This is a genomic window from Mesorhizobium sp. LNJC405B00, assembly GCF_000502615.1.
Classification (GTDB): domain Bacteria; phylum Pseudomonadota; class Alphaproteobacteria; order Rhizobiales; family Rhizobiaceae; genus Mesorhizobium.
In genome coordinates, this window is the sequence record NZ_AYWC01000013.1 from 1 (window position 1) to 57671 (window position 57671).

Annotated in this window: 54 protein-coding genes, 1 other RNA gene and 1 pseudogene (1 of these 56 running past the window's edge); 43 read left to right on the forward strand and 13 right to left on the reverse strand. The window is 62.8% G+C overall.

Annotated features, from left to right (window positions below; genetic code table 11):
• The first annotated feature begins 297 nt into the window (after window positions 1-297).
• Window positions 298-654, forward strand: coding sequence for a hypothetical protein (locus X756_RS143740; RefSeq protein WP_023730905.1), 357 nt, complete (start codon window positions 298-300; stop codon window positions 652-654).
• A 12-nt stretch (window positions 655-666) separates the two neighbouring features.
• Here the strand turns inward: X756_RS143740 and X756_RS143735 are convergent, their stop codons facing one another.
• The 7 genes from X756_RS143735 to X756_RS143705 all read right to left on the reverse strand — a co-directional run bounded on the left by X756_RS143735 (window position 667) and on the right by X756_RS143705 (window position 10226).
• Complete coding sequence (locus X756_RS143735) at window positions 667-1608, reverse strand: glyoxylate/hydroxypyruvate reductase A (RefSeq protein ID WP_023696755.1); 942 nt, start codon at window positions 1606-1608, stop codon at window positions 667-669.
• A 19-nt stretch (window positions 1609-1627) separates the two neighbouring features.
• On the reverse strand, window positions 1628-3256 hold the full coding sequence (locus X756_RS143730; RefSeq protein WP_023730906.1) for an ABC transporter ATP-binding protein: 1629 nt from the start codon (window positions 3254-3256) through the stop codon (window positions 1628-1630).
• Window positions 3253-4392: an ABC transporter permease gene (locus X756_RS143725; RefSeq protein WP_023730907.1), complete on the reverse strand. Its 1140-nt coding sequence runs from the start codon at window positions 4390-4392 to the stop codon at window positions 3253-3255. The genes X756_RS143730 and X756_RS143725 overlap by 4 nt, the downstream gene beginning before the upstream one ends.
• Window positions 4392-5489: a microcin C ABC transporter permease YejB gene (locus X756_RS143720; RefSeq protein ID WP_023669509.1), complete on the reverse strand. Its 1098-nt coding sequence runs from the start codon at window positions 5487-5489 to the stop codon at window positions 4392-4394. The genes X756_RS143725 and X756_RS143720 overlap by 1 nt, the downstream gene beginning before the upstream one ends.
• A 174-nt stretch (window positions 5490-5663) precedes the next feature.
• Entirely contained in the window at window positions 5664-7532 is a 1869-nt protein-coding gene (locus tag X756_RS143715; RefSeq protein ID WP_023730908.1) for an extracellular solute-binding protein, read from the reverse strand.
• Entirely contained in the window at window positions 7532-9409 is a 1878-nt protein-coding gene (locus X756_RS143710; protein ID WP_023730909.1) for an extracellular solute-binding protein, read from the reverse strand. Before X756_RS143710 ends, X756_RS143715 begins: the two co-directional genes overlap by 1 nt.
• A gap of 151 nt (window positions 9410-9560) precedes the next feature.
• Window positions 9561-10226 (reverse strand): cytochrome c family protein, encoded by a 666-nt coding sequence (locus X756_RS143705; protein WP_023688767.1) that lies wholly within the window; start codon window positions 10224-10226, stop codon window positions 9561-9563.
• A gap of 193 nt (window positions 10227-10419) precedes the next feature.
• Here X756_RS143705 and X756_RS143700 point away from each other — a divergent pair, with 193 nt between their 5' ends.
• Together X756_RS143700 and X756_RS143695 are read left to right on the forward strand one after the other, a co-directional pair.
• The gene (locus tag X756_RS143700) at window positions 10420-11145 is read left to right on the forward strand and encodes a 3-deoxy-manno-octulosonate cytidylyltransferase (protein WP_023669513.1); all 726 of its coding nucleotides are present in this window, start codon (window positions 10420-10422) and stop codon (window positions 11143-11145) included.
• Between the two features lie 23 nt (window positions 11146-11168).
• Window positions 11169-12032 carry a prephenate dehydratase gene (locus tag X756_RS143695; protein ID WP_023692604.1) on the forward strand — a complete coding sequence of 288 codons (864 nt, stop codon included), beginning with the start codon at window positions 11169-11171 and terminating at the stop codon, window positions 12030-12032.
• Window positions 12033-12039: 7 nt separating this feature from the next.
• On the opposite strand, the gene X756_RS143690 is transcribed toward X756_RS143695, so the two are convergent.
• From X756_RS143690 to X756_RS143680, 3 genes are all read right to left on the reverse strand, one after another.
• Complete coding sequence (locus X756_RS143690) at window positions 12040-12345, reverse strand: Dabb family protein (protein WP_023669515.1); 306 nt, start codon at window positions 12343-12345, stop codon at window positions 12040-12042.
• A gap of 75 nt (window positions 12346-12420) precedes the next feature.
• A complete protein-coding gene (nudC, locus tag X756_RS143685) occupies window positions 12421-13362 on the reverse strand; it encodes an NAD(+) diphosphatase (RefSeq protein ID WP_023715298.1) in 942 nt (313 codons plus the stop codon).
• A 35-nt stretch (window positions 13363-13397) separates the two neighbouring features.
• Window positions 13398-13817 (reverse strand): HIT family protein, encoded by a 420-nt coding sequence (locus X756_RS143680; RefSeq protein WP_023682032.1) that lies wholly within the window; start codon window positions 13815-13817, stop codon window positions 13398-13400.
• A gap of 157 nt (window positions 13818-13974) precedes the next feature.
• Here X756_RS143680 and ffs point away from each other — a divergent pair.
• The 12 genes from ffs to X756_RS143625 all read left to right on the forward strand — a co-directional run bounded on the left by ffs (window position 13975) and on the right by X756_RS143625 (window position 25684).
• Window positions 13975-14071: signal recognition particle sRNA small type (gene ffs, locus X756_RS1000000167975), an RNA gene on the forward strand.
• Window positions 14072-14275: 204 nt separating this feature from the next.
• Window positions 14276-16087: a DNA polymerase III subunit gamma/tau gene (locus tag X756_RS143675; RefSeq protein ID WP_023730910.1), complete on the forward strand. Its 1812-nt coding sequence runs from the start codon at window positions 14276-14278 to the stop codon at window positions 16085-16087.
• Between the two features lie 30 nt (window positions 16088-16117).
• A complete protein-coding gene (locus X756_RS143670) occupies window positions 16118-16441 on the forward strand; it encodes a YbaB/EbfC family nucleoid-associated protein (protein WP_023730911.1) in 324 nt (107 codons plus the stop codon).
• 218 nt (window positions 16442-16659) lie between these two features.
• The gene (locus tag X756_RS143665; RefSeq protein WP_023688761.1) at window positions 16660-17628 is read left to right on the forward strand and encodes a cell wall hydrolase; all 969 of its coding nucleotides are present in this window, start codon (window positions 16660-16662) and stop codon (window positions 17626-17628) included.
• Window positions 17629-17725: 97 nt separating this feature from the next.
• Window positions 17726-18331, forward strand: a complete 606-nt coding sequence (recR, locus tag X756_RS143660) for a recombination mediator RecR (protein ID WP_023669521.1) — start codon at window positions 17726-17728, stop codon at window positions 18329-18331.
• Between the two features lie 194 nt (window positions 18332-18525).
• Window positions 18526-19803 (forward strand): lytic murein transglycosylase, encoded by a 1278-nt coding sequence (locus X756_RS143655; protein ID WP_023730912.1) that lies wholly within the window; start codon window positions 18526-18528, stop codon window positions 19801-19803.
• A gap of 264 nt (window positions 19804-20067) precedes the next feature.
• Window positions 20068-21711, forward strand: coding sequence for an ABC transporter substrate-binding protein (locus tag X756_RS143650; RefSeq protein WP_023730913.1), 1644 nt, complete (start codon window positions 20068-20070; stop codon window positions 21709-21711).
• 18 nt (window positions 21712-21729) lie between these two features.
• On the forward strand, window positions 21730-22797 hold the full coding sequence (locus X756_RS143645; protein ID WP_023669524.1) for an ABC transporter permease: 1068 nt from the start codon (window positions 21730-21732) through the stop codon (window positions 22795-22797).
• Window positions 22794-23714: a nickel transporter permease gene (gene nikC / locus X756_RS143640; protein ID WP_023682024.1), complete on the forward strand. Its 921-nt coding sequence runs from the start codon at window positions 22794-22796 to the stop codon at window positions 23712-23714. The genes X756_RS143645 and nikC overlap by 4 nt, the downstream gene beginning before the upstream one ends.
• 10 nt (window positions 23715-23724) lie before the next feature.
• Entirely contained in the window at window positions 23725-24561 is an 837-nt protein-coding gene (locus X756_RS143635; RefSeq protein ID WP_023669526.1) for an ABC transporter ATP-binding protein, read from the forward strand.
• Entirely contained in the window at window positions 24558-25307 is a 750-nt protein-coding gene (locus X756_RS143630) for an ABC transporter ATP-binding protein (RefSeq protein ID WP_023669527.1), read from the forward strand. Before X756_RS143635 ends, X756_RS143630 begins: the two co-directional genes overlap by 4 nt.
• 38 nt (window positions 25308-25345) lie before the next feature.
• Window positions 25346-25684 carry a DUF2185 domain-containing protein gene (locus tag X756_RS143625; protein WP_023696743.1) on the forward strand — a complete coding sequence of 113 codons (339 nt, stop codon included), beginning with the start codon at window positions 25346-25348 and terminating at the stop codon, window positions 25682-25684.
• Window positions 25685-25695: 11 nt separating this feature from the next.
• Here X756_RS143625 and X756_RS143620 read toward each other — a convergent pair.
• A pseudogene (locus X756_RS143620) lies at window positions 25696-26475 on the reverse strand (efflux RND transporter permease subunit); the annotation flags it as partial.
• A gap of 195 nt (window positions 26476-26670) precedes the next feature.
• Here X756_RS143620 and X756_RS143610 point away from each other — a divergent pair.
• Window positions 26671-27948: a 4-aminobutyrate--2-oxoglutarate transaminase gene (locus X756_RS143610; protein WP_023669533.1), complete on the forward strand. Its 1278-nt coding sequence runs from the start codon at window positions 26671-26673 to the stop codon at window positions 27946-27948.
• A 121-nt stretch (window positions 27949-28069) separates the two neighbouring features.
• On the opposite strand, the gene X756_RS143605 is transcribed toward X756_RS143610, so the two are convergent.
• On the reverse strand, window positions 28070-29323 hold the full coding sequence (locus X756_RS143605; RefSeq protein WP_023730916.1) for an FAD-dependent oxidoreductase: 1254 nt from the start codon (window positions 29321-29323) through the stop codon (window positions 28070-28072).
• Between the two features lie 490 nt (window positions 29324-29813).
• Between X756_RS143605 and X756_RS143600 the strand changes: the two genes are divergently transcribed.
• From X756_RS143600 to X756_RS143515, 18 genes are all read left to right on the forward strand, one after another.
• A complete protein-coding gene (locus X756_RS143600; protein ID WP_023730917.1) occupies window positions 29814-31106 on the forward strand; it encodes an imelysin family protein in 1293 nt (430 codons plus the stop codon).
• A gap of 59 nt (window positions 31107-31165) precedes the next feature.
• Window positions 31166-31477, forward strand: a complete 312-nt coding sequence (locus X756_RS143595) for a (2Fe-2S)-binding protein (RefSeq protein ID WP_023730918.1) — start codon at window positions 31166-31168, stop codon at window positions 31475-31477.
• Complete coding sequence (bfr, locus tag X756_RS143590; RefSeq protein WP_023669537.1) at window positions 31443-31928, forward strand: bacterioferritin; 486 nt, start codon at window positions 31443-31445, stop codon at window positions 31926-31928. Before X756_RS143595 ends, bfr begins: the two co-directional genes overlap by 35 nt.
• 12 nt (window positions 31929-31940) lie before the next feature.
• The gene (locus tag X756_RS143585; RefSeq protein ID WP_023730919.1) at window positions 31941-33527 is read left to right on the forward strand and encodes a di-heme oxidoredictase family protein; all 1587 of its coding nucleotides are present in this window, start codon (window positions 31941-31943) and stop codon (window positions 33525-33527) included.
• Complete coding sequence (locus X756_RS143580) at window positions 33527-34606, forward strand: imelysin family protein (RefSeq protein WP_023730920.1); 1080 nt, start codon at window positions 33527-33529, stop codon at window positions 34604-34606. Before X756_RS143585 ends, X756_RS143580 begins: the two co-directional genes overlap by 1 nt.
• Before the next feature lie 2 nt (window positions 34607-34608).
• On the forward strand, window positions 34609-35715 hold the full coding sequence (locus X756_RS143575; protein ID WP_023730921.1) for a DUF1513 domain-containing protein: 1107 nt from the start codon (window positions 34609-34611) through the stop codon (window positions 35713-35715).
• 107 nt (window positions 35716-35822) lie between these two features.
• Complete coding sequence (gene tsaB / locus X756_RS143570; RefSeq protein ID WP_023730922.1) at window positions 35823-36500, forward strand: tRNA (adenosine(37)-N6)-threonylcarbamoyltransferase complex dimerization subunit type 1 TsaB; 678 nt, start codon at window positions 35823-35825, stop codon at window positions 36498-36500.
• Entirely contained in the window at window positions 36500-36994 is a 495-nt protein-coding gene (gene rimI / locus X756_RS143565; protein WP_023669542.1) for a ribosomal protein S18-alanine N-acetyltransferase, read from the forward strand. The genes tsaB and rimI overlap by 1 nt, the downstream gene beginning before the upstream one ends.
• Window positions 36995-37022: 28 nt before the next feature.
• Window positions 37023-37823, forward strand: coding sequence for a lysophospholipid acyltransferase family protein (locus tag X756_RS143560; RefSeq protein WP_023699454.1), 801 nt, complete (start codon window positions 37023-37025; stop codon window positions 37821-37823).
• A gap of 76 nt (window positions 37824-37899) precedes the next feature.
• Window positions 37900-39309: a tRNA (N6-isopentenyl adenosine(37)-C2)-methylthiotransferase MiaB gene (gene miaB, locus X756_RS143555; RefSeq protein WP_023730923.1), complete on the forward strand. Its 1410-nt coding sequence runs from the start codon at window positions 37900-37902 to the stop codon at window positions 39307-39309.
• Complete coding sequence (locus X756_RS143550; RefSeq protein WP_196813585.1) at window positions 39309-40385, forward strand: PhoH family protein; 1077 nt, start codon at window positions 39309-39311, stop codon at window positions 40383-40385. Before miaB ends, X756_RS143550 begins: the two co-directional genes overlap by 1 nt.
• Before the next feature lie 17 nt (window positions 40386-40402).
• Complete coding sequence (gene ybeY / locus X756_RS143545; RefSeq protein ID WP_023669546.1) at window positions 40403-40909, forward strand: rRNA maturation RNase YbeY; 507 nt, start codon at window positions 40403-40405, stop codon at window positions 40907-40909.
• A 28-nt stretch (window positions 40910-40937) separates the two neighbouring features.
• On the forward strand, window positions 40938-42032 hold the full coding sequence (locus X756_RS143540) for a hemolysin family protein (protein ID WP_023669547.1): 1095 nt from the start codon (window positions 40938-40940) through the stop codon (window positions 42030-42032).
• 20 nt (window positions 42033-42052) lie between these two features.
• A complete protein-coding gene (locus X756_RS143535) occupies window positions 42053-42523 on the forward strand; it encodes a VOC family protein (protein ID WP_023730924.1) in 471 nt (156 codons plus the stop codon).
• 77 nt (window positions 42524-42600) lie between these two features.
• Entirely contained in the window at window positions 42601-44193 is a 1593-nt protein-coding gene (gene lnt, locus X756_RS143530; RefSeq protein ID WP_023730925.1) for an apolipoprotein N-acyltransferase, read from the forward strand.
• 137 nt (window positions 44194-44330) lie between these two features.
• A complete protein-coding gene (locus X756_RS143525; RefSeq protein WP_023669550.1) occupies window positions 44331-44750 on the forward strand; it encodes a helix-turn-helix domain-containing protein in 420 nt (139 codons plus the stop codon).
• A gap of 222 nt (window positions 44751-44972) precedes the next feature.
• The gene (gene metK, locus X756_RS143520; protein WP_023669551.1) at window positions 44973-46238 is read left to right on the forward strand and encodes a methionine adenosyltransferase; all 1266 of its coding nucleotides are present in this window, start codon (window positions 44973-44975) and stop codon (window positions 46236-46238) included.
• Between the two features lie 139 nt (window positions 46239-46377).
• Window positions 46378-47079: a tRNA (guanosine(46)-N(7))-methyltransferase TrmB gene (locus tag X756_RS143515; RefSeq protein ID WP_023669552.1), complete on the forward strand. Its 702-nt coding sequence runs from the start codon at window positions 46378-46380 to the stop codon at window positions 47077-47079.
• Window positions 47080-47120: 41 nt separating this feature from the next.
• Here the strand turns inward: X756_RS143515 and X756_RS1000000167985 are convergent, their stop codons facing one another.
• Window positions 47121-47285, reverse strand: a complete 165-nt coding sequence (locus X756_RS1000000167985) for a hypothetical protein (RefSeq protein ID WP_023669553.1) — start codon at window positions 47283-47285, stop codon at window positions 47121-47123.
• Window positions 47286-47620: 335 nt separating this feature from the next.
• Between X756_RS1000000167985 and rimP the strand changes: the two genes are divergently transcribed.
• The 9 genes from rimP to pnp all read left to right on the forward strand — a co-directional run.
• Complete coding sequence (gene rimP, locus X756_RS143510; protein WP_023669554.1) at window positions 47621-48265, forward strand: ribosome maturation factor RimP; 645 nt, start codon at window positions 47621-47623, stop codon at window positions 48263-48265.
• 47 nt (window positions 48266-48312) lie between these two features.
• Window positions 48313-49908 (forward strand): transcription termination factor NusA, encoded by a 1596-nt coding sequence (gene nusA, locus X756_RS143505; RefSeq protein ID WP_023730926.1) that lies wholly within the window; start codon window positions 48313-48315, stop codon window positions 49906-49908.
• 38 nt (window positions 49909-49946) lie between these two features.
• Window positions 49947-50597, forward strand: coding sequence for an RNA-binding protein (locus tag X756_RS143500; RefSeq protein ID WP_023730927.1), 651 nt, complete (start codon window positions 49947-49949; stop codon window positions 50595-50597).
• Window positions 50594-53158 (forward strand): translation initiation factor IF-2, encoded by a 2565-nt coding sequence (gene infB, locus X756_RS143495; RefSeq protein WP_023726861.1) that lies wholly within the window; start codon window positions 50594-50596, stop codon window positions 53156-53158. The genes X756_RS143500 and infB overlap by 4 nt, the downstream gene beginning before the upstream one ends.
• Window positions 53159-53319: 161 nt before the next feature.
• Complete coding sequence (gene rbfA / locus X756_RS143490; protein WP_023692585.1) at window positions 53320-53739, forward strand: 30S ribosome-binding factor RbfA; 420 nt, start codon at window positions 53320-53322, stop codon at window positions 53737-53739.
• The gene (gene truB, locus X756_RS143485; protein ID WP_023703480.1) at window positions 53739-54710 is read left to right on the forward strand and encodes a tRNA pseudouridine(55) synthase TruB; all 972 of its coding nucleotides are present in this window, start codon (window positions 53739-53741) and stop codon (window positions 54708-54710) included. The genes rbfA and truB overlap by 1 nt, the downstream gene beginning before the upstream one ends.
• A gap of 44 nt (window positions 54711-54754) precedes the next feature.
• Window positions 54755-55849: a magnesium/cobalt transporter CorA gene (gene corA / locus X756_RS143480; RefSeq protein WP_023730928.1), complete on the forward strand. Its 1095-nt coding sequence runs from the start codon at window positions 54755-54757 to the stop codon at window positions 55847-55849.
• Window positions 55850-55908: 59 nt separating this feature from the next.
• Complete coding sequence (rpsO, locus tag X756_RS143475; RefSeq protein ID WP_280790678.1) at window positions 55909-56319, forward strand: 30S ribosomal protein S15; 411 nt, start codon at window positions 55909-55911, stop codon at window positions 56317-56319.
• Window positions 56320-56596: 277 nt separating this feature from the next.
• Window positions 56597-57671, forward strand: the 5' portion of a protein-coding gene (gene pnp, locus X756_RS143470; RefSeq protein WP_023730929.1) for a polyribonucleotide nucleotidyltransferase. The gene runs 1073 nt beyond the window's last position; 1075 of the gene's 2148 nt are visible here — the first part of the coding sequence; it begins with the start codon at window positions 56597-56599; its stop codon lies off the right edge, out of view.

Below are 57671 nucleotides of genomic sequence, written 5' to 3' on the forward strand. Positions count from 1 at the left end.
ACGTGAACAATCACCAGCCTGCCATGACCGCCCCCTCTCAGCGAATTTGCAGAACTCTCAGCACACTACCCGCTCGTCCTGCAACGCTGGAGATTGCGAAAGCCAGTGTGACGTCCAATCTCCCTCCTTGCGGGGGAGATGGCCGGCAGGCCAGAGGGGGGTGCTGTCCCGCTGGCCTTCGTCTAACTGATATCTCGTCCTGTTCGAAAATGTGAATAGGATTTTTGCGACGGCGCGGCATCAGATAGGATGCCAGCGGAGAGAAGGTCCGCTCGGTTTGCCATTGAGGAGGAACACATGCGCTGGAACATGATGGTCTTGGTGTCTTGCCTGGCAATGACCGGCTGCAGCAGCTCGATGTCGGAGCGGCAGGACCAGGACGTGCAATCGTCGCTGCAATATGACAACGTGCCTTGCGACCAGTTGCTGGCGCAGCGCAACGAACTGGCGCAGCAATACCATCTGTCGACGGACGCCAAGCCGAGCTTCTCCAATCCGGCGATGGGCTTCGGCCCGTTCACGCCGGATATGCGCTCCAAAAGCAAGCGCGATACTGATCTGGCAAGTGGCAAGATCTACGCCATGAACCGCTCGATCGTCCGCCGCGACTGCGGCAAGCCCAACAAACAGAAGAAGTTCACCCTGCCGAGCTGAACCTGAACTTCCTCAGTACCCCGCCTTGCGGTCGACCACGTTATCAAGCTTTTCGCCGCGCTCGAAGGCATCCATCTGCCGCAACATGCTCGGCGCCAGGTGGACAGGGTCGGAGGTCGCCGCCGCGTGCGGCGTCACGAACACTTTCGGGTGACTCCAAAGCGGACTGGTCTTCGGCAGCGGCTCGACCTCGAACACGTCGAGGCTCGCCTCCTTCAGCGTGCCGTCGTCCAGCGCTCGCAAGATGTCGGCGTCCTTCTGCAGCCGGCCGCGCCCGGCATTGATCAGCACCGAGCCGCCGAGGCCGTTTCGCTTGCGCAATTCCTTCAGCACGCCGTAATTGATGATGCCGTGCGTGTCCGGCGTCAGCGGCAACAGCACCACCAGTATGTCGGTGGCGTTGAGGAAGGGGATCAGCCCGGCCTCTCCGGCATAGGTCGCAACGCCTTTCATGGCCTTGTCGCTCCGCGACCAGCCATTGACGGCAAAGCCGAGCGACAACAGCACCGATGCCGCCGCGCGGCCGAGATTGCCGAGCCCCATAATGCCGACCGAGATGTCACCGGCCGGCCGCTGCGGCGGTTCGTGCCAGGTCTTCTTCGGCTGCTGCGCACGATAGAGCATGCCCTGGCGGTGATGGTCGAGCACGCGCCAGACGACATATTCGGTCATGTACTGCGTCAGGTTCTCGGCGACCACTTTGACGATCGGCACATCGGGCAGGCCGGGATCGGCGAAGATGTGGTCGACGCCGGCGCCGATCGAGAAGATTGCGCGCAGATTGGGCAGCGATTTCAGTAGGTTCGGCTTCTGCTTCCACACCACCGCATAGGTGATCGACGGATCCGAAGCGCCGTCCGGCTCCAGCACCACTTCGCGCTCGGCCGACAGCAGCTCGCGCCAGCGCTGCGGATGAAAGCCGGTGACGGCAAGCAGGATTTTGCCTTTTTCCATTTGCGGATTGTATTCCCTGTTATTCGCTGACGATGCCGACCGGCGCCGTCTCGATCTTGAACGCGGCCGAGATCAGCGCCTTGGTATAGTCGGTCTGCGGCCGTTCGAAAATCTGTTCGGAAGGGCCGGCTTCGACGATCTTGCCATTGCGCATGACGATGACGTCATTGGCAAGGGCGCGAATGACTTTCAGATCGTGGCTGATGAACAGATAGGCAAGGTCGTGCTTGGCCTGCAGATTGCGCAAGAGGTCGACCACCTGTGCCTGCACGCTCATGTCGAGCGCCGAGGTCGGTTCGTCCAGCATGACGAAGCGCGGATTGAGCACCATGGCGCGCGCAATGGCGACGCGCTGGCGCTGGCCGCCGGAGAATTCATGCGGATAGCGGTTCCTGGTCGCCGGATCGAGCCCGACCTCCTTCAGCACGGCGACGACCTTGTCGTCGCGTTGGTCGGGCGACAGCTTCGGCTCATGGATCTTCAAGCCTTCCTCGATGATCTCCGAGACCGACATGCGCGGGCTGAGCGAGCCGAACGGGTCCTGGAAAACGATCTGCAACTCGCGGCGCAGCGGCCGCATGGCGTTGAAGGAAAGCTGGTTGATGTCGCTGCCATTGAACTGGATGGTGCCGGTCGATGAGATCATCCGCGCCAGCGCCAGCCCGAGCGTCGTCTTGCCGGAGCCGGATTCGCCGACGACGCCGAGGGTCTGGCCGGCGCGCACGGTGACGTCGATGCCGTCCACCGCCTTCACATTGTCGACGGTGGTGCGAAAGAAACCCTTTTTGATCGGGAACCAAACCTTGATGTCCTTGCCGGTCATAACCGGTTTGGCGGCGTCGTTGGCGGCCGGCGGCTTGCCCTTCGGCTCGGCGGCCAAGAGGTGCTTGGTATAAGCGTGCTGCGGGTTGGCGAAGATGTCCCTGGTCGGCCCGGTCTCGACGATCTTGCCTTTGGTCATCACGCAGACGCGGTCGGCGATCTTTCTGACAATGCCGAGATCATGGGTGATGAACAGCATTGACATGCCCTTGCGGCTCTTCAGCCCCGCCAGCAATTCGAGGATCTGCGCCTGGACAGTGACGTCGAGCGCCGTCGTCGGCTCGTCGGCGATCAGCAGTTCAGGCTCGTTGGCCAGCGCCATGGCGATCATGACGCGCTGGCGTTGGCCGCCGGACAGCTGGTGCGGATAGGCGTCGAGCCGCTTTTCCGGTTCGCGTATGCCGACCTCGTTGAGCAGCGCCAGCGTGCGCGCCTTGGCCTGGCGATCGCCCATGCCCTGGTGCAGCGCCAGGATCTCGACGATCTGCTGCTCGATCGTGTGCAGCGGATTGAGCGAAGTCATCGGCTCCTGGAAGATCATGGTGATCTTGTTGCCGCGCACGCTGCGCAACTGCTTTTCGTTCATCGCCAAAAGGTCGGCGCCCTGGAACAGGACCTTGCCCGAGGGATGGCTGGCCGTCGGGTAGGGCAGCAGCTTCAGCACCGAAAGCGCGGAGACCGACTTGCCGGAGCCCGATTCGCCGACCAGCGCCACCGTCTCGCCCTTGGCGAGGTCGAAGGAGATGTGGTCGACGGCTATCGACTGGTTGCCGCCTTGCGTGAAGGCAACGCTGAGATCGCGGACCGAGAGCAGGGGCTCGCTCATCGGAACGCCTTGCGCGGATCGAACGCATCGCGCGTCGCCTCGCCGATGAACACCAGCAGCGACAGCATCAGCGAGATGACGACGAAGCCGGATATACCAAGCCAGGGAGCGTTGAGATTGCTCTGCGCCTGTTTAAGCAGTTCGCCAAGCGAAGCGGTGCCTGGCGGCAGGCCGAAACCGAGATAGTCGAGCGAGGTCAGCGTCGAGATCGAGGCGCTGACCAGGAAAGGCATAAAGGTCAGCGTCGCGACCATGGCGTTGGGCAGAAGATGGCGCAGCATGATGGTGCGGTTGGACACGCCAAGGGCGCGGGCAGCGTTGACATATTCGAAGTTGCGAGCGCGCAGGAATTCGGCTCGCACCACGCTGACCAGCGACGTCCAGGAGAACAGCAGCATCAGCCCGAGCAGGATGAAGAAGCCCGGGGGCAGGATGGCGGCAACGATCAGCAAGAGATAGAGCAGCGGTATCGCCGACCAGATTTCGATGAAGCGCTGAAACAGAAGGTCGGTCCAGCCGCCGAAATACCCTTGCAGCGCGCCGGCGGCGACGCCGATAACCGACGAACCCGCAGTCAGGATCAACCCGAACAGCACGGAAATCCTAAACCCGTAGATGATGCGCGCCAGCACGTCGCGCGCCTGGTCATCGGTACCCAGCCAGTTCCAGTTGCCGACAATGCAGTCAGGATCGGCAGCGCCTTGCGGATATTGGCTGCATCGCCTCTGCGCGTCGTATTCCCATGACGGTTTTGCGGGAGCGGCGTCGGGGATCGCATTGTTGACGGTGCGGTAGGAATAGCGGATTGGCGGCCAGATCATCCAGCCATTGGCGTTGATCTCGTCGCGGATGACCGGGTCGCGATAGTCGGTGACGGCGTAGAAGCCGCCGAATTTTTCCTCGGGGTAGGCGACCGCGACCGGGAACAGGATCTCGCCTTTGTAGTAGGCGACGATCGGTCTGTCGTTGGCGATCAGTTCGGCAAACAGCGACAGCACGAACAGAGCGAGGAATATCCACAACGACCAGTAGCCGCGTCTGTTGGCCTTGAAGTTCTGCCAGCGCCGCTTGTTGAGCGGCGACAGCCAGGGGCGGGCGATCCTTGTCGGTGTGATCTCGGCTGCAGCCTGCGTCATCAGACGTCTCTCCGCTCGAAATCGATGCGCGGATCGACCCATGTGTAGATCAGGTCGGACAACAGCGTCACGAACAGGCCAAGCAGCGAAAATATATAGAGGTTGGCGAACACGACCGGATAGTCGCGCGCCAACACGGACCTGAAACCGAGCAGCCCGAGACCGTCGAGGGAAAAGATGTTCTCGATCAAAAGCGAGCCGGTGAAGAAGGCCGAGATGAAGGCCGCTGGAAAGCCGGCAATGACGATCAGCATTGCGTTGCGGAACACATGTCCGTAAAGCACCCGCCGCTCCGACAGGCCCTTGGCACGGGCCGTCACCACATACTGTTTGCGTATCTCTTCCAGGAAGGAGTTCTTGGTCAGCAGCGTCGTCGTCGCGAAGGCCGACAGCACCAGCGCCGTCAGCGGCAAGGTCATGTGCCAGAAATAATCGACGATCTTGTCAGGCCACGACAATTGGTCCCAATTGTCGGAGACGATGCCGCGCAGTGGGAACCAGTCCCAGAACGAGCCGCCGGCGAAAAGCACCATCAGCAATATGCCGAACAGGAAGGCCGGTATGGCATAGCCGACGATGATCACGCCGCTGGTCCAGACGTCGAAGGCGGAGCCGTCCTTGACCGCCTTGCGGATGCCAAGGGGAATCGAGATCAGATAGGACAACAGCGTGATCCACAGCCCAAGCGAGATCGACACCGGCATCTTTTCCAGGATCAGATCGAGCACCGAGATGTCACGGAAATAGCTGTCGCCGAAATCGAAGCGGGCATAGTTCCACAGCATCATGCCGAAGCGTTCGAGCGGTGGTTTGTCGAAGCCGAATTGCTTTTCCAGCTTCTTGATGAATTCCGGATCGAGCCCTTGCGCGCCGCGATACTTCGAGCCGACGTCACCGGCCACATCGAAATTGCCGCCGCCTCCTGCATCGCCGCCGCCGCTGCCGAGGCGGTCGCTGCCGCCCTGGTTGGTCAGGCTGGCGATGACCTGCTCGACCGGTCCACCCGGTGCGAATTGAGTGACGACGAAAGCAACAGCCATGATGCCGAACAGGGTCGGTATCATCAGCAGGATACGGCGCAGTATGTAGGCGCCCATCAGCTTTCACCCTCCCCCTTGTGGGGAGGGTCGATCCGCGAAGCGGAGCGGGGTGGGGGTAGTCTCGATCCGGCGTACGCCGTCACACCCCCACCCCGGTTCACCATTCGCGCTGCGCACGAAGTGCTCACCGACCCTCCCCACGAGGGGGAGGGTAAAGTGCCGCGCAACAGCCTACCCTTTGCCAATTTTTGCCGCCTTGCCCTTGTCGACCCACCACAGCGCTTCGACCGGGAAGTCGAAATCGGGTTTCCGCTCGGGAAAACCGAACATGTCCCAATAGGCGCTTCGATGATTCGCCAGGAACCAACTTGGAATCCAATCCCTCCGTGCACGCAAGACCCGGTCGAGCGCGCGCATGGCAATTGTCAGGCTTTCGCGACCCTCGGCGGCACCTGCGGCGTCAACCAGGGCGTCGATGGCCGGGCTCGACGTTCCCGGCAGATTGCGAGAGCCCGATACGGTAGCTGCTCGCGAATGGAAAATGGTTTCGAGGTCATCACGGGTTGGCGTCGCCGGAAACGAGGCCGCGACCGAGACGAGGTCGTAGTCGAACGAATTCTGCCGCAGCTGATACTGCGCGGCATCCACCAGCCGGATCGAGGCATCGATGCCGACCGCCTTCATGTTTTCGACCCAGGGCGAGTAGACCTGTTCGAAGACTTCGTCGTCGACAAGAAACTCTGCGGACAACCGACCACCCTTGTCGTTCACGACGAAATTGCCGGACCGTTTCCAGCCGGCCTCGGCCAGAAGCTTGGCCGCCTTGCCAAGCAACTGCCGGTCGCGGCCGGAGCCGTTCGACGCGTCCTGGATCACGGCTTCGCCAAAAGCCTCGGCGGGAATCTGCTCACGCAGCGGCTCAAGAAGAGCCAATTCTTGTGGCGACGGTCTGCCCTCGGCGCGAAATTCGGATTTCTCGAAGCAGGATTGCGAGCGCTCATAGGAACCGTAGAAGAAATTGCGCCGCGTCCATTCGAAGTCGAAGCAGAGCCCGATCGCCTGCCGCACGCGCGAGTCGCGAAACTGCTCGCGCCGCTGGTTGACGGCGGTGCCCTGCATCGAAGGCACCGTTTCGGCCGGGAATTCGTGCTTCACCACCTTGCCGGCAGTGAAGGCTGGGAAGTCGTAGCCGGTCGCCCAGACGCGCGAGGTGAATTCCTCCCTGTAGAGGATTTCTCCCTTCTTGAACGCTTCGAAGGCAACGCTACGGTCCTGATAGAACTCAACGCGGATCCGCTGAAAATTGTTCTGGCCGCGATTGACCGGCAGGTCGTTGCCCCAATAATCAGCCACACGCTCATATTCGATCCAGGCCCCTGCCGACCAGCGACCGACCTTGTAGGCGGCTGACCCCAACGGCGGGTTCATCTGCGAGGAATCGAACGGGTTGGCCGTGTAGAACGCCTTCGACAGGACCGGGAACTCGACCACGTTGAGGATGGTGCGGCTTGTCTGCTTGCCGGAAAACCTAAGCTGCAGTGTGTGGGCATCCACGGCAATCGCGTCATCCAGATGCGTTAGCGGCAGGGAATAGTACGGGTGCCCCTTGTCCTTGAGCAGCTTGAAGGTGAAGGCGGCATCCTCTGCCGTCAATGGCGTGCTGTCATGGAAGCGGGCCTGCGGGCGCAGCGAGAAGGTGAAGTCGTTGCGGTCGTCGGAAATCGTCACGCCGTCAGCGATCAGCCCGTAAACGGCGTCAGGTTCGTCGTACGCTCTCACCATCAGTGAATCGAAGCACATCTCCGTACGCTGGGGCGAATCGCCTTTGGGAACGAACGAATTCAGCGTGTTGAAGGTCAGCGGCGTCTGGTTTGCAAGCCAGTTGCGCGGCAGGAAGTTGAAGATGCCACCTTGCGGCGCATCGACATTGACATAGTCGAAATGAGTGAAGTCCGGCTTGTATTTGAGGTCGCCGAAAGCCGACAGTCCATGCAGTTTCACGCCGGTTGGGCTGGCGGCGAAAGCCTTGCCCGGCAGCAGCGCAGCAACGGCCGCGGCGCCACTGAGGGCCAGGAAATCGCGGCGAGGGAGCCCCGCCATCAATTGCTGCCCTTGTACTTGGCGGCCAGGGCCTTTTCCTTGTCCGCATCGATCCACCAGGAATCGATATCGGCGCCACGGTAGCCGGGCTGCTTTTCCGGGATGCCGAACTTGTTCCAGTAAGCCAGCCACACAACGGCGCGATAGTATTGCGGCACCACATAGTAATTCCACAGCAGCACGCGATCGAGCGCATGGGTGGTGGCGACGAGGTCATCGCGATCCGTGGCAAAAATGATGCGGTCGACAAGGGCGTCAACGACCGGGTTCTTGATGCCGGAATAATTGCGCGATGCCGGTGTGTCGGCGGCCTTGGAGCTCCAGAAATCGCGCTGCTCGTTGCCGGGCGATTCCGACTGTTGGAGCTGTCCTGTGATGACGTCGTAATCGAAATTTCTGACGCGGTTGGTGTACTGGCTCGGGTCGACGATGCGCAGTGTCGCATCGACGCCGATCTTGCGCAGATTGGCGATCCAGGGGCTGGAAATGACCTGGTCGGTTTCATTCGAGCCTAGGATTTCAAACTTGAATGGCTCGCCGGTCTTGGCGTTGACCATCTTGCCGCCCTTGATCACCCAGCCGGCCTGGGCGAACAGGTCGACCGCCTGCTTCAGATATTTGCGCTCGGCCTGCGGCGAATCGTAGACCGGCAGCTTGAATTCCTGCGTGAACAGCTCCGGCGGCAGCTTGTCGCGGTACTTCTCCAGGATCTCCAGTTCCTTGCCTTGCGGCAGGCCGCTCGAGGCCAGTTCCGTGCCTTGGAAATAACTGTGGGTGCGGGTGTTGAAACCGAAGAACAGCGTGCGGTTCATCGATTCGAAATCGAAGGGATAGGTGAGCGCGGCCCTGACCAGACGATCGGCAAACAGCTTGTGTCTCTGGTTGAGCATGAAAGCCTGCATCGGCTCGGGCGAGGTGGTCTTGAACTCCTGCTTGATCACATCGCCGGCCTTGATCGCCGCGAAATCATAAAATGTCGCCCAGCGCTTCGAGCTGTTTTCCGGCTTGATATCGTCGAGGCCACCTTTCTTGAACGCCTCCCAGGAGGCGTTGTCGTCAAGAATGTAGGTGAAGTGCTGCGTGTCGAAATTCTCCCGGCCGATCTTCACAGCCAGCTTGGCGCCCCAATAGTCGGGGACACGCTGCCAGACGATTTCCGACCCCGCCTTGAAGCTGGCGATCTTGTATGCAGCCGAGCCCAGCGGCGGCTCCAGCGTCCCCTTGGTGATGTCGCGCTTCTTGCCATTGGCGTCGGTGCCTTCCCACCAATGCTTGGGCAGCACGACAAGGTCGCCGAGGATCTTGGGCAGTTCGCGATTGCCCTTCTGGTCGAAGTGGAACTCGACCTCACGGTCCGAGACAGCGACGGCGTCGGTGACGTTTTCGAAATAGCGGCTGTACATCGGGCTGTTGGCCTTCAGCACCTGGAACGACCAGATCACGTCGTCAGTGGTGATCGGCTGTCCGTCATGCCATTTCGCCCGTGGGTCGAGCCGGTAGGTGGCCGAGGAATAGTCGGTAGGGTACTTGTAGGCATCGGCGATGAGCGGGTGGCTGACGCTGCCTTCGTCAGTCGCTTGATCCATGAGCGTGTCGTAGAGCAGGCCGCCGCCAAATGGCTGCAGGCCGGCCGCCGGCGAGCCCTGCACGATGTAGGGATTGAAGCTGTCGAACGTGCCGGAAACGACCGAATTGTAGGTGCCACCCTTCGGTGCATCCGGATTCACATAATCGTAGCGCTGGAAGTTCTCGCCATATTTGGAGGGGCCGATCAGCGAAGAGGTGGTGTGCCATTCCTGGGGGAAGGCTGCCTGCAGGCCGCCTGCGAGGGCGCCCACAACCAGAAAGGACCTCAGAAGCGTTCGGCCAACCGTCATGCGTTCTCCTCTTCGCGATGCCCGGCAATCCTAAATGATTTGACGCCGGTGGAAACCGCCATGCGGCGGCTTTGTCGCCGCATATGCGATTTTCCTAACAAAAAGCCGGGCTGAACCCGGCTTTTTTGAGATCATGGAGATGACAATTCGGTTATTTGGCGGGCGCCGGTGCCGGCGTCGCAGGGGCTGGAGCTGCCCCTTCAGCCGGCTTGGCCGGAGCAGCACCCTCGGCCGGCTTGCCCGGCGCGGTTGCATCAGCGGCGGCACCTGGCGTCGGCAGCGGCTTTGGGCTGTCCGACAGCGTTCGCAGATAGGCGATGACGTTGGCGCGGTCCTCGTCCTTCGGCAGGCCGGCAAAGCCCATCGCAGTGCCCTTCACGAATTTCTTCGGCGAGGTGATGAAGTGGTTGAGGTTGTCATAGGTCCACTTCTCCGCGCCGCCCTTGGAAAACTCTTTCATGCCGGCCGAATAGGCAAAGCCCTCATGCTCGGCGACGGGGCGGTCGACGATGTCCCAGAGATCCGGGCCGACCTTGTTGGGGCCGCCTTTTTCGCCGGAATGGCAGGCCTGGCATTTCTTAAAGACGGCCGCACCTTGCTCGACATTGGCGGTGGCCAAAAGGTCGGCGATCGGCTTGGCCTCTGCCGCGGGTCCGGCGGCGCCGCCTTCGGCAGGCTCCGTCGCCTCGATGGCGAAGCCGGGCTTTTCCGGCGCCGGCGAGGCAAACAGGGCGTCGGACACCAAACCGACCGAGAAGACGACGAAACAGGTTCCAAGCAACCCGGCGAGCAGTTTGTTGACTTCGTTGGAATCCATACGCCCCAGGGCTCCCTTTTCCGGCGGACCTCTCCGTCCACTCCGTCCGTCGGTATCGTGACCCACCCCGTCGAGCCGGTCAAATCGGGCGGAAACTAGGTCTTTTGCTTGGGCGTTGCAACACCTATAAGGGCGCTTCCAGTGAGACCTTTTGCCACTTTCCCCATCCTCTTTCGAACGCCTTGCAACCTCGATGTCCACGCTCATCCTGATCCCGGCCCGCATGGCCTCGACGCGCCTGCCGGGCAAGCCGCTGGCCGACATAGCCGGCGCGCCGATGATCGTCCATGTCGCCCGCCGCGCCGCTGAGGCTGGGCTTGGCCGGGTGGTGGTGGCAACCGACACGCGCAACGTGGCCGAAGCGGTGCGCGCGCACGGTTTCGAGGCGGTGATGACGCGCACCGACCACGAATCCGGCTCCGACCGTATCTTCGAGGCGCTGACCGCGCTCGACCCCGATCGCAAGGTCGAAACCATCGTCAATGTGCAGGGCGACCTGCCGACCATCGATCCCAAGATCATCGGTGCGGCGCTGAAACCGTTCGAGGACGCTGCGGTCGACATCGCCACGCTCGGCGTCGAGATCGTCCGCGACGAGGAAAAGGCCAACCCCAACGTCGTCAAGATCGTCGGTTCGCCGTTGTCGGCGACGCGGCTGAAGGCGCTCTATTTCACCCGCGCCACCGCGCCCTGGGGCGAGGGGCCGCTCTATCACCATGTCGGCCTCTACGCCTATCGGCGCTCAGCCCTCGAACGCTTCGTCGCGCTAAAACCGTCGCCGCTCGAACGGCGCGAGCGGCTGGAGCAGTTGCGGGCGGTGGAGGCCGGTATGCGCATCGATGCCGAGATCGTGCAATCGCTGCCGCTCGGCGTCGACACGCCGGAAGACCTCGAACGCGCCCGACAAATTCTTTCCTGAGACCTTCAATCTGAGATATCGGCATGCCTGACAAGACCAACAGAATATCCTTCCAGGGCGAACCGGGCGCCAATTCCGACACCGCCAGCCGCAACATGTTCCCTTCGATGGAGCCGTTGCCGTGCCCCACCTTCGAGGATGCCTTCAACGCGGTCGAGACCAACAAGGCCGACCTCGCCATGATCCCGATCGAAAACACCATCGCCGGCCGCGTCGCCGACATCCATCATCTCTTGCCGGAATCGAAACTCCACATCGTCGGCGAATATTTCCTGCCGATCCATTTCCAACTGATGGTGCTGCCCGGCGTCAAACGCGAAGAGATCAAGACCGTGCACAGCCATATCCATGCGCTGGGACAGTGCCGCAAATACATCCGCAAGAATGGCTGGAAGCCGGTGATTGCCGGCGACACGGCGGGTTCGGCGAAGCTGGTTTCCGAGCTCAAGGACCGCACCATGGCCTCGCTGGCGCCTGCGCTCGCCGCAGAACTCTATGGCCTCGACATCATCGAGAAAAATGTCGAGGACACGGACTCGAATGTCACCCGCTTCGTCGTCCTGACCAAGGACAAGCGGTTGGCCGAACGGCCCTCGGCCGACACCAAGATGATGACGACCTTCATGTTCCGTGTCCGCAACGTGCCGGCTGCGCTCTACAAGGCAATGGGCGGTTTCGCCACCAACGGCGTCAACATGACGAAGCTGGAGAGCTACCAGTTGGGCGCCTTCACCGCGACGCTGTTCTACGCCGATATCGAGGGCCATCCCGACGATCCGCTGGTCAAGCTGGCGCTGGACGAACTGCGCTTCTTCTCGCGCGAAGTGCGCATTCTGGGTGTCTATCCCGCCAGCGAGTCGCGCGAGCAGTGGAAGGTCGCGGACTAAGGTTCCCCTAAACCAGCAGGGTCAGCGGCACATAGTCGATTTCCATGAAGGTTTCGACTTCCGGAATCCAGCGGTCGCGCACGAAGGCAACGTGGTCGGGATGCTCGTTATATCTGGTGTAGGCGGCCTGATCGACGAACTCCATCGAGAAGCCGAAGTGATAGTCGTTCTTCGGGCTGACTTGCCGCAGCGGCTCGAAATGGGTGACGCCCTTGATTGCGCTGAGGATGCGCTTGGCATCGGAGAGGAACCGCTTTTCCTCCAGCGAGTACTGCGGGTGCTTCAGGGTGAAAACCACGGTGTGACGGATCATTTTTTGCTCCCGTTAAGCAATTCCAGGAAAAGTGTGAAGCGGTTTTCCGTCCGGAATTGCGTAAAATAACAAGTCTTATTCGCTGTCGACCCAGGCGCGGATCAGATGATGCGCGATCGCGCCTTTCGGCGGCGTGACCAGATTGTCCTTGTGCGTCCTCTCCAGCATGGAACGCACCTCGTCGCGAAAAAACCAGCGGCAATCTTCCAACTCGTTGAGATCGGCCTGGATGTCGTCATTGAGCGGTTCGCCGAAACAGCCGATCATCAGCGAATAGGGGAACGGCCAGGGTTGGCTGGCATGGTAGACGACGCGGCCGAGCCGGATGCCGGCTTCCTCCAGCGTTTCGCGGCGCACCGCCGCCTCGATCGTCTCGCCCGGCTCGATGAAGCCGGCAAGCGCCGAGTACATGCCGGGCCCGAAATGCCGGCCGCGGCCGAGCAGGCATTTTTCCCGCGTCGCCGTCAGCATAATCGCCACCGGATCGGTGCGTGGAAAGTGCTCGGTGCCGCAATTTGGGCAATGGCGCTTGTAGCCGCCGGCCCGCATTTGCGATTCATGGCCGCATTTGCTGCAGAAGCGATGGGTGGCATGCCAGGCAAGCAGGGCGGCGCCTTGCGCCAGCGCGCCCGCTGCCGCCTCGTCGATCAGCCCCTGAATATAGACCGAGCGATAATCGATCGCCTTCATGGTCTCCGGTAGCTGTTCGGGATCGAGGCCGACCGGCACGGCAAGTACCGGGCCGCTCTCGGCAAAGCCAAGCAGCACGCCTTGTGCGAGTGATGGCTGCAGCTTCTGGCTCTCAGCCAGATCGAACCAAGGGTCGAAGCTGCCATCGTGCAATTTCAGATACAGCCGTCCGCCATGCATCGGCAGAAGACGTGCCGAGGGATCGGCCAACGCCCTTTCGACGGAATCGTCGGCGCGGTTCTCGGATTGCCGATCAATCGTGTTTCCGGCGAAGCCGACGAACTGGCTCGGTTCGCGCAACGGCGCGTCAAAAAGGCGAAAGGTCATGGAAGCTCGAACGTCTAGGAATGGACACAGGCGGCTTATAGCGCCGCCTTGATCTGTTGCGCAAACTGGCGGATGCCTGAACGCTCATAGGGCTCGCGCATGCCGTGCCCCCACACCGGCCCCGGCCAGCCCGGATCGCCTTCCGAGCGGGCGATGACGTGGACATGCAATTGCCGAACGATGTTGCCGAGCGCGCCGGTGTTGATCTTGGTGCAGCCCGTGGTTCTTTTCAGCGCCTGCGCCACCATGTTGGTTTCGAAGGTCAACATCGCCTGGTCGAGCGGCGTCATGTCGTGGATTTCTTCGGCCCCCGGCCGCTGCGGCACCAGGACCAGCCATGGCCAGCGGCTATCGTTCATCACCCTGAGCTCGCACAGGCCGAGCCACATCAGCTGCTCGCTATCCGCCTCCAGCCTGGAGTCGAGCGTGAATCCGGCCTTGAGGCCCGGTAGCATTGGCGTTTCCCTTGCGCTTCTCGCATTATTCCCAAACTCATGACGCTAGAGCGGCTGCACGGGGGCTGCAAGCGATTCATTGAGCGGCGGAGTTCACGGGCATCCGATTCTCAATGCACCCTTGCATTTGATCGCTGAATTGCCGATATGGAACGCGGGAGGTTGGTGGTGGACGATCCACTCGCCAACCGGGTCAGGTCCGGAAGGAAGCAGCCCTAACGAGCCCGGAACGGGTCATTGTTCCAGCCTCCCACCTCATCGGCCCCTCTCGCGACATTGACGACGCATTGCAGCGCGGGCGAGACTATTGGAGCAATTCCAGGGAAAGTGTGAGCGGTTTCCCGTCCGGAATTGCGTTAAAGCAAAGGGTAGAGCGGTTTGCCGTTTCAGAAAACGGTGAAACGATCTAGCAGGAATCGGCTACGCTGAGACGCGGCCTTTTGGAGCTTTACGGGCGAATGAGCGAAGCCGGAAATTCGGACCCCGAAAACCTGGAGAAGCAAAAGGCCGTCGCCTATCGCGTGCTGGCGCGCAAATATCGTCCGTCGAATTTCTCCGAACTGATCGGCCAGGAGCCGATGGTCCGCACTTTGACCAACGCTTTCTCCACAGGCCGCATCGCCCAGGCCTGGATGCTGACCGGCGTGCGCGGCGTCGGTAAGACCACGACGGCGCGCATCCTGGCGCGGGCGCTCAACTACAAGACGCCGACGGTCGACCATCCCTCGGTCGACCTCGCCCTCCTGGGCGAGCACTGCCAGGCGATCATGGAAGGCCGCCATGTCGACGTCATCGAGATGGACGCCGCGTCGCATACCGGCATCGACGACATCAGGGACATTATCGAGCGCGTGCGCTATGCCCCGGTGTCGGCGCGCTACAAAGTCTACATCATCGACGAAGTGCACATGCTCTCCACCCAGGCCTTCAACGGCCTGTTGAAGACGCTGGAAGAGCCGCCCCCGCACGTCAAATTCATCTTTGCCACCACCGAAATCCGCAAGGTGCCGATCACCGTGCTGTCGCGCTGCCAGCGTTTCGACCTGAGACGCATCGATGCCGGCGCGTTGGTCGCGCATCTCGCCTCCATTGCCGGCAAGGAAGGCATATCGGTAGACGACGACGCGCTGGCGATGATCGCGCGCGCCGCCGAAGGCTCGGCCCGCGATTCGCTCTCCATTCTCGACCAGGCAATCGCCCATGGCGGCGGCGCCGTCAGCGCCGAAGCGGTGCGCGCCATGCTGGGTCTCGCCGACCGCGCCCGCATCGTCGACCTGTTCGAACATGTCATGAAGGGCGATGTGGCGGCCGCCCTTGCCGAATTCCGCAACCAGTACGACACCGGCGCCGATCCGACTGCCGTGCTGACCGATCTGGCCGAATTCAACCACCTCGTCACCCGGCTGCGCTTCGTGCCGACGGCTGCCGACGACGCTTCCCTGTCCGAGGATGAGCGCCGCCGCGGCGCCGACTTCGCCAGCACGCTGTCGGTCAAGGTTCTGTCGCGAACCTGGCAGATGCTCTTGAAAGGCATTCCCGAGGTGCAGTCATCCAGCCGACCGGTCAGCGCCGGCGAGATGGTGCTGATCCGGCTGGCGCATGCCGCCGACCTGCCGACGCTGGACGAGGCGCTGAAATCTCTGGAGAGCGGCGCTCCGGCGTCCGGTAGTGTTTCACGCCCGAATGGTGCGCCGGTAAATGCCGGCAATGGCGGCGGCGCCAGCGCGGTAGCGCAGACCCGGATGCCGTCCGGGCCAGCCGGTGCGCAAACCATGCGATTGGTCGGCGCGCCCCCGGTCGCCTTTGTCGCGCCTCCGCAGCCGGTCGTGGAGCCGCAATCGCCGCCGCTGAAATCGCTGGCCGATATTGTCGCTCTTGCCGACGCGCAGCGTGACATCGCCTTCAAGGTGCTGGTCAAGAGCTGTATTCGCCTGGTGCGCATCGAACCCGGCCGTATCGACGTCGGCCTGACCGCCGATGCGCCCAAGATGCTGCTCAACGACTTGACGGCGAAGCTGCGGGCCTGGACCGGCCGCAACTGGCTGGTGTCGCTGTCGAAGGAAGAGGGCGGCCAGACGTTGGCCGAGATGGAATCGACCAGGCGCGAGACTGCTTTCTCCGATGCGAAAAGTGATCCGGCGGTGGCCGCCATCCTCGCGCGCTTTCCCGGCGCCAAGATCATCGACGTGCGCATTCCCGACGCGCCGGAAGTCGACACGGACAAGGCCGAAGTGCCGGTCGAGCCGCCGTCCGACGACGACGAAACCTGACCACAGTACGAATCCGCAAAGGACCCGACCATGAAAGATCTTCTCGGCCTGATGGGCAAGGCGAAGGAAATGCAGGCCAAGTTTCAGGCCATGCAGGACGAGATCGCCACGATAGAAGCAAGCGGGCAGGCCGGCGGCGGCCTGGTCAGCGTCACGCTGACCGGCAAGTTCGAGATGAAGTCGCTGAAGATCGATCCCTCGCTGTTCAAGGAGGACGAGGTCGAGATTCTCGAAGACCTGCTGCTGGCCGCTCACAATGACGCCAAAAATAAGGTCGAGCAGATTATGCAGGAGAAGACCAAGGCGCTGACGGCAGGCTTGCCGATCCCGCCCGGAATGAAATTGCCGTTCTGAGCCGGCTCCAAGCAGTTAATTGATTACGAAGGGAAATCGGCTGCGGAGGCTGTTGTTAAGACTTTCTCCGGCTTTGCTCACGCGGACATATCCGGGCATTTATAAAGTTTTACCTATGCTGCACGAAAGCTAATCCTTTAGCCATCTTTTTGCCTTTAAGAGTCTCATTCTTGCCACATCTCGGGGCGGGCTGGCATCTGGACAATGAGGCATTTTTGTTGATCGCGACGCGATGGAAGACGCCGCTTCTGCTCGGCATCATCTTCTCCCCTATGTTCCTGGCCGGTTGTAGCCAGACCACGTCTTCGCACGGCCTGTCGGTCGCCAGCCTGACCGACGCCATCACGCCCAGCTTCCTTTCGACGCGCGCCTACCGCAACACGCCGAAGGAGAAGGAATGCCTGGAGCGGGCGATGTTCTTCGAGTCCAACCGCTCGAGCCGTGACGGCATGATCGCCGTCGGCACGGTGGTGATGAACCGGCTGCGCTCCGGCAATCATGGCAGCACCATTTGCCAAGTGGTTGGCGAACCGGGCCAGTTCGCGCCCGGCGTGATGACGCGGGCGATGAATTCGAAAGCGATGCCCGATGTCGAGGAGGCCGCCGATGCGGTGCTGAAGGGCGAGCGCAAGGCCAAGCTGAAGAACACGATGTACTTCCACACCGCCGGCCTGAGGTTCCCCTACAAGAACATGCATTACACCATGGTTGCCGGCGGCAACGCCTTCTACGAGAAGCGCGGCCGCAACTGGCAGCCGCTGCCGGATGAATCCACGACCATGGTTGCCTCGGGGACGCCGCGCGCGCCTGTGCCCGAAGCGCCGGTGCAGGTTGCCTACGCCGAGCCGGTGGTGAAGACCATTGTCCGTCCAGATCCTGCCAAGCAGGCCGCGGCGGTTCGCGCAGCCAAGGCGACACGTGCCCCGGCCGAGCAGACCTATGTGACGGCTTTCGCGGCGCCCGCCAAGAGCGCCCGCGTCGCCGCCAAGCAGACGGAGGTGGCGATGCAGGAGCCGATGGCCGAGCCGGATGCCTCGCGTTTCGGCGGCACGCTGAACGCCCGCTACATCACCTCGGTTCCATCGGCGACGCAGGAAGCGTCGATGGGCTTCCAGTCGACGCCTGAGAACACCGACGCTATCGGCGCAATGATCGTCGATCAAACCCGGCCGCTCTCAGCCTACTGACGCCCAGAACATTTTCCGAGCCCGCCATGGCAGCATGGCGGGCTCGGTGCGTATGCGGCATGTTTCAAAGCGCGCGGAAAAATCCTAGATCAGTGCGATGTCGAAGCGAATCGCCGGTCCCGAGATCGAACGCCTGATCCAGCTCCTGGCCAAGGTGCCGGGGCTAGGGCCGCGTTCGGCCAGGCGTGCGGCACTGCACCTCATCAAGAAGAAGGAGCAGCTTTTGTCGCCGCTCGCCGCCGCCATGGCTGAAGCCGCCGACAAGGTGCGCATCTGCACGACCTGCGGCAATGTCGATACCTCCGACCCTTGCATGATCTGCACCGATCCGCGCCGCGATGCCTCGACGCTGATCGTCGTCGAGGATGTCTCCGACCTCTGGGCGCTGGAGCGGGCGGCGGCCATGAATGTGCGCTACCATGTGCTCGGCGGCACGCTGTCGCCGCTCGACGGCATCGGCCCCGACCAGCTCAATGTCCGCTCGCTGGTCGACCGCGTCGCCGGCGGCGAGGTGAAGGAGGTGATCCTCGCCGTCAACGCCACGGTCGAGGGCCAGACGACGGCGCACTATCTCACCGACCAGTTGTCGGGCTTCGAGGTCAAGGTGACACGACTTGCCCATGGCGTGCCGGTTGGCGGCGAGCTTGATTATCTGGATGAGGGTACGCTGGCGGCGGCCTTGCGCTCGCGGACGGCGTTTTGACGCAATTGGCGGGCAGGATGTGCGACATGAAAGCTTCGCATTCTTCGAGGTTTGCGCCAAACACCCCCCTCTGTCCTCCCGGACATCTCCCCCTCAAGGGGGGAGATCAGCAGCTTCTCGGGCGGCATTCTTCTTTCAACGCTGGTGGTTGGCGAAAACCGAAGCGACAGCCAATCTCTCCCCTTGTGGGGGAGATGTCCGGCAGGACAGAGGGGGGCGCGACAGAAAGCGGACCTTTCGGATTGGCGCTCGTTGCGCTTCTCGCATCCCTTGTTGCCCTGCTTTTTGTAGCCCCCGCCTCCGCCGCCAAAATCGACGACCAGTTCCGCGCCTGGCTGCAAACCGATCTCTGGCCGGAAGCCCAGACCAAAGGCATCTCCAAATCCACCTTCGACGCCGCTTTCGATGGCGTGAAGCCGAACCTCAAATTGCCCGACCTCGTCCTGCCCGGCGAGAAACCCAAAACCCCGCAAAAACAGCATCAGGCGGAGTTCGGTTCGCCCGGCGCCTATTTCGCCGAAAAGACGGTGCGCGCCGTCACGTCAGGTGGGCGCACGCGCGAGGCGGCCAACGCCAGGACGCTGGCTGCGATCGAAAAGCGCTACGGTGTCCCGGGCGAGATACTGTTGGCGATCTGGGGCCGCGAGACCGGCTTCGGCGCGGCGAAAATGCCCTACGACGCCTTCGAGGTTCTCGGCACCAAGGCGTTCATGTCGACCAGGAAGGACTTCTTCCGCACCGAGGTACTGGCGGCGCTCGAGATCGTCGAGCATGGGTTGGCGCCGGTCGGCGCCATGAAATCGTCCTGGGCCGGCGCGCTCGGCCAGCCGCAATTCATGCCGACCTCGTTCCTGAAGCACGCCGTCGACTACGACGGTGATGGGCACCCGGACATCTGGAATTCGACGCCGGACGTGCTGGCCTCGATCGCCAACTATCTCGTCCACTATGGCTGGGTGAAGGGGCGTGGCTGGGGTTTCGAGGTGACGGTTCCGGAAAGCGTTTCCTGCTCGCTCGAAGGTCCCGACCAGGGCAAGAAGATCTCAGCCTGGGCGGCGATGGGAATCAGCCGCGTCGGCGGCAAAGCCTTTCCGGCCAACGAACTGAAGGCGGAAGGGTTCCTTTTGATGCCGGCCGGACGCAGCGGTCCGGCCTTCATCGCCACGACAAATTTCTACCTGCTGAAGCAATACAACACCAGCGACCTCTACGCCCTGTTCATCGGCCATGGCGCTGACCGCATCGCCCATGGCGATGCTGATTTCGTCGGCAGCTGGGGTGCGGTCGGCGGCCTGCATCGTTCCGACATCGCCGCGCTGCAACGGGCGCTGGAGGCCAAGGGCTACGATGTCGGCAGCGCCGACGGCCTGCCCGGCTTCAAGACCCGCCGCTCGATCGGCAGCTGGCAGGAAAAGAACGGCCGCCCCGCCACCTGCTTCCCCGACGCCGATCTGGTTGCTGCCATCAAGTAACACCGAAAAGAGCAGATTTTTCCCCATCGGCGGCTGCAATTGGCTCGCCCATGCTTCGACGCGCACAGCATATTCCGGTCCAGTATGCCGGCTCGCAAAAATGCCCGTTGCCGGTTGGAGGGCTGCCGGATAGGGTGTTGACCAACTGGAAAAAAATCAACACGGTATGGGCTCTAACGGTCGTCCTCCGGCCGCGAAAAAGATTACTGCAGCCCTGAGCCGGGAACTCGGGGTCAACAATCAACAAAACAGGGAACAATCATCATGATGATGGAAAAGTTTGCTCTACGTTCGCGCGTCTGGCTCGCAGGTGCTGCCATGTCCGCTCTGCTCATTGGCGTCGCGCCGGCCTTTGCCGTGACCCCCGCCGACACGCTGGTCGAAGGTTTTGCCATCGACGACATCATCTCCATGGATCCGGGCGAGGCGTTCGAACTGTCGACCGCCGAAGTCACCGGCAACACCTATGATCTGCTGGTCCGCCTCGACCTCAGCGACACCTCCAAGGTCAAGGGCGACCTTGCCGAGAGCTGGACCGTCTCCGACGACGGCCTGGTCTATACGTTCAAGCTCAAGCCCGGCCTAAAGTTCGCTTCGGGCAATCCACTGACCGCCGCCGATGTCGCCTATTCCTTCGAGCGCGCCATCAAGCTGGACAAGCCGCCGGCATTCATCATCAACCAGTTCGGCATCAGCGGCGACAATGTTGCCGACAAGGCCAAGGCCGTCGACGACACCACCTTCCAGTTCACCGTCGACAAGGCCTATGCGCCGAGCTTCGTGTTAAACTGCCTGTCGGCAACGGTCGCTTCGGTCGTCGACGCAAAGCTGGTCAAGGAACATGTCGCCGCGGTGACGCCGAGTGCCGACTACAAATGGGACAACGATTTCGGCAACGCCTTCCTGAAGACCGGTTATGCCGGATCCGGCGCCTACAAGCTGCGCGAATGGCGGGCCAATGAGGTCGTCGTGCTCGAGCGCAACGACAATTACAATGGCGAGAAGGCCAAGCTCGCCCGCGTCATCTACCGCAACATGAAGGAAAGCTCGGCACAGCGCCTGGCGCTCGAAGCAGGCGACATCGACGTTGCCCGCAACCTCGAGCCGAACGATCTCGACGCCATCGCCAAGAATGCCGATCTCACCACGACCAGCGCGCCGAAGGGCACGGTCTATTATATCAGCCTCAACCAGAAGAATCCGAACCTCGCCAAGCCCGAGGTTCGCCAGGCGTTCAAATATCTGGTCGACTACGATGCGCTGAGCACGACCATCCTCAAGGGCATTGGCGAGATTCACCAGACCTTCCTGCCCAAGGGCGTGCTGGGGGAACTGGACGAAAATCCGTTCAAGTTCGACGTCGCCAAGGCCAAGGAACTGCTGACCAAGGCCGGCCTGGCCGACGGCTTCAGCGTAACCATGGATGTACGCACGGGACAGCCGACAACGGGCATGGCGGAATCGATCCAGCAGACGCTTGGCCAGGCCGGCATCAAGCTGGAAATTATCCCGGGCGACGGCAAGCAGACGCTGACCAAATACCGCGCCCGCAATCATGACATCTATATCGGCCAGTGGGGCCAGGACTATTTCGATCCGAACTCCAACGCCCAGACCTTTGCCTCAAACCCGGACAATTCGGATGAAGGCAAGACCAAGACGCTGGCCTGGCGCAATGCCTGGGACATCCCGGACCTGACAAAGCAGACCGAAGCAGCCTTGCTGGAGAAGGATGCCGGCAAGCGCGCCGATATGTACAAGAGCCTTGAAAAGACGATCCTCGACACCAGTCCCTTCGTCATCATCCACCAGCAATTGGAAGTGGCAGGCCTGCGCAAAAACCTGAAAGGCTTTGCGCTCGGTCCGAGCTTCGACTCCAACTTCGTCGGCCCGGTCTCCAAGGAATAGCGACGGCGGACGCGCCTGATGAGCGCGATTGAAAACCAGGCGACGGCGGGGCAGGGAAGCGCCCGCGCCGTCGCTATTTTATTGGCCATCGGCCGCTTCCTGGTCATCGCCGTCACCACCTATCTCGGCCTCCTCGCGGTGACCTTTTTCATCGGCCGCGTCATCCCGATTGATCCGGTGCTGGCGGTGCTCGGCGACCGCGCACCGGCCAATGTCGTCGAGCGCACCCGCCGCGAGATGGGGCTCGACCTGCCGTTGATCGAGCAATTCTATATCTATCTCAAGCATGCGCTGAACGGCGATTTCGGCACCTCTGTGCTGACCACCAATCCTGTGATGACCGACATCCGCCGTGCCTTTCCGGCAACGATCGAACTGGCGACTTTGGGCACTCTGATAGGCTCGTTGATCGGCGTGCCGCTCGGCGTGCTGGCAGCGGTAAAACGCGGCAGTCTCATCGACCAGATCGTTCGCATTGTCGGCCTGATTGGCTATTCCGTGCCTATCTTCTGGATCGGGCTTTTGGGGCTTGTCCTGTTCTACGCCAAGCTCCAATGGGTGGCTTTTCCCGGCCGCCTCGACATCGTCTACGAGTACACATTCACACCGATCACCGGCTTCTACCTGCTCGACGCCGCGCTGCAGGGCCAGTGGGATGTCTTCTACGACGCTTACCGCCACATCATCCTGCCCGCAGGGCTGCTGGGCTATTTCTCGCTCGCCTATATCAGCCGAATGACGCGCTCCTTCATGCTGAATGAGCTGTCGCAGGAATACATAGTCGCCGCGCGCGCCAAGGGCCTGTCTGAAACGCGAATCATCTGGGGCCATGCGCTGCGCAACGCCGCGGTGCCGATGGTCACGGTGATCGCGCTGTCCTATGCCGGGCTGCTCGAAGGTTCGGTGCTGACCGAGACGGTGTTCTCCTGGCCCGGCATCGGCCTCTACATCACCAATTCGCTGCAGAACGCCGACATGAACGCCGTGCTCGGCGGCACCATCGTCATCGGTTCGGTGTTCATCGGCATCAATCTCCTGTCCGATGTTCTCTACAAGGTGCTCGATCCGAGGACGAAGACAGGATGAGCGCCGAAGCAATCCAAACGCGCCGCGATTGGCTGCTCAGCGATCGGCCGGCCTCGCGCATGCAGGCACGGCTCGGCCGCGCCTATGTCGCCTGGCGGCGCTTTTCCGCCAACCGGCTGGCGTTTCTCGGCCTGCTCATCATCATCGCGCTGCTACTGGTCGCCGCCTTTGCCGATGTGCTGGCGCCCTATTCGCCGACCATCGGCGATCTCAAGAATGCCCGGCTTTTGGCGCCGAGTGCGGCGCATTGGTTCGGCACCGACGATCTCGGCCGCGATATCTATTCGCGCATTCTTTTCGGCTCACGCTGGACGCTCTATGTCGTCATTCTCGTCGCCGTCATCGCAGCCCCCATCGGCCTTTTGGTCGGCACCGTCGCCGGCTATGCCGGCGGCTGGACCGATGCCATTCTGATGCGCATCACCGACATCTTCCTTGCCTTCCCCAAGCTGATCCTGGCGCTGGCCTTTGTCGCGGCCCTTGGACCCGGTATCGAAAACGCGGTGCTGGCCATCGCCATCACCTCGTGGCCGCCTTACGCCCGAATTGCCCGCGCCGAAACGATGACCGTGCGCAATTCCGATTACATCAAGGCGGTGCAATTGATGGGCGCCTCGCCGTTCCGCATCGTGCTGCGCCACATCATGCCGCTCTGCATCTCTTCGCTGATCATCCGGGTGACGCTCGACATGGCCGGCATCATCCTCACCGCCGCCGGCCTCGGCTTCCTCGGCCTCGGCGCCCAGCCGCCGCTGCCCGAATGGGGCACGATGATCGCGTCCGGCCGCCGCTTCGTACTCGACCAATGGTGGGTGGCCGGCGCGCCGGGCTTCGCCATCCTCATCGTCAGCCTCGGCTTCAACCTGCTTGGCGACGGCCTGCGCGATGCGCTCGATCCCCGGAGTGGCGACCAATGAGTGGTGACCAATGAGCGGTGCACTTCTCGATGTCGACGACCTGCGCGTCACCTTCCCGACTCGGACCGGCCTCATCCAGGCGGTGCGTGGCGTCACCTTCTCGCTCGGCCGAGAGCGGCTGGGCATTGTCGGCGAAAGCGGCTCCGGCAAGTCGCAGACCGGCCGCGCCATCATGGGGCTGACGCCGCCGCAGGCTCTGGTTTCGGCCAAGAAGCTCGCCTTGGACGGCATCGATCTTTTGGACATACCCGCCCGCCAGCGCCGGGCGCTGCGCGGCAAACGCATCGCCATGATCCTGCAGGATCCGAAATATTCGCTCGACCCCGTGATGAGCATCGGCCGCCAGATCGTCGAGACGCTGCGCACGCATGAAAAGGTCTCCAAGGCCGAAGCGCGCGAGCGGGCGCTGGCCATGCTGGAAGCTGTGCAGATCCGCGATCCCTCGCGTGTCTTCGACCTGCATCCGCACGAGGTGTCCGGCGGGATGGGCCAGCGCGCCATGATCGCAATGATGCTGATCGCCGGACCGGAACTGATGATCGCCGACGAGCCGACCTCGGCGCTCGACGTCACCGTGCAGCTCGATGTGCTCGGCATCCTCGACCGCTTGGTCAGTGAGCGCGGCATGGGCCTGATCTTCATCTCGCACGACCTGCGGCTGGTCGCCTCCTTCTGCGACCGCGTCATCGTCATGTATGCCGGCAAGGTGGTCGAGCAGCTCAAGGCGTCGGAGCTGCGCGACGCCCAACATCCCTACACGCGCGGCCTGCTCAACTGCATGCCCAGGATCGGTTACGAACGCCACCCGCTGCCGGTGCTCGACCGCAAGCCGGAGTGGGCGGCATGACGCCAGCCATTTCGATTGAAGGGCTGGAGGTGGTGTTCGACCGTTTTCGCGCGCTGAAAGGGGCGAACCTCGAGGTGAAGTCCGGCGAATCCTTCGGCCTGGTCGGCGAGAGCGGTTCCGGCAAGTCGACGCTGCTCAAAGCCATTGCCGGCCTGGTGCCTGTCGCATCCGGTACTATCACGGTCAATGGCAAGACGCTGGGAGCGCGCCGCGACAAGGCTTTTTATCGCGAAGTGCAGATGGTCTTCCAGGACCCCTATGGTTCGCTGCACCCGCGTCAGACCGTCGACCGCCTGCTACAGGAACCGCTCGCCATTCACGGCTTTGCCGATGGCGAGCAACGCATCCAGCGCGCCCTCGACGAGGTCGGATTAGGCAACGGTTTCCGTTTCCGCTACGCGCACCAGCTCTCCGGCGGTCAGCGTCAGCGCGTGGCGATCGCGCGGGCGCTCATCCTCGAACCGTCGATCCTGCTGCTCGACGAACCAACCTCGGCGCTCGACGCTTCGGTGCAGGCCGAAGTGCTCAACCTGCTGGAAGAGGTTCGCCGTCGGCGCAAGCTGACCTTCCTGATGGTCAGCCACGACCTCGCCATCATCACCCATATGTGCGAGCGCCTGATGGTGATGCAGAATGGCGAAGCGGTGGAGAACCTGACGGCGGGCCAGCTGATCGGGCACCGCGTGGAGAAGGATTACACACGCAATTTGCTTAGGGCGAGCGAGGGGTTTGTTCGGACGGCGTGAACTAGTTTCTTCCGCAGAACAATCGCTTGGGGAATTCCATGGAAGAATGGAAGTTTGCAGATCCGCCCAATGTCGCGGTGCTATCGGACAAGAGCATATTCAAACGGGGCGACTGGATCGCATACGTTGTGCATGAAGCTGACGATGACGAGAACTACAACGATGAAGGCGGCAGTTGGCAATTCTATAGCAGCGACTCTCGAGATTGGGATGAACGCGAGATAATGCTCGTTGGCCTGCAAGAGGTGGTGCAGCAGGATGAAAGCATCCTGGCATTGGCCGACTTGCCAAAAGGCTGGCATGCTTGGCGGACCTCAAAATCATCGCCATGGCAGCGAGCGAAATCGCGCCCCGAACCCTCTAACGATAACGAATGATCCGCAAAGCGTTAAGCGGGGTCTTGCGCCAGTTCGCCGTTCTCCGGAACAGATGGTTCGTCCCCCTGCTTAGGCTCATTGATCCTGAACCACGTCACATAAAGCGCCGGCAGGAACAGCAGCGTGATCGCCGGCGATGATGCCGCCCATCATGGCGTATGCCATCGGGCCCCAGAACACTTCGCGCGCGATCGGGATCAGCGCCAGGCTGGCGGCCGCGGCCGTCAGCGCGATCGGCCGCATGCGGTGCTCGGTCGCTTCGATCACGGCTTCCCAGCGGTCTTTGCCCTCGGCCACCAGATCCTCGATCTGCACGATCAGGATCACCGAGTTGCGGATCAGGATGCCGATCAGCGCCAGGACGCCCAGAATGGCGACGAAGCCGAGCGGTGCGCCGCTCGGCACCAGGGCCGCGACCACGCCGATCAGGCCGAGCGGCGCCACCGCCACCACCAGGAACAGGCGCTGAAAACTTTGCAACTGGATCATCAGGATGGTCGCCATCACGAACAGCATCAGCGGCACCACCGCTGCGATCGGTCCCTGGCTTTTTGCGCTTTCTTCGACCGAGCCGGCGGTTGCAACGGAATAGCGGGCGGCAGTTTGGCGATGAAGGCGTCGACCGACGGCTTCATCAATTCGTTGACGACGGTGGCCGGCAGCACGTCGCCAACGAGGCCCGCGCGAACGGTGATCGTCGGGATGCGGTTGCGCCGCCACACCGTCGGCTGTTCGAGGTCGTAGCGGAAGTTCGCCACCGCGGCGAGCGGGATCGCTTCGCCGTTCCCGGTGACGGGTGAGCTGTCACGGACTGCCCCGTACGTGTATCGGTCGGCTGGTTAAGACCGGTCTGTCGAAGTGGCCCGCATCGACGACAGGCCCAATCGCCCGGCGGCGGTGCCAACTTGAGGAAAACGTGAAATAAGGTCAGAAGAGGCCTTGGCATTCATCTAACGAGAACGGGCGTCGGCCCGATGAGGGACGAAATGAAGAACGCAGCCATTTCCGAGCGCAAGAACCAGTCGATCTCGCGCGGCGTCGGCATGACGACGCAGATCTATGCCGACCGCGCCGAGAATTCGGAGATCTGGGATGTAGAAGGCCGCCGATACATCGATTTCTCCTCGGGCATCGCCGTCGTCAACACCGGCCACCGCCATCCCAGGGTGATCGAGGCGGTCAAGGCACAGCTCGACCGCTTCACCCATACCTGCCACCAGGTCGTGCCCTATGAGAGCTATGTGCGGCTGGCCGAACGGCTGAACGGCATGCTGCCCGGCAAGTTCGAGAAGAAGACCATCTTCGTCACCACGGGCGCTGAAGCCGTCGAGAACGCCATCAAGATCGCCCGCAACGCCACTGGCCGCCAAGCCGTCATCGCCTTTGCCGGCGGTTTCCACGGCCGCACCTTCATGGGCATGGCGCTGACCGGCAAGGTCGTGCCCTATAAGGTCGGCTTCGGCGCCATGCCGGGCGACGTCTACCACGCGCCGTTTCCGGTGCCGCTGCACGGCGTGTCTACAGCCGATTCGCTGGCCGCACTCGACAAACTGTTCAAGGCCGATGTCGATCCGGCTCGCGTTGCCGCCATCATCATCGAGCCGGTCCAGGGCGAGGGCGGCTTCTACGACGCGCCGCGCGAATTCCTGACGGCGCTGCGCAAGCTCTGCGACCAGCACGGCATGCTGCTGATCGCCGATGAGGTGCAGACCGGCTTTGCCCGCACCGGCAAGATGTTCGCCATGGATCATCATGAGGTCGCGGCCGACATTACCACCATGGCGAAAAGCCTGGCCGGCGGCTTCCCGCTGGCGGCGGTCACCGGCCGCGCCGAGATCATGGATGCGCCCGGTCCTGGCGGGCTCGGCGGCACCTATGGCGGCAGCCCGATCGGTGTCGCCGCAGCACACGCCGTGCTCGACGTAATCGAGGACGAAAAGCTGTGCGACCGCGCCAATACGCTGGGCGCCCGGCTGAAACAGCGGCTGCAGTCGATCCGCGACGATGTGCCCGAGATTGTCGACATCAGGGGTCTCGGCTTCATGAACGCGGTCGAGTTCAACGACGTCAAGAAGGGCCTGCCGTCGGCCGAGATCGCCAATGCGATCCGGCTGAAGGCGCTCGACAAGGGGCTGATCCTGCTGACCTGCGGCGTCTACGGCAACGTCATCCGTTTCCTGGCTCCGATCACCATCCAGGACAATGTCATGAACGAGGCGCTCGACATTCTGGAAAGCTCGATCCGCGAAGTCTGCGCTGCCTAGCGCAAACCCTACCTCCCCCTTGTGGGGAGGTCGGACCGCACGTCCGGGTGGGGGGCCTCGCGCCGACCCCAACCCCGCTGCTTCGTAGCGACCCTCCCCACAAGGGGGAGGGTAAGTGCGTCTAGCCCGCAGCCCGTGCCGGCTCATCCTGCTGGAACGCTGCCAGTGCAGCCTTCAGCCCGTCAGGTCCCTCAGCAATCGTCTGCGCCATCGGCGAAAACCCGGCCCCGAGCATCTTGCGGCCCAGCATATGGTCGCCCGGCCTGTTGACGGATTCGATGCCGAGCAGCCGGCTTCCAGCATAGTGGTAGATCGAGAACTTGTTCTCAGCGAGGTCGCCCAGCACGACATGGCTGTCGCCGCCCGAGGTCAGCCCGACCATCTGCAGTTTCATGTCGCCGATGTCAGACCAGAACCACGGCACCGCCGCATAGGCGTCCGTATGGCCGGTGATCGTGCGTGCGGCAAGCCGCGCCTGGTCGGTGGCGTTCTGCACCGATTCCAGCCGCACGTCGCCGCCGGTCGACCAGTGGCGGTAGGAAGCGGCGTCGCCGATGGCCAGAATATCAGGCACTGAGGTGCGCATCTGTTGGTCGACGCGGATGCCATTGGCGACAGTCAGTCCGGCAGCCTGCGCAAGTTCGACATTCGGCACGGCGCCGATGCCGACGATGACCATGCGCGCGGGCAGCCTTTCGCCGGTGGAGGTGATGGCAGCGCAGACATGGCCGTTTTCCCCTTCCAGCCTGGCAATGGTGGTGCCGGTGAGGATACGCACGCCGATCGCCTCCAGCCGTTGGCGGACATGGCTCGCCACCACCGGCGCCACGGCGCGGCCAAGCAGCCGGTCGACAGCCTCGACCAGGGTGACGTTGCGGCCGGCGGCCCTCAGCGTTGCCGCGATCTCCAGCCCGATGAAGCCGCCGCCGAGGATGACCACGTCTTCGCTTTGGGCGCTGTGCGCGCGGATCAGCCGCGCATCGGCGATCGAGCGCAGCGACAGCACGCCCGAGAGGTCGGCGCCCGGCAGCGGCAGAAGCCGCGGCCGCGAACCGGTGGCCAGGATGAGCCGGTCGAACGGCAGCACGCCGCCGCCCGCTACCTCCAGCTTGCAGCCTGCCGTATCGAGGCTGTCTATTCGGATGCTCGGCCTGAAGTCGATGGCGCTGCCGGTGTAAAAGGCCTCGCCGCGCAAGGGTTGCGGCTTGGCATCGGCGTCCTTGATGAAGGTCTTCGACAGCGGCGGCTTGTGATAGGGCAGATCGGTTTCGTCGCCGATCAGTATGACAGGCCCGTCATAGCCTTCCTCGCGCAGGCTGGCGGCCGCTTGCACGCCCGCATGACCCGCACCGACAATGACGACCCCGTTCTTCATCGTAACCCGAATTCCTGTTTCAAATCTGGAGCATGATGCCGAAAAGTGTGAAGCGGTTTTCGGACGACATCATGCTTTGATTGTGAGCCGTTCCGCCAGATGGCGATTGTCTGCCGCCGTCGCAAGAGCCCCGGTCCGGGTCGCACCCGGAACGGTCGCTTGTCAATCGCGGCGTCTCTCACCTTGGCTGCTGGCTACGATTTAAAGTTGATAGTGCTAGTTTAGAATAATTCTAAACTGTTGTTTCAATTGAATTTTCTAGGGTTCACCAGTTGACTTCCGGCCTCGCCATCGTTTTATGGAGGCTCGCGCGTCAGCGCATCCCTTTGATGTTTGGGCCTTGAACCCGTTCGATTGGAGGCATTTGGTGTCTTTCTCCCGTGAGCCGCAGAGCGGCGCGGCATCTGTGGTGTCCTACGGCATGCCCATGTCCCGGCACCGTTTGGCACGCGCGCCTTTTACCGAATCCCCTTTGAACTGGAGACTGATGATGACAGCGCGGTATGGCGGCAGACTGGCTGCGATCGGTGCCACGGCTATGTTGACGGCGGCGGTTTTCATCCTGCCGGCCAAGGCGGCGGAGATCGATGCCAAGGCGGTCATCAAGACCTATTCCGACATCGCGCTGGCCAAGTACGAGGATTCGCTGACCACGGCGCAGGCGCTCGACAAGGCTGTCGACGCGCTGCTTGCCAACCCGTCGGCGGACACGCTGAATGCCGCCCGCGATGCCTGGAAGGCGTCGCGCGTGCCCTACCAGCAGACCGAGGTCTACCGCTTCGGCAACAAGATCGTCGACGACTGGGAAGGCAAGGTGAACTCCTGGCCGCTGGACGAAGGGCTGATCGACTATGTCGCCAAGAGCTACGGCACCGAGTCCGACGCCAACGCGCTCTACACCGCCAATGTCATCGCCAACAAGGAAATCGAGATCAACGGCAAAAAGGTCGACGCCTCCAGGCTGACGCCGGAATTCCTCTCCGGCACGCTGCAGGAGGCCGGCGGCATCGAAGCCAATGTCGCCACCGGCTATCACGCCATCGAATTCCTGCTCTGGGGCCAGGATTTGCACGGCACCGGCCCGGGCGCCGGCGAGCGTCCGTACACCGACTATGACCTCAAGAACTGCACCGGCGGCAATTGCGATCGCCGGGCCGAGTATCTGAAGTCGGCCAGCGATCTTCTGGTCTCCGACCTGCAGGAGATGGTCGGCAACTGGAAGGAAGACGGCGCCGCCCGCAAGAACCTCGTCGATGGCCAGCCGAACACCGCTATCTCGGTGATCTTCACCGGCATGGGCTCGCTGTCCTACGGCGAACTGGCCGGGGAGCGCATGAAGCTCGGCCTGCTGCTGCACGATCCCGAAGAGGAGCACGACTGCTTCTCGGATAATACCTACAACTCGCATCTCTATGACGCCATCGGCATCCGCGCCGCCTATCTCGCCAGCTACACGCGCGCCGACGGCACCGTCGTTTCAGGCCCGTCGGTGCACGATATGGTCAAGGCGGCCGATCCGGCGATCGACAAGGAACTGTCCGACAAGCTCGATGTCTCGGTCGCCAAGATGGAGGCGATCAAGGCGCGGGGAGTGGCCGGCGATGCCTACGACCAGCAGATCGCCGAGGGCAACACCGAAGGCAATGCTACCGTGCAGGCGGCAATCGACGCGCTGGTCGACCAGACCAAGTCGATCGAACGCGCCGTCGGCGCGCTGAAGCTGAACAACATAGCCTTCGAGGGGTCCGACAGCCTCGACGCACCGAACAAGGTGTTCAAGTAGCACCCCAACCAACCACCAGCCAAACGGCGCGGAGGGGCGCCGTCAGCCAGAGCCAATCCATGCTGATCTGCCATTGCAACATCATCACCGAAAAGGAGATTGAGCAGACGATCGTCGATCTGCTGGATCAGGACCCCTGGCAACTGATCGTGCCGGCGAAGGTCTATCACACGATGCAAAAGCGCGGTCGCTGTTGCGGCTGCTTCCCAAATGTGGTCGAAACGATCATTCGGGTCACCGAAAATTACCACGCCCGTACGGAGGCGAGCGGCGTGGACATCGTTTCACACCTGGATCGCGTCAGAGGCCTGCGCGTCCAATATGGGAGCAGAATCCATGAAAGGCGAACCGCAGATCATCGAGCGGCTTAACGAGGCTCTGTTCCTGGAGCTTGGCGCCGTCAATCAATACTGGGTGCATTTCCGCCTGCTCGAAGATTGGGGATATGCCAAGCTGGCAAAGAAGGAACGCGCCGAATCGATCGAGGAGATGCACCATGCCGACCGGCTGGTGGCCCGTATCATCTTCCTCGAAGGGCATCCCAATTTGCAGTCCGTGGCGCCGTTGCGCATCGGCCAGAACGTCAAGGAAGTGCTCGAATCCGATCTCGCCGGCGAATATGACGCACGCACCGCCTACAAGCGTTCGCGCGAGATCTGCAACGAAGCCGGTGACTACGTGACGATGAAGCTGTTCGAGGAATTGCTGGCGGATGAGGAAGGTCACATCGACTTCCTCGAGACGCAGCTCGACCTCCTTGCCTCGATCGGCGAGGAAAAATACGGCCAGCTCAACGCCGCATCGGCGGACGAGGCGGAATAGGACCATGCAGGAATGCGGCGCCCCATAGATATTCTGCGCCGCTTGCGGCGGGCCGCCGGCCCGCTGCTCCTCAAAAACCCGCGATATCAGGCCTTTCGCGGGCTTTCGGTTGTAACCCTGGCGGCAATTTTGGCCCCGGCCCTGGCCGGATCGTCGGAACCGGTCGGCCTCGCCACGAGCCGCACCGACCTGACGCCGAAGGACCAGGCCCGCGTCCTTGCCGTTACCAGGCCAACCCAGGATTTCTCCAAGCCCGAATCCTTCGAAACGATGCAAGGCGGCGCCGGCACGTCGCGCAAGCAGGTCGACCGCGACGCCTTCTCGCAACCCTCTGAAAACATTACCTTCGAGGAACAGGGCAATTTCAAGCTCGGCAATGCGCTTTTCCGCAAGAACTGGGTGTCGTCGCCATCCTCGACCCAGGCCTCGGACGGTCTCGGACCCCTGTTCAACGAGCGCGCCTGCCAGAATTGCCATTTGAAGGATGGCCGCGGCCGCCCGCCGGCCGCCGACAGCCGCACCACGTCGATGTTCCTGCGGCTAGCGCGCGATGCGAGCACGGCCGAGGAAAAGACCGAGATCGCCGCGCACAAGGTGCTGAACTTCCCCGATCCGGTCTACGGTGCGCAGTTGCAGGAACTGGCGGTGCCCGGCCTCAAGGGCGAAGGCCGCATGTATGTCGACTATCGCGAGGAAAAGGTCACGCTCGGCGACGGCAGCGTGGTTTGGCTGCGCCAGCCGAGCTATTCGGTCGACGGGCTTGGCTACGGCCCGCTTGACCCGCGCACCACGCTGTCGCCGCGCCTGACGCCGCCAATGATCGGCCTTGGCCTGATCGAGCAGATCGCGCCGGCCGACCTCCTTGCCCATGCCGATCCCGACGACCGCGACGGCATTTCCGGCAAGCCCAACATGGTGCGTGACCTCAGCAGTGGGCAACTGACGCTTGGCCGCTTCGGTTGGAAGGCCCAGACCGCGTCGATCCGCCAGCAGGCGGCGGACGCCTTTGCCGATATCGGCATTTCGACGCCGGAAGAGCCCAGTCACTGGGGCGATTGCACTGCGGCTGAAAAGGCCTGCCTCGACATGCCGAACGGCGTGCAGAAGCGGCTTGGCCCGATCGAGGCGCCACCACCGGTGATGGACCTCGTCACCTTCTATTCGCAGAACCTTGCGGTGCCGGCGCGGCGCGATGTCGGCGCACCCGCCGTGCTCGCCGGCAAGAAGCTGTTCTACGAGATGGGCTGCATTGCCTGTCATACGCCGAAATTCGTCACCATGCGCGGGAACAAGGCGCAGGCGTTCCAACTGATCTGGCCCTATTCCGACTTTCTGCTGCACGACATGGGGCCTGGCCTTGCCGACGGCCAGGCGGTGGGCGATGCCACGGGCAGTGAATGGCGCACCCCGCCGCTATGGGGCATCGGCCTGACAAAGACCGTCAACGGCAACGCTTTCTTCCTGCATGACGGGCGTGCGCGCACGCTTACCGAAGCGATCCTGTGGCATGGCGGCGAGGGGCAGAAGGCGCGCGATCGCTTTGCCGCCGCCAATACGGCCGACCGCGATGCTCTCATCAAATTCCTGGAGTCATTCTGATGCTCAAGCGGGTTTTGCCTGTTCTACTCCTCCCATTGGCTCTGTTCGGTGCGTCCCCGGCATCGGCCTCGGTGAAAGCCTCCGATGTCATTCAAAGAGCGATCGACGGATTTGTCCGCCCCGCCTATGCCAGCCTGCATGGCCATGCCGGCACCTTGGCGAAGGCCATGGACGCGCTCTGCCAGGCGCCGTCGCAGGGCAACCTCGATGCCGCGCATGCCGGATTCTCGGCCACGGTCGCAGCCTGGTCGTCGGCTGAAATCATCGGCTTCGGGCCAATCAAGGAGAACAACCGGCTGGAGCGCATGCTCTACTGGCCGGACCGAAAGAGCATCGGCCTGAAGCAGGTGCAGGCGGCGCTGGCCGGCAAGGATCCGACCGCCACCGATCCGGCGCAGCTGGCGGGCAAGAGTGTCGCGATGCAGGGATTAGGGGCGCTGGAGTTCGTGCTTTACGGCGACGGCGCCGAGACGCTCGTCGGCAAGGACGAGCCCTATCGCTGCGCCTATGGCGCGGCAGTCGCCAAGAACATCGAGACCATGGCGGCCGATGTCGACGCGGCCTGGAAAAAACCGGACGGTTTTGCAGCCTTGTGGGCTAATCCCGGACCCGACAATGCGCTTTACCGCGACGGCACCGAAGCGGTGACCGAACTGGTCGGCGTCTTCATCAACGAGCTGGAAATGGTCCGCGACGTGCGCCTCAAAGGTTTTTTCGGCGCCAAGCCGGAGGCTGACAAGCCAAGGCAGGCGATCTACTGGCGGTCGCAAAACACCGGCCTGTCATTAGCCGGCAACCTCTCCGGCATTGATGCGCTGTTCCAGGCCTCGAAGCTCGGCGACGCGCTGCCCGAGGATAGCAGATGGATGGCGGAATCCATCCATATCCAGCTCATCAATGGCGTTGCCACTGCCAAATCCATCCAGGGTCCGATCGACAAGACGCTGGCCGATCCCGCGGAGCGCGGAAAACTCGAGCATTTCGCGCTGATCACCTCCAGCCTGTCGGGCCTGATCGGCACCAGGCTGACCGCCGAGTTCGGCCTGACCGCCGGCTTCTCCTCGCTCGACGGAGACTGATCATGAGGACGCCACTGATCGACCGCCGCAATTTTCTCAGGGCTGCCGGCGCCGGCTTGGTCGCGTCAATGGCGCCGCGGGCCTGGGCGGACACGCTTGCCGCCGATGCCGTCTTTGCCACCGCCTTCGTCAAGCGCGACGGCAGCTTTGGCGCCGCTGTGTTGTCGGAAGCCGGAAAAGTATTGCATGCGATCGACCTGCCCGACCGTGGCCACGACGTCACCTTCGATCCGGTCTCGAAGCGCTCCGTGGTCTTCGCCCGGCAACCCGGCACCTTCGCCGTGGTCTTCGACCATGCCGGCCGCGAGCCGCCGCTGACCATCGCCAGCATCACCGGTCGGCATTTCTTCGGCCACGGTGTGTTTTCCACCGACGGCGCGCTGCTTTACGCCACCGAAAACAATTTCGACAATGCCGCCGGCGTGGTCGGGATCTACGACGCACGGGCCAAGTTCAGCCGCATCGGCGAGTTTCCGACCTATGGCATGGGGCCGCATGAGCTCTTGCTGCTCGGAGACGGCCGGACGATCGCCATCGCCAATGGCGGCATCGAGACCCATCCCGACTATGGCCGCGCCGAGCTCAACATCGCCACCATGAAGCCGTCCTATGTGCTGGTCGATCGCACAACCGGCGATCTCATCGAAAAGCACGAACTGCCGCCGGCTCTGCACCAGCTGTCGATTCGCCACATGGATGCCGACCCCACAGGCACCATCTGGTTCGGCTGCCAGTACCGCGGGCCGGGCACCGAGCGGCCACCGCTGGTCGGCCGCGCCACGCGCGGCAAGGGGCTGCAGCTGCTCGACATGCCGCAGGACGTGCTATCCGGCTTCCGGAATTACATCGGCTCGGTCGCCGCCAACCCGATTGCCGGCACGGTCGCGGTGTCTTCGCCGGAAGGCAATTCGCTGGCCGTCATCGACGCCGCCAGCGGCAAGATCATCGCCACCAAGGCGCTGGTCGAGGTCTGCGGCCTGGCGCCCGACGGCCCGGGCTTCATGGCAACCACGGGTGCCGGCGAAATCATCGAAGGCAGCGGCGCGACGCGCTCCGAGCCCGACTATGTCTGGGACAACCACATGCTGCGCATCGCGCCGGCGGCGTAAGCCGTCCGGCCTGCACCGAAGCGAAGCCGCTTAACAATTTACGCGCTGGCTCTTGCGGCGGCGCGCCGTGGCGGGCAGAGGGAGACTGTTTTTCGAACCGGTCGCCCATGAAACTGCTCGCCATCGACTGTGCCGCCAATCTCTGCGCCGCTTGCGTCTATGACGCATCGGGCGGCAGAGAACTTGGCCGCTCGGTACTCGATCTCGGCAAAGGCCATGCCGAACACCTGATGGCTGTCATTGACGAAGCGCTGAAAGCGGACGGCACCGATTATGCCGGCCTTGGCGCCGTTGCGGTTTCCATCGGTCCGGGTTCCTTCACCGGCCTGCGGGTGGGCGTCTCGGCGGCGCGCGGCCTGGCGCTGGCGCTGAAGATCCCGGCGATCGGGGTAACGACACTGGAGGCGCTGGCGGCCGAGGCGAGGGCGGCATTTCCCGGCCGCCCGGTCCTGGCCGCTCTCGATGCCGGCCGCGAGGAAATCCATGCCGCGCTTTACGATGCGGAAGCGATGTTGCGCTATGGTCCGGCGGTGACCACACTTGCGCAAGCCGCGGGAATGGCGGCGGACAATCGTCCGGTGCTTGCCGGCACGGCCGCCGTGCAGATCGCAGCCGCGGCCGGTCGCGATTTCGATATCGGCCCGATGGCTGCCACCGCCGACATTGCCGTCTACGCCCGGCTCGCCGCTGCAGAAGCCGAGGGCGACAAGCCGAAGCCACTCTATCTGCGCGGCGCCGATGCCAAGGCGCAGGCCGGGTTCATCCTGTTGAGGCAGGAAAAGTGATGCGCATCCCTTTCCTCCAGCCGCGCCGCAGGGACTATGCGCTCGAGCCGCTGACCATCGCCGACAGCCCGGCAGCGTCGGTGCTGCACCGCGAGGATTTCGTCCGGCCCTGGACCGATGGCGAGTTCGCCGCGTTGCTCGAACAGGAAACCGTGTTCGGCTATGCCGCGCGCGAAATCGGCCAGGGCGCCAAGCCGCCGGTCGGCTTCGTGCTGGCCAGGCTTGCAGCCGGCGAGGGCGAGATTCTGACCGTGGCGGTGGCGCGCTCGCATCGCCGCCAGGGGCTCGGCTGGCAATTGATGGACGCCGTGCTGCGCGAATTGCATGCGCAGCGCGCCGAGGCGCTGTTCCTTGAGGTCGATGAGACCAATGTCGCTGCCATCGCCCTCTACCGGCGGCTCGGCTTCCGCCAGGTGGGCCACCGCGCCAATTATTACCGCTCGACCGAACATGGTCCTACCGGCGCGCTTGTCATGCGCCGCGATCTTCGCTAGCCAAAGTTTTGGGGCAGGGCCAAGCTGCATGATCGGAAAAATCAGGATTTTCCTGGCGCTGAGCCTCGTTGTCGTCGGTTCGCTGGTCCTTGTGCCTTTGCAGCTGCTGTCGATGAAGACCGGAATCTGGCGCGAGACGGTCATTCTGAAGGTCTGGCACAGCCTCATCGTCCGGACGCTCGGCCTGCGCATCCATGTCAAAGGCGCACTGTCCAGCCAGCGCCCGCTGCTGGTCGCCTCGAACCATATCTCCTGGACCGACATCATGGTGCTCGGCTCCTTTGCCGATGTGACATTCATCGCCCGGGCGGACATGGAGGGATGGCCGCTGATCGGCTGGCTGTCGAAACTGCAGCGTACGGTCTTCATCGAACGCGAGCGCAAGCGGACAGCTGGCGACCAGGCCAGCGAGATCGCCAGCCGCATGGCCAAGGGCGACGCCATGGTGCTGTTTGCCGAGGGCTCTACCGGCGACGGCAACACCATCCTGCCGTTCAAGAGCACCTTGTTCGGCGCCGCCTCGATGGCGATTTCGGAAGGCGCGGCCGAGCAGGTCTTCATCCAGCCGCTGGCGATTGCCTACACGCGGGTGCACGGCGTGCCTCTCGGCCGCCGCCACCGGCCGCTCGCTGCCTGGATCGGCGATCAGGACCTGATGCCGCATCTCAAGGTGCTGATGGCCGAAGGCGCCATTGACGTCGAGGTGCATTTCGGCGAGCCCATCGCCTTTTCCAAGGGCTCGAACCGCAAGGAAACGTCGAGGATGATGGAAAGCAAGGTGCGCGCCATGATGCAGGCCGCGCTCGCCGATCCCCGACCGAGCCGCTAGCGCAGGCCGAGCGCCTACAGGCCGATGCCGGAGAATCGTCTGTTTTTTGTCACGGAAAGGCGTTAGAAGCCGCCGGATGGATTTGAACACGATAGAGCGGAACGAAACCGACAGCGCCTTGCAAAGCGCTGCTGCGGCGTCCGCCCCGGCCAAAAAGGTCTTCGTCAAGACCTATGGCTGCCAGATGAATGTCTATGACTCACAGCGCATGACCGATGCGCTGGCCGCCGACGGCTACACCGCGACCGATGTCATCGCCGACGCGGATCTGGTGCTGCTCAACACCTGCCATATCAGGGAGAAGGCGGCGGAAAAGGTCTATTCCGAGCTCGGCCGCATCCGCGACATGAAGGCTGAACGCGCAGCAGTTGGGCGCGAAATGCTGATCGGCGTCGCCGGTTGCGTCGCGCAGGCCGAAGGCGCGGAAATCATCCGCCGTTCGCCTGCTGTCGATCTGGTCATCGGCCCGCAGACCTATCACCGGCTGCCCGATGTGCTGGCCCGGGTGCGTGGCGGCGAGAAGATCGTCGAGACCGAATACGCCATCGAGGACAAGTTCGAGCATCTGCCGCAGCCGAAGCGCGCCGAAATGATTAAGCGCGGCGTCACCGCCTTCCTCACGGTGCAGGAAGGCTGCGACAAATTCTGCACCTTCTGCGTCGTGCCCTATACCAGGGGCTCGGAAGTGTCGCGGCCGGTGGCGCAGATCGTCGCCGAAGCCGAGCGGCTGGCCGATGCCGGTGTGCGCGAGGTGACGCTGCTGGGGCAGAACGTCAATGCATGGCACGGCAATGGTGAGGATGGCATGGAATGGGGGCTTGGTCGCCTGCTGTTCCGGCTGGCCGAAATTCCTGGCCTGGCGCGGCTGCGCTACACCACCAGCCATCCGCGCGACATGGACGACGAATTGATCGCTGCCCATCGCGATCTCCCGGCTTTGATGCCTTATCTGCACCTGCCGGTGCAATCCGGGTCAGACCGCATCCTCAAGGCGATGAACCGCAGGCACACGGCCAAGGACTATCTGGCGCTGCTCGAGCGCATCCGCGCGGCCCGCGGCGACATCGCGCTGTCCGGTGACTTCATCGTCGGCTTCCCCGGCGAAACCGAGGCGGATTTCGAGGCGACGATGGGTCTGGTGCGCCAGGTGAACTACGCCTCGGCCTTCTCGTTCAAATATTCGCCGCGTCCCGGCACGCCGGGCGCCGATATGCCCGATCACGTGCCGGAAGCGGTCAAGGACGAGCGCCTGCAACGCCTGCAGGCGCTGCTGCTGAAACAACAGCAGGATTTCGGCCTGAGCCTGCTCGGCAGCACCATCGACACGCTGATCGAGAAGCCCGGACGTCAGGCCGGCCAGAAGGTCGGCCGCTCGCCCTGGCTGCAGCCGGTTATTGTTGATGAAAAGGCCGGGGAAATCGGTGACATTATCCGGGTGCGAATCACGAAGACGGGCTACAATAGCCTGTTCGCCGAGTTGGCTTGATGGCCTCGGCAGATGAGGAGAGACGGTTGAGCGCTGCTGAAGTGAAGACTCTGCCCCAGAACCAGACATCCGGGGCCTCTGACATGGCGCACATCGTTCTGACTTTCGACAACAACAAGCTTGCCAGCGCCCTGTACGGTCAGTTCGACGAGAATTTGGCCCGGCTTGAGCAGAAGCTCGGCGTCGACATCCGCTCGCGCGGCAACCAGTTGACCATCAAGGGCTCGGCCTCGGCGGCCGAGCAGGCGCGCCGCGCGCTCGACAATCTCTACGGCATTCTCCAGAAAGGCACCGATATCGGCCAGTCCGACGTCGATGGCGCCGTGCGCATGGCGATTGCCGCCGACGACCAGCTGACGCTGCCGACGCTGGAACGCAAGGGCAAAGTTTCGGCCGCCCAGATCTCCACCCGCAAGAAGACGATCTATGCCCGTTCGCTCAATCAGGACGCCTATATGCGGGCACTGGAGCGTTCGGAACTTGTCTTCGGCATTGGCCCCGCCGGCACCGGCAAGACCTATCTGGCGGTGGCGCATGCGGCGATGCTGCTCGAACGCGGCATGGTCGAGCGCATCATCCTGTCACGGCCAGCGGTCGAGGCCGGCGAGCGGCTGGGTTTTCTGCCCGGCGATATGAAGGAAAAGGTCGATCCGTACCTGCGGCCCCTCTATGACGCGCTCTACGACATGATGCCGGCCGACAAGGTCGAGCGCGCCATTGCCGCCGAGGTCATCGAGATCGCGCCGCTGGCCTTCATGCGCGGCCGCACGCTGGCGCATGCCGCCGTCATCCTCGACGAGGCGCAGAACACCACGCCGATGCAGATGAAGATGTTTTTGACCCGCCTCGGCGAGAATTCGCGCATGATCGTCACCGGCGATCCGACGCAGATCGATCTGCCTCCAAGCACCAAGTCGGGCCTCGTCGAAGCCTTGCGTGTCCTTGACGGCGTGGCCGGCGCGGTGACCGTGCGCTTCAACGATGTCGACGTTGTGCGCCACCCGCTGGTGGCCGAAATCGTCAGGGCCTATGACCGCGACGCCAAGCTGGCGCGCGGCCTCGGCGCCGAGAGCTGATGTGACGATGCGGGCTCATGCCTGAAGACATAAGACCTGGCGGCGGGGACAGTTCGGTTCCCGTCGAGATCGATATGTCGGTCGAGGCCGGCGACTGGCCCGATGAGGCGGCGCTGACGCGTCTGGTCGATCGCGCCGTGTCGGCTGCCTTTGCCGAAACCGCTGCTGCCGGTCCTTCCGAACTCAGCATCGTCTTTTCCGACGATGCCCATATCCGTACCCTCAATGCCGGCTGGCGCGGCAAGGACAAGGCGACCAACGTCTTGTCTTTCCCTGTTTTTCCGTTCCCCAGGGGTGGCAAGCTGCCGCCCATGCTGGGTGACATCGTGCTGGCCGCCGAGACGGTGGCGCGCGAAGCAGCCCTGGAAGACAAGCCCTTCGAGAACCATATCACCCATCTCGTCATCCACGGCCTGCTGCATTTGCTGGGCTACGATCACGAGACCGATGCAGAGGCCGATGAGATGGAAGCCATCGAGCGCTCAGCGCTCGCAAGGCTTGCCATTCCCGATCCCTACACGTAATGACAAAAGACCAATTGACCGGACGACGATGAACGACAAACCAGAAACTGCCGCCCGCCCCGAGGCTGGCAGTGCGACAAAGCCTTCCGATACGACGGAAGAGGGATCGAGTCCGAGTCCCAGTTCCGGCAGCCCCGCTTCTGGTGGCATTGCCAGCGAGCCATCGCCTGCCGGTCCGTCCCTGTTCGACCGCGTCTTGGGCCTTTTCAGGCAGCGGAACGGCACCAGCCTGCGCGAGGAAATCGCCGGCGCGCTTGCCGAGACGACCAGCGATGCCGGGTCTTTCTCGCCCGGCGAACGCGCCATGCTCAACAACATATTGCGCCTGCGCGAGGTACGCGTCGAGGACGTCATGGTGCCGCGCGCCGATATTGAGGCCGTCGAGATCACCACGACGTTGGGCGATCTGCTCGGTCTGTTCGAGCAGTCCGGCCATTCCCGCATGCCGGTCTATTCCGAGACGCTCGACGATCCGCGCGGCATGGTTCACATCCGCGACGTGCTGGCCCACATCACCAAGGTCGCCCGGGTCAAGAAGGGCAGAACATCCAGGAAGACGCCGGCAACGACGCTTCTCGACCTCGCCCAGGTCGATCTCGGCCGCACCATCGGCGACCTCAATCTGATCCGCCCGGTGCTTTTCGTGCCGCCCTCGATGCTTGCCTCCGACCTGATGGGCCATATGCAGACGACGCGAACCCAGATGGCGCTGGTCATCGACGAATATGGCGGCACCGATGGTCTCGCCTCGCTGGAAGACATCGTCGAGATGGTCGTCGGCGATATCGAGGACGAGCATGACGAGGACGAGCCGCTGATCACCCAGACCGGCGAGGGCGTGTTCGTCGTCGACGGCAAGGCCGAGATCGACGAGGTCGCCAAGATGATCGGCGAGGACTTTACCGCCGGTGAGCATGGTGAATATGTCGACACGATCGGCGGCATGATCTTCAACACGCTGGGCCGCGTGCCCGCGCGTGGTGAGGTTGTGCAAGCCATCCCCGGCTTCGAATTCCACGTGCTCGACGCCGATCCGCGCCGCGTCAAGCGGGTGCGCATCGTCCAGAACCAGAAGGGCGAGCGTCGCCGCCGCGTGACCGCCCCCCGCACCGAGCAGGCCTAGGACAGAACGTCGCCCGGCCGATGACGATCGACGATCCCTTCAAGCACTCAACCTTTGGCTCGGGTGTGTTCTACAAGGACCCGCGAGCCGCATTGAAATGGCTCGAAACGGCCTTCGGCTTCGAGCCGAGCATGGTGGTCAGCGACGCCGACGGACGGCTGGTCCATGCCGAAATGCGTTTTGGCGACGGCTACATCATCGTCGATTGCGAATGGGCCGATCATATTGCCAGTCCGGTAAGCGTCGGCGGCAAGAACACTCAGTCGGTCTGTGTGCATCTGAAAGACGGCCTGGACGTGCATTGTGAGCGGGCAATGGCGGCTGGAGCCCAAATCGTCGAGGAGCCTGCCGCCCATTTCTACGGCGAACGGCAGTATCGGGCGCGCGACCCCGAAGGCCATGTCTGGACCTTCACCCAGACCGTGCGCACCGTGCCGCGCGAGGAGGCCGAGCACCTGAGCGGGCTCACCATCGAGGGATGGCACCGATAGCGCAGCGATCGGCCGGTTCGCGTTTCAATAAATCTGATAAATCTTGGCTCCTGATTCGCGCGACTTGGGAAGTCTGTATGGAGCGCCTTGCCGGCCGGATAATTCTGCTTTGGGGCTGGCGACGCGCGCTGGTGGCGTTTCTTGCCGGGGCGCTGGCGGTGCTCGCCCAGGCGCCTTACGATTTCTTCGCCGTCTGTTTCGTCTCGTTTCCACTGCTGGTCTGGCTGCTCGACGGCGCCACCGGCGAGGCTTCCGACGGCTGGCTCAGGCGCCTGCGGCCGACTTTTGCCATCGGCTGGTGGTTCGGTTTCGGCTATTTCCTCGCCGGCCTGTGGTGGATCGGCGAGGCGCTTCTGGTCGAGGCCGACAGTTTCGCCTGGGCCTTACCCTTCGCGGTCGTCGGCATTCCTTTGGCGCTGGCATTTTTCTACGGCTTCGCCGCCGTCGTCGCGCGGCTGTTATGGACCAACGATATTGGCCGCGTTGCCGCCCTTGCCTTTGCTTTTGGCCTGACGGAATGGCTGCGCGGCTTCCTGTTCACCGGCTTTCCCTGGAATGCCGTCGGCTATGCGGCGATGCCCGTGCCGCTGTTGATGCAAAGCGTGTCGGTGACCGGCATGGTCGGCATGAACGCGCTGGCGGTCTTTGTCTTCGCCATGCCGGCCTTGCTTGCAGCACGCCGGCATGTCCGTCTCGGTGTGGTCCTGCTTGCCATTCTCGTCGCCGCCCATGCTGGCTTCGGCTATTTCAGGCTCGCGACCCCCGACAAGCCGACAACCCGCACTCTCGATGTCCGTATCGTGCAACCGGATGTCGACCTCAGCGAAAAATGGGACGCCTCGGTGCGCGACCGCATCTTCGCCACGATGATGGGCCTGTCGGCCGCAGCGCCCGATCCCGGCCATAACAAACCGCAGTTGATCCTGTGGCCGGAGACCTCGGTACCCTTCCTGTTCACCGAGCGTCCGGACGCGCTGACCGCGGTCGGCGACATGCTGCAGCCTGGTCAGATGCTGATTGCCGGCGTCGTGCGCGAGGAGCGCGGATCCGGGGCGGATGCCGACAGCCGCTACTACAATTCGGTGGTGGCGATCGATGACAAGGGCGAAATCGCTGATGCCGTCGACAAGGTCCATCTGGTCCCGTTCGGCGAGTATCTGCCGTTTTCCGGTCTGCTCAGCCGCTTCGGCATCGGACAGCTCGTCGCCGGGCCGATGAATTTCGCCGCCGGCAACGAGCGCCATCCGATCGCTTTGCCCGGCGGCATCAGCGCCTTGCCGTTTATTTGCTACGAGGTGATCTTTCCTGATCTTGTGGCTGTTGACGCAACGTCATCCCAGCTTATTGTGAACGTCACCAACGACGCATGGTTCGGCGACACGCCTGGGCCGTACCAGCATTTCAGGCAGGCTCAGATTCGCGCGGTGGAAAACGGATTGCCGCTGTTGCGCGCCGCCAACAACGGCATTTCCGCCGTTGTCGATACGCGGGGACGCATCGTCGACGCATTGGCGGTCGATGCACGTGGCGCCATCGACGTGCGGGTGCCGATCTCCGGCCAAGCCATCATCTCCGCCGCGGGGCGGCGCATTAACGGAATGCTGATCATGTTGGTGTTTGCCGCAATCGCCCTCAGCTTGAACGTAAGGCAACGGCTACGGGTGAATTGACAGTCGACACATTAGAAACTCATACTGTTACCGCCTAATTTTCTCGAAGTCGGTTGGTGTTTCTGTTGGGGCAGTTGGCTCCGGCTTCGTTTGGGCGAGAAAAATAGAAAAGGCCGGAAAAATTCGGCGAGGAAAAAATGACAGAAGAAAACAAGAAGAAACCGAATCCGATCGACATCCATGTCGGAAGTCGCGTCCGCCTTCGGCGCAATATGCTTGGAATGAGCCAGGAAAAGCTTGGTGAAAATCTCGGTATTACGTTTCAGCAGATCCAAAAATATGAAAAAGGAACGAACCGCGTCGGCGCCAGCCGTCTGCAGGCAATAGCCTCGATACTCAGCGTGCCTGTCGCCTTCTTTTTCGAGGATGCGCCAGGGCAGGAGCCGGTGGGTAATAGAGGATTTGCCGAGGACACTTCGATGGCTTTCGCCGTCGAATTCTGCGGCAGTCCGGAAGGGCTTCAGCTCAACCGCGCGTTCGTCAAGATCGCGGATGTGAAGGTGCGCCGCCGGATTATCGACCTTGTGAAGTCCCTTTCTGCCGAAGATGCCGAGTGATTCGGTGGGTCGATTGACCCATTGGCCCCAGTAATCCCCCGGGCCCGAGTAGCCCAGAGGCTCGACTGCCGGCGGCGCCAAGCCGCCGGTGGTACAAGATATATTGCTGCGGCACTCATGCCAGAACCGCGGCACCGCTTGACGAGCGGCGCCCGGCACCGTTAACACGTGGCGCGCCAAAATCGGCAGCCCTGCCGATCGTTTTTTCAAGAGGGGACACCCGTGACGCGGCAGAACTACTTCTTCACCTCGGAATCCGTGGCCGAGGGTCATCCCGATAAAGTCTGTGACCGCATCTCGGACGAGATCGTCGATCTGGTCTATCGCGAGGCCAAGAAGACCGGCATGGACCCGTGGAAAGTCCGCGTCGCCTGCGAGACGCTCGCAACCACCAACCGCGTCGTCATCGCCGGCGAAGTAAGGGTTCCCGATACTCTGCTGAAGCGGGACAAAGCCGGCAACATCCTCAAGGACGCCGCCGGGCATTCGGTCGTCAACCCGGCCAAGTTCAAGTCGGTCGCCCGCAAGGCGATCCGCGAAATCGGCTACGAGCAGGCCGGCTTCCACTGGAAGACGGCAAAGATCGAGGTTCTGCTGCACGGCCAGTCGCCCGACATCGGCCAGGGAGTCGACAACGCCGCCGACCGCCAGGGCGAAGAGGGTGCCGGCGACCAGGGCATCATGTTCGGCTATGCCTGCCGCGAGACCCCGGACCTGATGCCGGCGCCGATCTATTACAGCCACAAGATTCTCGAACTGCTCGCCGCTGCCCGTCACGAAAACAACGGCGAAGCCGGCAAGCTCGGACCCGACGCCAAGAGCCAGGTCACCGTTCGCTATGTCGATGGCAAAGCCGCCGAAGCGACGCAGATCGTGCTGTCGACGCAGCATCTCGACGCGACCTGGGATTCCAAGAAGGTCCGCAAGGTCGTTGAGCCTTACATCCGTGAGGCGCTCGGCGACCTCAAGATCGCCGACGATTGCATGTGGTACATCAACCCGACGGGCAAGTTCGTCATCGGTGGACCGGACGGCGACGCCGGCCTGACCGGCCGCAAGATCATCGTCGACACCTACGGTGGTGCTGCCCCGCACGGCGGCGGCGCCTTCTCCGGCAAGGACACCACCAAGGTCGACCGCTCCGCCGCCTATGCGGCGCGCTATCTCGCCAAAAATGTAGTGGCGGCCAAGCTCGCCGACCGCTGCACCATCCAGCTGTCCTACGCCATCGGCGTTGCCCAGCCGCTGTCGGTCTATGTCGACCTGCACGGCACCGGCAAGGTCGACGAGGCCAAGCTCGAGGAAGCGCTGCGCACGGTGATGGATTTGTCGCCATCCGGCATCCGCAGGCATCTCGACCTCAACAAGCCGATCTACGCAAAGACCTCGTCCTACGGCCATTTCGGCCGCAAGGCCGGCCGAGACGGGTCCTTCTCCTGGGAAAAGACCGATCTGGCCAAGGCGCTCAAGGACGCGATCGCTGCTTAGGCATGATTCCAAAAAGTGGTACCGGTTTTTTGGAAAAGATCATGCTCCAACAAAGGATTAGATTGAGAATGAGATTTCAGCCAAATCTCATCTCAATCCCAAATCTCATCTCAATCTAAGCGCGGCGCGCGACCAGGCCATGGATCCACAGGACAGGCGGAGCCGCGCGACCGAAGGGTTCTTCGGCCGCCGGCACGGCAAGACCATTCGCCCGCAGCAGGCCGCGGCGCTGGAAAGCGGTCTTGGAGCGTATGGCCTCGACCTCTCCGTCCAGGCACCGGCAGAATTGCGCGCGCTATTCTCAGCGGATGTTTCAACGGTTCGGCTGGAAATCGGCTTCGGCGGCGGTGAGCATCTGCTGCACCGTGCCACGGAGGCACCGGCGACCGGCTTCATCGGTGTCGAGCCGTTCGTCAACGGCATGGCCAAGTTGATGATGGCGGTGCGGGAAAAGCCGCTTGCCAATCTTCGCGTTTATGACGACGACGCCACGCGCCTGCTCGATTGGTTGCCGCAGGCGTCGCTCGACGGCATCGATCTGCTCTACCCCGATCCCTGGCCGAAGAAAAAGCATTGGAAGCGGCGCTTTGTCAGCCCGCTCAACCTCGATCGGTTCGCGCGCGTGCTGAAGCCGGGCGGAAAATTCCGCTTCGCATCCGACATCGACACCTATGTGAACTGGACCTTGTTGCACTGTCGGGCGCATGGCGCGCTCCTCTGGCAGGTGCAAGATGGGGCCGACTGGCATCGGCCCTATGAAGGCTGGCCGGGCACACGCTACGAGGCGAAAGCCATTCGCGAGGGCCGACGGCCGGCCTATCTCACCTTCATCAGAAAATAGTTCGATGCGGGAAAGTGTCCCGCATCGACAGCCGGTCTGGTTCAGAAACGGCCGATCTTGCCGAAAGCGGTCGGGTCCATGCCGAGCCGGCGCAGATCGTTGGCGCGCGGCTTGCGGCCGGCTTCGACGGCCCGCGAGGCGGCAACGGCGCTGCCGAACAGGGCAAAGGCGTCGCCTATGGCGGAAAACACGGTACGGTTGCTCATTGTCTTGACCTTTCGCGCGCCACCGCGCGCTCATCTTTGATTTGTGCAGTGCAACATAGATAGGGATGTGAAATCCGGGATCACAGGGCCGTTACCGCATAGCCGGCATGCGCCGCGCGCAATCCTGCCAGCCGTCCCCGGCTGCACTCTGCCCGGCCCGTCAACAGACTTGAAACACCGGCCGGGATCGTTTATATCAGCCTCAAATTCTTGGTCGGTATGACGAAGAGTGGGTCCACCCGGTCCCGCTCTTTTTTATTACCTGCCGGTCAGCCATCAGCAAAGAGATGGTTCGGGACGACGATCATCCTGATCCAGAGAACGACAGGAACCGCATGACTGCAACGGCAAGCGAAGCCGACGACCGCATCATCCGCGAAAGCGGTATCGATGCGCGCATCGCGCTGATCGTTCAGCCGGTGTTGCGAGGCATTGGCTTCCGTCTCGTGCGGGTGCATCTGTCGGGCCAGAACGGCCTGACGCTGCAGATCATGGCCGAACGCGAAGACGGCACCATGACCGTCGAGGATTGCGAAGAGGTCAGCCGCGCTGTGTCGCCGGCGCTCGACGTCGATGACCCGATCGAAAAGGCCTATCATCTCGAAGTGTCGTCGCCGGGCATCGACCGGCCGCTGGTACGCAAGTCGGATTTCGTCACCTGGACCGGCCATCTTGTGAAGATGGAAACCTCGGTGCCGGTCGCCGACCGCAAGCGCTTCAAGGGCAAGATCGCCGAAGCCGGCGAAGACGACATGCTGCTCGAGCGCGACAAGGCCGCCTACGGCGAAGAGCCGACGGTTCGCATTCCTTATGACGCGATCGCCGATGTGCGGCTGATCCTCACCGACGACCTTATTCGCGATGCCCTTTCGAAGGACAACCGGGAACGCAAGGAAGCCAAGAAACGCCGCGGCGAAGCTGATGATGCACCCGAAGGTGCTGAAGGCGGCGCGGAAGACGAAATCGAACAGGAACTATGATGAGCGGCCGGGCCTAAAAGCTCGGCAACAAGCTCGGGAGAAATAAGATGGTTGTAAGCGCCAACAGACTTGAACTGCTGCAGATCGCCGACGCGGTGGCGCGTGAAAAGTCGATCGACAAGTCGATCGTCATTGCCGCCATGGCTGATGCGATCCAGAAGGCCGCGCGCTCGCGCTACGGCCAGGAAACCAACATCCGCGCCGACATCAACGGCAACACCGGCGAGATGAAGCTGCAGCGGCTGATGGAAGTGGTCGAGAAGGTCGACGACTACGCCACCCAGATCGCCATTTCCTCGGCCCGCGAGCGCAATCCGGACGCCCAGCTTGGCGACTTCATCGCCGAACAGCTGCCGCCAATGGATTTCGGCCGCATCGCCGCCCAGTCGGCCAAGCAGGTCATCGTGCAGAAAGTGCGCGAGGCCGAGCGCGACCGCCAGTATGACGAATACAAGGACCGCATCGGCGAGATCGTCAACGGCACCGTCAAGCGCGTCGAATATGGCAACGTCATCGTCGATCTCGGCCGTGGCGAGGCCATTATCCGCCGCGACGAGCTGATCCCGCGTGAAAACTACAAGTACGGCGACCGCGTCCGCGCCTATGTCTACGACGTGCGCCGCGAACAGCGCGGCCCGCAGATATTCCTGTCGCGCACCCATCCGCAGTTCATGGCCAAGCTCTTCACCATGGAAGTGCCGGAAATCTATGACGGCATCATCGAGATCAAGTCGGTCGCCCGCGACCCAGGCTCGCGCGCCAAGATCGCCGTCATTTCGCGTGACTCGTCGATCGATCCGGTCGGCGCCTGCGTCGGTATGCGCGGCAGCCGCGTCCAGGCCGTGGTCGGCGAATTGCAGGGCGAAAAGATCGACATCATTCCGTGGTCGCCTTCGGCCGCCTCCTTCATCGTCAACGCGCTGCAGCCGGCGGAAGTCGCCAAGGTCGTGCTCGACGAGGATGCCGAGCGCATCGAAGTGGTGGTTCCCGACGACCAGCTGTCGCTGGCCATCGGCCGTCGCGGCCAGAACGTGCGTCTTGCCTCGCAGCTCACCGGCTGGGACATCGACATCCTGACCGAGGCCGAGGAGTCCGAGCGCCGCCAGAAGGAATTCGTCGAACGCTCGTCGCTGTTCATGGAAGCCCTCGATGTCGACGAGATGGTCGGCCAGGTTTTGGCCTCCGAAGGCTTCACCAGCGTCGAGGAAGTTGCCTATGTCGATTCGGGCGAGATCGCCTCGATCGACGGTTTCGACGAAGACACCGCTTCGGAAATCCAGACCCGCGCCCGCGAATATCTGGAGAAGATCGAAGCCGAGCATGACGACAAGCGCAAGGCGCTGGGCGTCACCGACGAACTGCGCGAGATCCCTGGCGTCACCACCGCCATGATGGTGACGCTCGGCGAGGATGGCGTGAAGACGATCGAGGATTTCGCCGGCTATGCCGCCGACGACCTGACCGGCTGGAAGGAACGCAAGGACGGCGAGACCAAGGTATTCCCGGGTGTGCTCGCCAATCACGGCGTGTCGCGCGCCGACGCCGAGCAGATGGTTCTGGCAGCCCGCCTCAAGGCCGGCTGGATCACCGAAGACGAGCTTGCAGCCGAACAGGTCCCGGCTGACGAAGCCGTTGGTGCGTGAGGTGAAACCGCATCGCACACAACCCGCCCCAGGACGAGATGAACGATCGCACCTGCATCGTCACGCGCAAGCAAGCCGAGCCGGATGAGCTGATCCGTTTCGTCGTCGGCCCGGATTCGGCCGTCGTTCCTGACCTGAAGAGAAATCTGCCCGGCCGTGGTTGTTGGGTGAGCGCCGACCGCCTACATATCGACAAGGCGGCGGCGAAGAACCTGTTTGCCCGCGCCTTCAAGGCGCACGTCGTCGTGCCGCCCGATCTCGGCGGCATGGTCGACGGACTGCTTGCACGATCCGCTTTGGGTATGCTCGGCCTTGCCCGCAAGGCTGGCTCGATCGCACTCGGCGCAACCAAGGTCGAGAGCGCGGTGCGCTCGGGGTTGGCGCTTTTCGTGCTCCACGCGACCGAGGCATCCGACGATGGCGTGCGCAAGATCAGTCAGGCGCGGCGGGCAACTGTCCACCTCGGCGGGCCGGCAGTCCTTGCCTACAAACTTTTCTCCGAGGCCGAGTTGAGCTTGGCATTGGGGGGTACAAATGTGATACATGCTGCCGTTCTCGCGGGAGACGCGGGCAAGGCGGTTGAGAGGCGCATGGTTGCGCTCGACCGATATCGGGGCGGAACCCCCGACGATCTGGCAATGCTTGCGGCCGTTGCTGACGAAGATGATGCTGCAGAGGATATGGAATGAGCGATACGAAATCGGGCGACGATAAGACGTTGAGTGTTACACCGAAGAAGACCTTGACGCTGAAGCGCCCCGGTACCGAGCAGAGCGTCGTGCGACAGAATTTCTCGCATGGCCGCACCAAGCAGGTCCAGGTCGAGATCAAGAAGCGCAAATTCTCCATGCCCGGCGACAAGCCGGAGCCGGTGGCTGCACCCGTATTTACGCCCAAGCCCGCGGTAGTGGCAGCCCCCGTCGTGCAGGAAGCGCCCAAGGCGCCGCCTCCGCCGCCCCCGGCCGAACGCGGCGGCATGGTGCTGAACGAACTGTCGCGCAATGAAATGGAAGCGCGCCGCAGGGCGCTCGAAGGCTCCAAGGTTCGCGACGTCGAGGACCGCCAACGCGCCATCGAAGAGGCCAAGCGCCGCAACGAGGATGAGGAACGCCGCAAGCGCGAGCGCGAGGAATCCGCGCGCCGTCAGGCCGAGGAAGAAGCCCGCCTGCAGACCGAGGCCGAGTCCCGCCGCCGCGCCGAGGAAGAAGCGCGCCGCCGCGCGCCGCAGGCTGCCGAGCTTGTGGCGTCGGACGATGAGGAAGAGGTCAAGCCGAAGCGCACCGCCGCCGGTGCCCCGGTACGCCGTCCGGTTACGCCCGAAGTGGCGCGCCCGGCCAAGCCGACCAAGGCCGAGGAAGACCGTCGTCGCGGCAAGCTGACCCTCAACACGGCTCTTTCCGACGAGGACGCGCGCGCCCGCTCGCTGTCGTCGATGCGTCGCCGCCAGGAAAAATTCAAGCGCGCGATGCATAACGAGCCGCGCGAGAAGGTTATGCGCGAAGTGATCCTGCCTGAAACCATCACCATCCAGGAACTGGCGCAGCGCATGTCCGAGCGCGCTGTCGATGTGGTCAAGTACTTCATGAAGCAGGGCCAGATCCTGAAGCCGGGCGACATCATCGACGCCGACACGGCCGAGCTGGTCGCCACAGAATTCGGCCACACGGTCCGCCGCGTCGCCGAGTCCGACATCGAGGAAGGCCTGTTCAACATTGCCGACAATGCCGAGGACCTGGTATCGCGGCCGCCTGTCGTGACCATCATGGGCCATGTCGACCACGGCAAGACCTCGCTGCTCGACGCCATCCGCAATGCCAATGTCGTCTCCGGCGAAGCCGGCGGCATCACCCAGCATATCGGCGCCTACCAGGTCGAGAAGAACGGTCAGAAGATCACCTTCATCGACACGCCCGGTCACGCCGCCTTCACGGCGATGCGCGCCCGCGGCGCTCAGGCGACCGACATCGCCATCCTGGTGGTGGCGGCCGACGACAGCGTCATGCCGCAGACCATCGAATCGATCAGCCATGCCAAGGCGGCCGGCGTTCCGATCATCGTGGCGATCAACAAGATCGACAAGCATGATGCCGATCCGCAGAAGGTGCGGTCGGAACTGCTGCGCCATGAGGTGTTCGTCGAATCGATGGGCGGTGAAGTGCTGGACGTCGAAGTGTCGGCGACCAAGGGCACCAACCTCGACAAGCTGCTCGAGGCGATCCTGCTGCAGGCCGAAATCCTCGACCTCAAGGCCAATCCGGACCGTACCGCCGAGGGCGTGGTCATCGAAGCCCAGCTCGACAAGGGCCGTGGCCCCGTCGCCACCGTACTGGTGCAGACCGGCACTTTGATGCCGGGCGACATCCTCGTCGCCGGCAACGAATGGGGCCGGGTGCGCGCGCTGGTCAACGACCATGGCGAGCAGATCAAGGAGGCGCCGCCGGCAATGCCGGTCGAGGTGCTCGGCCTGCAAGGCACGCCGCAAGCCGGCGACCGCTTCGCTGTCGTCAACAACGAGGCCCGCGCCCGTGAGATCACCGAATATCGCCAGCGTCTGGCGCGCGAGAAGGCAGTGGCTCGCCATGCCGGCCAGCGCGGCTCGCTCGAACAGATGATGTCGCAGCTGCAGACGAGCGGGTTGAAGGAATTCCCGCTGGTCATCAAGGGCGACGTGCAGGGTTCGATCGAGGCGATCAACGCCGCTCTCGACAAGCTTGGCACCGACGAGGTGCGTGCGCGCATCGTTCATGCCGGCGCCGGCGCCATCACCGAAAGCGACGTGTCGCTGGCGGAGACCTCGGGGGCCGCGATCATCGGCTTCAACGTCCGTGCCAACGTGCAGGCACGTGCGGCCGCGGCGGCCGCGGGCATCGAAATCCGCTACTACTCGATCATCTACAACCTCGTCGACGATGTGAAGGCAGCACTTTCCGGCCTGCTGTCGCCGGAACGCCGCGAGACCTTCATCGGCAATGCCGAGATCCTCGAGATCTTTGACATCACCAAGGTCGGCAAGATCGCCGGCTGCCGTGTCACCGAAGGCAAGGTCGAGCGTGGAGCGGGCGTGCGCCTGATCCGCGACAACGTCGTCATCCACGAAGGTACGCTGAAGACCCTCAAGCGCTTCAAGGATGAAGTCGCGGAAGTTCCGGGCGGCCAGGAGTGCGGCATGGCCTTCCAGAACTACGAGGACATGCGCGTCGGCGACATCATCGAGTGCTTCCGCGTCGAGATGGTGACCCGGACGCTCTGAGTTCGTATACTGTCGATACGACCGGGCGGTGGTCGAAAGACCGCCGCCCTAACTTTAATGCCTGTCGCCCAAAAGTGCGGGATAAACGACATGCATAGAACAAATATGAGACATGGCGGCACGGTCCCATCCCGCGCCTCACGCTTTCCGGATTGAGAAAAATGCCCCGTCCAACCGCCTCCAGCCCATCCCAGCGCATGCTTCGCGTCGCCGAACAGGTGCGCCATGCGCTGTCGGAAACCTTGCAGCGCGGCGAGATTATCGACCCGCTGATCGAGAACACCGTGGTTTCGGTCTCGGAAGTGCGCATGTCCACTGATCTGAGGGTCGCAACGGCCTTCGTTTCGCCGCTCGGCGCCAAGGACACGGGTGCGGTCATCGACGCGCTCAACAAGCACGCGAAGTTCGTGCGTGGCCGCGTCTCCGGCGCGCTCCGCCAGATGAAGTTCATGCCGGAGTTCCGCTTCAAGCTCGATACGTCCTTCGACAATTTCGCCAGGATCAACGATTTGCTGAAATCGCCGGAAGTCGCGCGAGACTTGGGTACCGATGGCGAAGACAACGACAAGGACGAGAAATAGTGGGGCGCCGCGGCAAGAAGAAGGGCCGGCCGATCTCCGGCTGGGTGGTGCTGGACAAGCCGGTTGGCATGGGTTCGACCGAAGCCGTCTCCAAGATCAAATGGCTTTTCCAGGCCGAAAAGGCCGGCCATGCCGGCACGCTCGACCCGCTGGCCTCTGGCATGCTGCCGATCGCGCTGGGCGAGGCAACCAAGACCGTGCCTTATGTGCAGGACGGCGCCAAAATCTACCGGTTCACCGTCGCTTGGGGCGAGGAGCGTTCGACCGACGATCTCGAAGGCCCGGTGACGCAAAGTTCCGACCGCCGTCCGGCGGAAGAAGATGTCAGGGCGCTGCTGCCGAACTACACCGGCGTCATCATGCAGACACCGCCGCAATTCTCGGCCATCAAGATATCAGGCGAACGCGCCTACGATCTCGCCCGTGGGGGCGAGACAGTCGACATCCCCGCGCGCGAGATCGAGATCGGCCGTCTGGACATCGTCGAGCACGCTGCCGACCACACTTCGTTCGAGGTCGAATGCGGCAAAGGCACCTATGTGCGCTCGCTGGCCCGCGACATGGGCCGCGACCTCGGCTGCTTCGGCCACATCGCCGAATTGCGCAGGGTCGAGGTCGAGCCGTTCACCCAGGAGGATTTCGTCACCGTCGCCGAACTGGAAGCCGCCCGTTTCGGCGAACAGCGCGAAGCTGACGAAGAGGGCGACGCCGATGTTGCCGACGCGCCGATCGACTTTGGCGCAATCGATGCGCTGCTCGTCGACACGGCCGCCGCGCTCGACTGCCTGCCGCAGATTGCCATCAGCGACGAAGCGGCGACCAAGATCCGCCTTGGCAATCCCGTCATCATCCGCGGCCGCGACGCGCCCGTGGAAGCCGAGGAAGCCTGCGCCACCGCGCGCGGCAAGCTTGTCGCCATCGGCGCCATCGAGCAAGGCATGTTCAAGCCGAAGCGGGTCTTTGCCGGCTGACCACTCCCGTCTAGTTTTACGTCGACGTCACATCCGAGGGGCACATGGCAAAGGCTGAGGCGGTGAAGAAGCGGGCGCCGGTGACAACGCGCCGGCCGCCGGTTGGAGCCTCGCCCGGCACGCTGATCGCCGATCCGGCGGCGCGACGGTCCGAGCTGCGGCTGACGCTGATTTCGCCTGAAAAATTCAAGACCATCAACGATGCCAGCATCGACGATCTCAACACCCATTGCGACAACTGGCCGGTCGTCTGGTTGGACTGCACCGGTCTCGCCAACATCCAGCTGATCGAGGAGACCGGCCGGATCTTCAACCTGCATCCACTGGCTCTGGAAGATGTCGTCAACACCGGCCAGCGGCCGAAGGTCGACTTCTTCGAGGACCACGCCTTCGTCGTCATGCGCATGATCGACGACGTCAAGGTGCATCGCTATGAGCAGATCGCGGTGTTCTTCGGCAAGAAATTCGTCGTCACCTTCCAGGAGCGCGAAGGCGATCCGTTCGACCCCGTGCGCAAGCGCATCGCCGCAGCGTTGCCCAACCGCTTGCGGATGCGCGGCGCCGACTATCTGGCCTATGCGCTCATCGATTCCATCGTCGACAGCTATTTCCCGCCGATTGAGGCCGCTAGCGAGGAGGTCGATGGCATCGAGGACGAGATGCTCAACACGCCTCACAAGCATCAGATGCGCCAGCTGCACGAATTGCGGCGCGACGCCAATGTGCTCAAGGGCGTGCTGTGGCCGATGCGCGACACGCTGGCGACGCTGATCCGCAACGACGTGCCCTATGTGAAGCCGGAGACGAAAATCTTCTTCAACGACACGCTCGACCACGCATTGCGGCTGATCGAGCTGGTCGAGAACCAGCGTGATATGCTGACCGGCTTGATCGAAATGCATTTGTCGCTGAGCCAGGCGCGCACCAACGATGTGATCTCTTATCTCACCATCGTCTCGGTGATTTTCATGCCGCTAACCTTCCTGGTCGGTATCTGGGGGATGAATTTCGATCCCGAGAGCTCGCCGTGGAACATGCCGGAACTGAAAGCCTACTATGGCTACCCGGCTTCGCTGCTGTTCATGCTGGCCGTTGCTGTCGGGCTGATCGTCTTCTTCAAAAGCAAGAAGTGGCTGTAAGCTTCAGGTGTCAGGGGGATCCTGGATTCCTGAGCAAAGGGCTGCGACGAGCCGGCTTTATGAATGGGCTGGTGTTTTCCAGGGAATTGCCTTATATGCGCCGCAGCATCGCGCCATGTCGCTTTGCTTGCACCGGCCCCTGCTGGACGACATCCCGGCTGAGGGCGACCCGTTTCCTCAAACAGATAAGGAAAAACACGATGTCGATTACTGCCGAGCGCAAACAGGAATTGATGGGTGAATTCGCAACCGCCAAGGGCGATACCGGGTCTCCGGAAGTCCAGGTGGCCATCCTTTCCGAGCGCATCAAGAACCTGACCGACCACTTCAAGGACCACAAGAAGGATAACCATTCCCGCCGTGGTCTGCTCGCTCTCGTCTCCCAGCGCCGCAGCCTGCTTGATTATCTCAAGCGCAAGGATGACGCGCGCTATCAGACGTTGATCGAGAAGCTCGGTCTGCGCCGTTGACGAATTGACCGGCGGGCTTTCGAAGGAGAGCCCGCCGGTCGCGCATTCTGCCAGTCGCATCGATTGGCCAGACCTGGTTTCGAGCGTGCAGAGGCCACTCGAAACCGCCCATGGACGGTCATGGGGCAGGATTGCAGGACGCTCGTGCGCTAACCAGCGCCGAATCTACCCGAGCTTCCCGTTGTCTTGCCCGTGGCTGCCCGAGAAAGGAAGCCAGGGAAAGGGCATCCGCGCACCGTGAAACGGCGCGGCCCTTTCCGCTTACTAAGGACAAGATATGTTCAACTACCACAAAGTGGAAATCGAATGGGGCGGCCGTCCGCTCATCCTGGAAACCGGCAAGATCGCACGTCAGGCTGACGGCGCGGTGCTTGCGACCTATGGCGAAACCAAGGTTCTCGCCACCGTCGTTTCGATGAAGGAGCCGAAGCCAGGCCTCGATTTCTTCCCGCTGACCGTCAACTACCAGGAAAAGACCTACGCCGCCGGCAAGATCCCCGGCGGCTACTTCAAGCGCGAGGGACGTCCGAGCGAAAAGGAAACGCTGGTTTCCCGCCTGATCGACCGCCCGATCCGCCCGCTCTTCGCCGACGGCTACAAGAACGACACCCAGATCGTCGTCACCGTCGTCCAGCATGACCTCGAGAACGATCCCGATATCCTGTCGATCGTCGCCACCTCGGCCGCTTTGACGCTGTCGGGCGTTCCCTTCATGGGCCCGGTCGGCGGCGCCCGAGTCGGCTACATCAACGGCGAATACGTGCTCAACCCGCATGTCGATGAGATGCAGGAATCCAGGCTCGACCTCATTGTCGCCGGCACCGCCGACGCCGTGCTGATGGTCGAGTCCGAAGCCAAGGAACTCGGCGAAGAGCTGATGCTCGGCGCCGTCATGTTCGGCCACAGGGGCTTCCAGCCGGTGATCGACGCCATTATCAAGCTGGCCGAAGTTGCCGCCAAGGAGCCGCGCGATTTCACGGCGCCGGACTACTCCGCGCTTGAAGCCGAAATGCTGAAGATCGTCGGCGACGAGCTCAGCAATGCCTACAAGAACGTCGACAAGCAGAAGCGTTACGCCGCCGTCGACGCCGTCAAGGCGAAGGTCAAGGCAGCGTTCGCTCCGGCCGAAGGCGAAGACGCCAAGTACACCTCCGAGCAGATCGGTTCGGTGTTCAAGGAACTCCAGGCCAAGGTCGTGCGCTGGAACATCCTCGACACCGGTTCGCGCATCGATGGCCGTGACCTCAAGACTGTCCGCAAGATCGTCTCGGAAGTCGGCGTCCTGCCGCGCACGCACGGTTCGGCGCTGTTCACCCGCGGCGAGACCCAGGCGCTGGTCGTTGCCACGCTGG

Coding starts and splice junctions, on each gene's coding strand:
- X756_RS143515 (WP_023669552.1), top strand. CDS start 46,378: ATGGATCCACAGGACAGGCGGAGCCGCGCGACCGAAGGGTTCTTCGGC.
- X756_RS143540 (WP_023669547.1), top strand. CDS start 40,938: ATGAACGACAAACCAGAAACTGCCGCCCGCCCCGAGGCTGGCAGTGCG.
- X756_RS143580 (WP_023730920.1), top strand. CDS start 33,527: ATGCTCAAGCGGGTTTTGCCTGTTCTACTCCTCCCATTGGCTCTGTTC.
- X756_RS143705 (WP_023688767.1), bottom strand. CDS start 10,226: ATGGATTCCAACGAAGTCAACAAACTGCTCGCCGGGTTGCTTGGAACC.
- X756_RS143710 (WP_023730909.1), bottom strand. CDS start 9,409: ATGACGGTTGGCCGAACGCTTCTGAGGTCCTTTCTGGTTGTGGGCGCC.
- X756_RS143735 (WP_023696755.1), bottom strand. CDS start 1,608: ATGGAAAAAGGCAAAATCCTGCTTGCCGTCACCGGCTTTCATCCGCAG.
- X756_RS1000000167985 (WP_023669553.1), bottom strand. CDS start 47,285: ATGAGCAACCGTACCGTGTTTTCCGCCATAGGCGACGCCTTTGCCCTG.
- rimP (WP_023669554.1), top strand. CDS start 47,621: ATGACTGCAACGGCAAGCGAAGCCGACGACCGCATCATCCGCGAAAGC.
- X756_RS143625 (WP_023696743.1), top strand. CDS start 25,346: ATGGAAGAATGGAAGTTTGCAGATCCGCCCAATGTCGCGGTGCTATCG.
- X756_RS143725 (WP_023730907.1), bottom strand. CDS start 4,392: ATGACGCAGGCTGCAGCCGAGATCACACCGACAAGGATCGCCCGCCCC.
- X756_RS143655 (WP_023730912.1), top strand. CDS start 18,526: ATGTCCGGCAGGACAGAGGGGGGCGCGACAGAAAGCGGACCTTTCGGA.
- X756_RS143645 (WP_023669524.1), top strand. CDS start 21,730: ATGAGCGCGATTGAAAACCAGGCGACGGCGGGGCAGGGAAGCGCCCGC.
- X756_RS143630 (WP_023669527.1), top strand. CDS start 24,558: ATGACGCCAGCCATTTCGATTGAAGGGCTGGAGGTGGTGTTCGACCGT.
- infB (WP_023726861.1), top strand. CDS start 50,594: ATGAGCGATACGAAATCGGGCGACGATAAGACGTTGAGTGTTACACCG.
- lnt (WP_023730925.1), top strand. CDS start 42,601: ATGGAGCGCCTTGCCGGCCGGATAATTCTGCTTTGGGGCTGGCGACGC.
- rpsO (WP_280790678.1), top strand. CDS start 55,909: ATGAATGGGCTGGTGTTTTCCAGGGAATTGCCTTATATGCGCCGCAGC.
- X756_RS143700 (WP_023669513.1), top strand. CDS start 10,420: ATGTCCACGCTCATCCTGATCCCGGCCCGCATGGCCTCGACGCGCCTG.
- ybeY (WP_023669546.1), top strand. CDS start 40,403: ATGCCTGAAGACATAAGACCTGGCGGCGGGGACAGTTCGGTTCCCGTC.
- rimI (WP_023669542.1), top strand. CDS start 36,500: ATGCGCATCCCTTTCCTCCAGCCGCGCCGCAGGGACTATGCGCTCGAG.
- X756_RS143535 (WP_023730924.1), top strand. CDS start 42,053: ATGACGATCGACGATCCCTTCAAGCACTCAACCTTTGGCTCGGGTGTG.
- miaB (WP_023730923.1), top strand. CDS start 37,900: ATGGATTTGAACACGATAGAGCGGAACGAAACCGACAGCGCCTTGCAA.
- nudC (WP_023715298.1), bottom strand. CDS start 13,362: ATGACCTTTCGCCTTTTTGACGCGCCGTTGCGCGAACCGAGCCAGTTC.
- X756_RS143560 (WP_023699454.1), top strand. CDS start 37,023: ATGATCGGAAAAATCAGGATTTTCCTGGCGCTGAGCCTCGTTGTCGTC.
- X756_RS143680 (WP_023682032.1), bottom strand. CDS start 13,817: ATGCTACCGGGCCTCAAGGCCGGATTCACGCTCGACTCCAGGCTGGAG.
- recR (WP_023669521.1), top strand. CDS start 17,726: ATGTCGAAGCGAATCGCCGGTCCCGAGATCGAACGCCTGATCCAGCTC.
- X756_RS143720 (WP_023669509.1), bottom strand. CDS start 5,489: ATGGGCGCCTACATACTGCGCCGTATCCTGCTGATGATACCGACCCTG.
- X756_RS143650 (WP_023730913.1), top strand. CDS start 20,068: ATGATGATGGAAAAGTTTGCTCTACGTTCGCGCGTCTGGCTCGCAGGT.
- nusA (WP_023730926.1), top strand. CDS start 48,313: ATGGTTGTAAGCGCCAACAGACTTGAACTGCTGCAGATCGCCGACGCG.
- corA (WP_023730928.1), top strand. CDS start 54,755: ATGGCAAAGGCTGAGGCGGTGAAGAAGCGGGCGCCGGTGACAACGCGC.
- nikC (WP_023682024.1), top strand. CDS start 22,794: ATGAGCGCCGAAGCAATCCAAACGCGCCGCGATTGGCTGCTCAGCGAT.
- X756_RS143605 (WP_023730916.1), bottom strand. CDS start 29,323: ATGAAGAACGGGGTCGTCATTGTCGGTGCGGGTCATGCGGGCGTGCAA.
- X756_RS143670 (WP_023730911.1), top strand. CDS start 16,118: ATGAAAGATCTTCTCGGCCTGATGGGCAAGGCGAAGGAAATGCAGGCC.
- X756_RS143715 (WP_023730908.1), bottom strand. CDS start 7,532: ATGGCGGGGCTCCCTCGCCGCGATTTCCTGGCCCTCAGTGGCGCCGCG.
- X756_RS143600 (WP_023730917.1), top strand. CDS start 29,814: ATGACAGCGCGGTATGGCGGCAGACTGGCTGCGATCGGTGCCACGGCT.
- X756_RS143585 (WP_023730919.1), top strand. CDS start 31,941: ATGCGGCGCCCCATAGATATTCTGCGCCGCTTGCGGCGGGCCGCCGGC.
- X756_RS143550 (WP_196813585.1), top strand. CDS start 39,309: ATGGCCTCGGCAGATGAGGAGAGACGGTTGAGCGCTGCTGAAGTGAAG.
- X756_RS143595 (WP_023730918.1), top strand. CDS start 31,166: ATGCTGATCTGCCATTGCAACATCATCACCGAAAAGGAGATTGAGCAG.
- X756_RS143575 (WP_023730921.1), top strand. CDS start 34,609: ATGAGGACGCCACTGATCGACCGCCGCAATTTTCTCAGGGCTGCCGGC.
- X756_RS143740 (WP_023730905.1), top strand. CDS start 298: ATGCGCTGGAACATGATGGTCTTGGTGTCTTGCCTGGCAATGACCGGC.
- bfr (WP_023669537.1), top strand. CDS start 31,443: ATGAAAGGCGAACCGCAGATCATCGAGCGGCTTAACGAGGCTCTGTTC.
- rbfA (WP_023692585.1), top strand. CDS start 53,320: ATGCCCCGTCCAACCGCCTCCAGCCCATCCCAGCGCATGCTTCGCGTC.
- X756_RS143610 (WP_023669533.1), top strand. CDS start 26,671: ATGAAGAACGCAGCCATTTCCGAGCGCAAGAACCAGTCGATCTCGCGC.
- X756_RS143500 (WP_023730927.1), top strand. CDS start 49,947: ATGAACGATCGCACCTGCATCGTCACGCGCAAGCAAGCCGAGCCGGAT.
- tsaB (WP_023730922.1), top strand. CDS start 35,823: ATGAAACTGCTCGCCATCGACTGTGCCGCCAATCTCTGCGCCGCTTGC.
- X756_RS143695 (WP_023692604.1), top strand. CDS start 11,169: ATGCCTGACAAGACCAACAGAATATCCTTCCAGGGCGAACCGGGCGCC.
- X756_RS143690 (WP_023669515.1), bottom strand. CDS start 12,345: ATGATCCGTCACACCGTGGTTTTCACCCTGAAGCACCCGCAGTACTCG.
- X756_RS143730 (WP_023730906.1), bottom strand. CDS start 3,256: ATGAGCGAGCCCCTGCTCTCGGTCCGCGATCTCAGCGTTGCCTTCACG.
- X756_RS143635 (WP_023669526.1), top strand. CDS start 23,725: ATGAGCGGTGCACTTCTCGATGTCGACGACCTGCGCGTCACCTTCCCG.
- X756_RS143525 (WP_023669550.1), top strand. CDS start 44,331: ATGACAGAAGAAAACAAGAAGAAACCGAATCCGATCGACATCCATGTC.
- X756_RS143675 (WP_023730910.1), top strand. CDS start 14,276: ATGAGCGAAGCCGGAAATTCGGACCCCGAAAACCTGGAGAAGCAAAAG.